This window comes from Bacillaceae bacterium S4-13-56, from assembly GCA_040191315.1.
Taxonomy (GTDB): Bacteria; Bacillota; Bacilli; order Bacillales; family JAWJLM01; genus JAWJLM01.
The window spans coordinates 1-57,418 of the sequence record JAWJLM010000011.1 but is presented as its reverse complement, the minus strand read 5'-3'; the positions used below and the strand labels follow the sequence as shown (position 1 = coordinate 57,418).

General features: G+C 36.0%; 65 protein-coding genes (1 of these 65 cut by a window edge). 49 read left to right on the top strand and 16 right to left on the bottom strand.

What is annotated here, in order from left to right:
- The 4 genes in view from RZN25_05225 to RZN25_05210 are tightly spaced (at most 9 nt apart) and all read left to right on the top strand, a layout consistent with a single transcriptional unit that may run on beyond the window.
- Positions 1-545, top strand: the 3' portion of a protein-coding gene (locus RZN25_05225; GenBank protein MEQ6376225.1) for a helix-turn-helix domain-containing protein. The gene continues 496 nt to the left of window position 1, outside the view; 545 of the gene's 1,041 nt are visible here — the last part of the coding sequence; its start codon lies beyond the left edge, outside the window; the stop codon is at positions 543-545.
- A complete protein-coding gene (locus tag RZN25_05220; GenBank protein MEQ6376224.1) occupies positions 542-2,071 on the top strand; it encodes an ATP-dependent DNA helicase RecQ in 1,530 nt (509 codons plus the stop codon). Before RZN25_05225 ends, RZN25_05220 begins: the two co-directional genes overlap by 4 nt.
- Positions 2,064-2,636 carry a type II CAAX endopeptidase family protein gene (locus tag RZN25_05215; GenBank protein ID MEQ6376223.1) on the top strand — a complete coding sequence of 191 codons (573 nt, stop codon included), beginning with the start codon at positions 2,064-2,066 and terminating at the stop codon, positions 2,634-2,636. Before RZN25_05220 ends, RZN25_05215 begins: the two co-directional genes overlap by 8 nt.
- 9 nt (positions 2,637-2,645) lie before the next feature.
- A complete protein-coding gene (locus RZN25_05210) occupies positions 2,646-3,359 on the top strand; it encodes a LysM peptidoglycan-binding domain-containing protein (protein MEQ6376222.1) in 714 nt (237 codons plus the stop codon).
- Positions 3,360-3,386: 27 nt separating this feature from the next.
- On the opposite strand, the gene RZN25_05205 is transcribed toward RZN25_05210, so the two are convergent.
- The 3 genes from RZN25_05205 to RZN25_05195 are packed head-to-tail and all read right to left on the bottom strand — an operon-like array spanning position 3,387 to position 4,452.
- The gene (locus RZN25_05205; protein MEQ6376221.1) at positions 3,387-3,956 is read right to left on the bottom strand and encodes a manganese catalase family protein; all 570 of its coding nucleotides are present in this window, start codon (positions 3,954-3,956) and stop codon (positions 3,387-3,389) included.
- 17 nt (positions 3,957-3,973) lie between these two features.
- Positions 3,974-4,234, bottom strand: a complete 261-nt coding sequence (locus RZN25_05200; protein ID MEQ6376220.1) for a spore coat protein CotJB — start codon at positions 4,232-4,234, stop codon at positions 3,974-3,976.
- Complete coding sequence (locus RZN25_05195; GenBank protein MEQ6376219.1) at positions 4,234-4,452, bottom strand: spore coat associated protein CotJA; 219 nt, start codon at positions 4,450-4,452, stop codon at positions 4,234-4,236. The genes RZN25_05200 and RZN25_05195 overlap by 1 nt, the downstream gene beginning before the upstream one ends.
- 245 nt (positions 4,453-4,697) lie before the next feature.
- Here RZN25_05195 and RZN25_05190 point away from each other — a divergent pair, with 245 nt between their 5' ends.
- The 14 genes from RZN25_05190 to fni all read left to right on the top strand — a co-directional run bounded on the left by RZN25_05190 (position 4,698) and on the right by fni (position 18,806).
- A complete protein-coding gene (locus tag RZN25_05190; protein ID MEQ6376218.1) occupies positions 4,698-5,330 on the top strand; it encodes a CBS domain-containing protein in 633 nt (210 codons plus the stop codon).
- Between the two features lie 74 nt (positions 5,331-5,404).
- The gene (locus tag RZN25_05185) at positions 5,405-6,196 is read left to right on the top strand and encodes a metallophosphoesterase family protein (GenBank protein ID MEQ6376217.1); all 792 of its coding nucleotides are present in this window, start codon (positions 5,405-5,407) and stop codon (positions 6,194-6,196) included.
- Between the two features lie 261 nt (positions 6,197-6,457).
- Positions 6,458-7,042 carry a genetic competence negative regulator gene (locus RZN25_05180; protein ID MEQ6376216.1) on the top strand — a complete coding sequence of 195 codons (585 nt, stop codon included), beginning with the start codon at positions 6,458-6,460 and terminating at the stop codon, positions 7,040-7,042.
- 499 nt (positions 7,043-7,541) lie between these two features.
- On the top strand, positions 7,542-8,822 hold the full coding sequence (locus RZN25_05175) for a Glu/Leu/Phe/Val dehydrogenase (protein MEQ6376215.1): 1,281 nt from the start codon (positions 7,542-7,544) through the stop codon (positions 8,820-8,822).
- Between the two features lie 290 nt (positions 8,823-9,112).
- Positions 9,113-10,099: a YpdA family putative bacillithiol disulfide reductase gene (locus tag RZN25_05170; protein ID MEQ6376214.1), complete on the top strand. Its 987-nt coding sequence runs from the start codon at positions 9,113-9,115 to the stop codon at positions 10,097-10,099.
- 10 nt (positions 10,100-10,109) lie between these two features.
- Positions 10,110-11,075, top strand: coding sequence for an asparaginase (locus RZN25_05165; GenBank protein MEQ6376213.1), 966 nt, complete (start codon positions 10,110-10,112; stop codon positions 11,073-11,075).
- 104 nt (positions 11,076-11,179) lie between these two features.
- Entirely contained in the window at positions 11,180-11,869 is a 690-nt protein-coding gene (gene prsW / locus RZN25_05160) for a glutamic-type intramembrane protease PrsW (GenBank protein MEQ6376212.1), read from the top strand.
- Between the two features lie 133 nt (positions 11,870-12,002).
- A complete protein-coding gene (gene sleB, locus RZN25_05155) occupies positions 12,003-12,845 on the top strand; it encodes a spore cortex-lytic enzyme (GenBank protein ID MEQ6376211.1) in 843 nt (280 codons plus the stop codon).
- A gap of 21 nt (positions 12,846-12,866) precedes the next feature.
- Positions 12,867-14,207: a germination protein YpeB gene (gene ypeB / locus RZN25_05150; GenBank protein ID MEQ6376210.1), complete on the top strand. Its 1,341-nt coding sequence runs from the start codon at positions 12,867-12,869 to the stop codon at positions 14,205-14,207.
- 78 nt (positions 14,208-14,285) lie between these two features.
- Positions 14,286-14,957, top strand: a complete 672-nt coding sequence (locus RZN25_05145) for a flagellar brake domain-containing protein (protein ID MEQ6376209.1) — start codon at positions 14,286-14,288, stop codon at positions 14,955-14,957.
- Positions 14,958-15,258: 301 nt separating this feature from the next.
- Positions 15,259-15,930 (top strand): (d)CMP kinase, encoded by a 672-nt coding sequence (gene cmk, locus RZN25_05140; protein ID MEQ6376208.1) that lies wholly within the window; start codon positions 15,259-15,261, stop codon positions 15,928-15,930.
- A gap of 21 nt (positions 15,931-15,951) precedes the next feature.
- A complete protein-coding gene (locus tag RZN25_05135) occupies positions 15,952-16,530 on the top strand; it encodes a lysophospholipid acyltransferase family protein (GenBank protein MEQ6376207.1) in 579 nt (192 codons plus the stop codon).
- A gap of 93 nt (positions 16,531-16,623) precedes the next feature.
- A complete protein-coding gene (gene rpsA / locus RZN25_05130) occupies positions 16,624-17,757 on the top strand; it encodes a 30S ribosomal protein S1 (GenBank protein ID MEQ6376206.1) in 1,134 nt (377 codons plus the stop codon).
- 17 nt (positions 17,758-17,774) lie between these two features.
- Positions 17,775-18,806 carry a type 2 isopentenyl-diphosphate Delta-isomerase gene (fni, locus tag RZN25_05125; protein MEQ6376205.1) on the top strand — a complete coding sequence of 344 codons (1,032 nt, stop codon included), beginning with the start codon at positions 17,775-17,777 and terminating at the stop codon, positions 18,804-18,806.
- A gap of 276 nt (positions 18,807-19,082) precedes the next feature.
- Here the strand turns inward: fni and RZN25_05120 are convergent, their stop codons facing one another.
- Positions 19,083-19,220 (bottom strand): YpzI family protein, encoded by a 138-nt coding sequence (locus RZN25_05120; GenBank protein MEQ6376204.1) that lies wholly within the window; start codon positions 19,218-19,220, stop codon positions 19,083-19,085.
- A 112-nt stretch (positions 19,221-19,332) separates the two neighbouring features.
- On the opposite strand from RZN25_05120, the gene RZN25_05115 reads away from it, so the two are divergent.
- The 8 genes from RZN25_05115 to RZN25_05080 all read left to right on the top strand — a co-directional run bounded on the left by RZN25_05115 (position 19,333) and on the right by RZN25_05080 (position 24,997).
- Entirely contained in the window at positions 19,333-19,950 is a 618-nt protein-coding gene (locus RZN25_05115; GenBank protein MEQ6376203.1) for a hypothetical protein, read from the top strand.
- Complete coding sequence (locus tag RZN25_05110) at positions 19,947-20,831, top strand: YIEGIA family protein (protein ID MEQ6376202.1); 885 nt, start codon at positions 19,947-19,949, stop codon at positions 20,829-20,831. Before RZN25_05115 ends, RZN25_05110 begins: the two co-directional genes overlap by 4 nt.
- A gap of 5 nt (positions 20,832-20,836) precedes the next feature.
- Positions 20,837-21,022 (top strand): hypothetical protein, encoded by a 186-nt coding sequence (locus RZN25_05105; protein MEQ6376201.1) that lies wholly within the window; start codon positions 20,837-20,839, stop codon positions 21,020-21,022.
- A 109-nt stretch (positions 21,023-21,131) separates the two neighbouring features.
- Positions 21,132-22,442 carry a ribosome biogenesis GTPase Der gene (der, locus tag RZN25_05100; protein ID MEQ6376200.1) on the top strand — a complete coding sequence of 437 codons (1,311 nt, stop codon included), beginning with the start codon at positions 21,132-21,134 and terminating at the stop codon, positions 22,440-22,442.
- Positions 22,443-22,455: 13 nt separating this feature from the next.
- The gene (locus tag RZN25_05095; GenBank protein ID MEQ6376199.1) at positions 22,456-23,484 is read left to right on the top strand and encodes an NAD(P)H-dependent glycerol-3-phosphate dehydrogenase; all 1,029 of its coding nucleotides are present in this window, start codon (positions 22,456-22,458) and stop codon (positions 23,482-23,484) included.
- Between the two features lie 68 nt (positions 23,485-23,552).
- Entirely contained in the window at positions 23,553-23,813 is a 261-nt protein-coding gene (locus RZN25_05090) for a stage VI sporulation protein F (protein MEQ6376198.1), read from the top strand.
- Between the two features lie 221 nt (positions 23,814-24,034).
- A complete protein-coding gene (locus RZN25_05085; GenBank protein MEQ6376197.1) occupies positions 24,035-24,232 on the top strand; it encodes a DUF2768 domain-containing protein in 198 nt (65 codons plus the stop codon).
- A gap of 51 nt (positions 24,233-24,283) precedes the next feature.
- The gene (locus tag RZN25_05080) at positions 24,284-24,997 is read left to right on the top strand and encodes a hypothetical protein (GenBank protein ID MEQ6376196.1); all 714 of its coding nucleotides are present in this window, start codon (positions 24,284-24,286) and stop codon (positions 24,995-24,997) included.
- 53 nt (positions 24,998-25,050) lie between these two features.
- Here RZN25_05080 and RZN25_05075 read toward each other — a convergent pair whose 3' ends face one another.
- Together RZN25_05075 and RZN25_05070 are read right to left on the bottom strand one after the other, a co-directional pair.
- Positions 25,051-25,410: a hypothetical protein gene (locus RZN25_05075; GenBank protein MEQ6376195.1), complete on the bottom strand. Its 360-nt coding sequence runs from the start codon at positions 25,408-25,410 to the stop codon at positions 25,051-25,053.
- Between the two features lie 182 nt (positions 25,411-25,592).
- Positions 25,593-26,675, bottom strand: a complete 1,083-nt coding sequence (locus tag RZN25_05070; protein MEQ6376194.1) for an aromatic acid exporter family protein — start codon at positions 26,673-26,675, stop codon at positions 25,593-25,595.
- 124 nt (positions 26,676-26,799) lie between these two features.
- Here RZN25_05070 and RZN25_05065 point away from each other — a divergent pair, with 124 nt between their 5' ends.
- Positions 26,800-27,711 (top strand): polysaccharide deacetylase family protein, encoded by a 912-nt coding sequence (locus RZN25_05065; GenBank protein MEQ6376193.1) that lies wholly within the window; start codon positions 26,800-26,802, stop codon positions 27,709-27,711.
- 84 nt (positions 27,712-27,795) lie between these two features.
- Here RZN25_05065 and RZN25_05060 read toward each other — a convergent pair whose 3' ends face one another.
- The gene (locus RZN25_05060) at positions 27,796-28,227 is read right to left on the bottom strand and encodes a DUF1885 family protein (GenBank protein ID MEQ6376192.1); all 432 of its coding nucleotides are present in this window, start codon (positions 28,225-28,227) and stop codon (positions 27,796-27,798) included.
- Between the two features lie 214 nt (positions 28,228-28,441).
- Between RZN25_05060 and RZN25_05055 the strand changes: the two genes are divergently transcribed.
- Together RZN25_05055 and RZN25_05050 are read left to right on the top strand one after the other, a co-directional pair.
- On the top strand, positions 28,442-28,741 hold the full coding sequence (locus RZN25_05055; GenBank protein ID MEQ6376191.1) for a DUF3055 domain-containing protein: 300 nt from the start codon (positions 28,442-28,444) through the stop codon (positions 28,739-28,741).
- Positions 28,742-29,229: 488 nt separating this feature from the next.
- A complete protein-coding gene (locus tag RZN25_05050; GenBank protein ID MEQ6376190.1) occupies positions 29,230-29,343 on the top strand; it encodes a GapA-binding peptide SR1P in 114 nt (37 codons plus the stop codon).
- A 36-nt stretch (positions 29,344-29,379) separates the two neighbouring features.
- On the opposite strand, the gene RZN25_05045 is transcribed toward RZN25_05050, so the two are convergent.
- Positions 29,380-30,855 (bottom strand): aminotransferase class I/II-fold pyridoxal phosphate-dependent enzyme, encoded by a 1,476-nt coding sequence (locus RZN25_05045; protein ID MEQ6376189.1) that lies wholly within the window; start codon positions 30,853-30,855, stop codon positions 29,380-29,382.
- Between the two features lie 154 nt (positions 30,856-31,009).
- On the opposite strand from RZN25_05045, the gene RZN25_05040 reads away from it, so the two are divergent.
- Positions 31,010-31,966: a nitronate monooxygenase family protein gene (locus RZN25_05040; GenBank protein ID MEQ6376188.1), complete on the top strand. Its 957-nt coding sequence runs from the start codon at positions 31,010-31,012 to the stop codon at positions 31,964-31,966.
- Between the two features lie 293 nt (positions 31,967-32,259).
- On the opposite strand, the gene RZN25_05035 is transcribed toward RZN25_05040, so the two are convergent.
- Complete coding sequence (locus RZN25_05035) at positions 32,260-32,883, bottom strand: DUF1054 domain-containing protein (protein MEQ6376187.1); 624 nt, start codon at positions 32,881-32,883, stop codon at positions 32,260-32,262.
- A 164-nt stretch (positions 32,884-33,047) separates the two neighbouring features.
- Here RZN25_05035 and RZN25_05030 point away from each other — a divergent pair, with 164 nt between their 5' ends.
- Positions 33,048-33,866: an inositol monophosphatase family protein gene (locus RZN25_05030; GenBank protein MEQ6376186.1), complete on the top strand. Its 819-nt coding sequence runs from the start codon at positions 33,048-33,050 to the stop codon at positions 33,864-33,866.
- Between the two features lie 7 nt (positions 33,867-33,873).
- Here the strand turns inward: RZN25_05030 and RZN25_05025 are convergent, their stop codons facing one another.
- A complete protein-coding gene (locus tag RZN25_05025) occupies positions 33,874-34,050 on the bottom strand; it encodes a DUF5325 family protein (GenBank protein MEQ6376185.1) in 177 nt (58 codons plus the stop codon).
- A 131-nt stretch (positions 34,051-34,181) separates the two neighbouring features.
- Between RZN25_05025 and RZN25_05020 the strand changes: the two genes are divergently transcribed.
- Both RZN25_05020 and RZN25_05015 read left to right on the top strand, forming a co-directional pair.
- Positions 34,182-34,526: a YlaH-like family protein gene (locus RZN25_05020; protein ID MEQ6376184.1), complete on the top strand. Its 345-nt coding sequence runs from the start codon at positions 34,182-34,184 to the stop codon at positions 34,524-34,526.
- A gap of 9 nt (positions 34,527-34,535) precedes the next feature.
- Positions 34,536-34,829 carry a hypothetical protein gene (locus RZN25_05015; GenBank protein ID MEQ6376183.1) on the top strand — a complete coding sequence of 98 codons (294 nt, stop codon included), beginning with the start codon at positions 34,536-34,538 and terminating at the stop codon, positions 34,827-34,829.
- A 278-nt stretch (positions 34,830-35,107) separates the two neighbouring features.
- On the opposite strand, the gene RZN25_05010 is transcribed toward RZN25_05015, so the two are convergent.
- Positions 35,108-35,311, bottom strand: coding sequence for a DUF2197 domain-containing protein (locus RZN25_05010; GenBank protein ID MEQ6376182.1), 204 nt, complete (start codon positions 35,309-35,311; stop codon positions 35,108-35,110).
- A gap of 114 nt (positions 35,312-35,425) precedes the next feature.
- On the opposite strand from RZN25_05010, the gene RZN25_05005 reads away from it, so the two are divergent.
- Positions 35,426-35,881, top strand: coding sequence for a pyridoxamine 5'-phosphate oxidase family protein (locus RZN25_05005; GenBank protein ID MEQ6376181.1), 456 nt, complete (start codon positions 35,426-35,428; stop codon positions 35,879-35,881).
- Positions 35,882-36,061: 180 nt separating this feature from the next.
- On the opposite strand, the gene RZN25_05000 is transcribed toward RZN25_05005, so the two are convergent.
- Positions 36,062-36,652 (bottom strand): YhcN/YlaJ family sporulation lipoprotein, encoded by a 591-nt coding sequence (locus RZN25_05000; protein MEQ6376180.1) that lies wholly within the window; start codon positions 36,650-36,652, stop codon positions 36,062-36,064.
- Positions 36,653-36,766: 114 nt separating this feature from the next.
- On the opposite strand from RZN25_05000, the gene RZN25_04995 reads away from it, so the two are divergent.
- On the top strand, positions 36,767-38,095 hold the full coding sequence (locus tag RZN25_04995) for a PhoH family protein (GenBank protein MEQ6376179.1): 1,329 nt from the start codon (positions 36,767-36,769) through the stop codon (positions 38,093-38,095).
- Between the two features lie 276 nt (positions 38,096-38,371).
- On the opposite strand, the gene RZN25_04990 is transcribed toward RZN25_04995, so the two are convergent.
- Entirely contained in the window at positions 38,372-38,860 is a 489-nt protein-coding gene (locus RZN25_04990) for a hypothetical protein (protein ID MEQ6376178.1), read from the bottom strand.
- A 96-nt stretch (positions 38,861-38,956) separates the two neighbouring features.
- Between RZN25_04990 and glsA the strand changes: the two genes are divergently transcribed.
- The 4 genes from glsA to pyc all read left to right on the top strand — a co-directional run bounded on the left by glsA (position 38,957) and on the right by pyc (position 45,183).
- Positions 38,957-39,889 (top strand): glutaminase A, encoded by a 933-nt coding sequence (glsA, locus tag RZN25_04985; GenBank protein MEQ6376177.1) that lies wholly within the window; start codon positions 38,957-38,959, stop codon positions 39,887-39,889.
- 78 nt (positions 39,890-39,967) lie between these two features.
- Positions 39,968-40,255 (top strand): YlaN family protein, encoded by a 288-nt coding sequence (locus RZN25_04980; GenBank protein MEQ6376176.1) that lies wholly within the window; start codon positions 39,968-39,970, stop codon positions 40,253-40,255.
- Positions 40,256-40,558: 303 nt separating this feature from the next.
- Complete coding sequence (ftsW, locus tag RZN25_04975; protein MEQ6376175.1) at positions 40,559-41,761, top strand: putative lipid II flippase FtsW; 1,203 nt, start codon at positions 40,559-40,561, stop codon at positions 41,759-41,761.
- Positions 41,740-45,183, top strand: coding sequence for a pyruvate carboxylase (gene pyc, locus RZN25_04970; GenBank protein MEQ6376174.1), 3,444 nt, complete (start codon positions 41,740-41,742; stop codon positions 45,181-45,183). Before ftsW ends, pyc begins: the two co-directional genes overlap by 22 nt.
- A gap of 42 nt (positions 45,184-45,225) precedes the next feature.
- Here pyc and RZN25_04965 read toward each other — a convergent pair whose 3' ends face one another.
- Positions 45,226-46,134, bottom strand: coding sequence for a heme A synthase (locus RZN25_04965; GenBank protein ID MEQ6376173.1), 909 nt, complete (start codon positions 46,132-46,134; stop codon positions 45,226-45,228).
- 522 nt (positions 46,135-46,656) lie between these two features.
- Here RZN25_04965 and cyoE point away from each other — a divergent pair.
- From cyoE to RZN25_04925, 8 genes are all read left to right on the top strand, one after another.
- Positions 46,657-47,601, top strand: a complete 945-nt coding sequence (cyoE, locus tag RZN25_04960; GenBank protein MEQ6376172.1) for a heme o synthase — start codon at positions 46,657-46,659, stop codon at positions 47,599-47,601.
- Positions 47,602-47,706: 105 nt separating this feature from the next.
- A complete protein-coding gene (gene coxB / locus RZN25_04955; GenBank protein ID MEQ6376171.1) occupies positions 47,707-48,756 on the top strand; it encodes a cytochrome c oxidase subunit II in 1,050 nt (349 codons plus the stop codon).
- A gap of 15 nt (positions 48,757-48,771) precedes the next feature.
- On the top strand, positions 48,772-50,628 hold the full coding sequence (gene ctaD, locus RZN25_04950) for a cytochrome c oxidase subunit I (GenBank protein MEQ6376170.1): 1,857 nt from the start codon (positions 48,772-48,774) through the stop codon (positions 50,626-50,628).
- Entirely contained in the window at positions 50,628-51,248 is a 621-nt protein-coding gene (locus RZN25_04945) for a cytochrome (ubi)quinol oxidase subunit III (protein MEQ6376169.1), read from the top strand. The genes ctaD and RZN25_04945 overlap by 1 nt, the downstream gene beginning before the upstream one ends.
- A 3-nt stretch (positions 51,249-51,251) precedes the next feature.
- The gene (gene ctaF / locus RZN25_04940; protein ID MEQ6376168.1) at positions 51,252-51,584 is read left to right on the top strand and encodes a cytochrome c oxidase subunit IVB; all 333 of its coding nucleotides are present in this window, start codon (positions 51,252-51,254) and stop codon (positions 51,582-51,584) included.
- A gap of 323 nt (positions 51,585-51,907) precedes the next feature.
- Entirely contained in the window at positions 51,908-52,801 is an 894-nt protein-coding gene (gene ctaG / locus RZN25_04935; protein ID MEQ6376167.1) for a cytochrome c oxidase assembly factor CtaG, read from the top strand.
- 25 nt (positions 52,802-52,826) lie between these two features.
- Positions 52,827-53,282 (top strand): DUF420 domain-containing protein, encoded by a 456-nt coding sequence (locus RZN25_04930; GenBank protein ID MEQ6376166.1) that lies wholly within the window; start codon positions 52,827-52,829, stop codon positions 53,280-53,282.
- Between the two features lie 65 nt (positions 53,283-53,347).
- Positions 53,348-53,854: a GNAT family protein gene (locus RZN25_04925; GenBank protein MEQ6376165.1), complete on the top strand. Its 507-nt coding sequence runs from the start codon at positions 53,348-53,350 to the stop codon at positions 53,852-53,854.
- Positions 53,855-53,900: 46 nt separating this feature from the next.
- Here RZN25_04925 and ytvI read toward each other — a convergent pair whose 3' ends face one another.
- Both ytvI and RZN25_04915 read right to left on the bottom strand, forming a co-directional pair.
- Positions 53,901-54,956: a sporulation integral membrane protein YtvI gene (gene ytvI, locus RZN25_04920; protein MEQ6376164.1), complete on the bottom strand. Its 1,056-nt coding sequence runs from the start codon at positions 54,954-54,956 to the stop codon at positions 53,901-53,903.
- 143 nt (positions 54,957-55,099) lie between these two features.
- On the bottom strand, positions 55,100-55,465 hold the full coding sequence (locus tag RZN25_04915) for a YugN family protein (GenBank protein ID MEQ6376163.1): 366 nt from the start codon (positions 55,463-55,465) through the stop codon (positions 55,100-55,102).
- A gap of 164 nt (positions 55,466-55,629) precedes the next feature.
- Here RZN25_04915 and RZN25_04910 point away from each other — a divergent pair, with 164 nt between their 5' ends.
- Together RZN25_04910 and RZN25_04905 are read left to right on the top strand one after the other, a co-directional pair.
- Positions 55,630-56,058: a CBS domain-containing protein gene (locus RZN25_04910; GenBank protein ID MEQ6376162.1), complete on the top strand. Its 429-nt coding sequence runs from the start codon at positions 55,630-55,632 to the stop codon at positions 56,056-56,058.
- 125 nt (positions 56,059-56,183) lie between these two features.
- Entirely contained in the window at positions 56,184-57,230 is a 1,047-nt protein-coding gene (locus RZN25_04905) for a CAP domain-containing protein (protein MEQ6376161.1), read from the top strand.
- The last annotated feature ends 188 nt before the right edge of the window (positions 57,231-57,418 follow it).

The window sequence follows — 57,418 nt, the reverse complement described above, 5'->3', positions numbered from 1 at the left end:
ATGTCCACTTATATAGCATCTTGGAAAGCCTACCACACCCTATGTCAGACGTTTTTGTATTAAAGCTGACGGGTAGTCACCGAGTGGGTCTAAGTATGCGTCAGCTAGCTAAAAAGTACTCATTCAGCACATATGATATTGAGTTGTTTCTGCTATGGACTTGCCAAATCATTTGGACAAGGACTACACCATCCGATATTTTAAATACTTGGTTTCCACAAGAGAAAGAAGGAGTTTTATTAACTCAATCAGCTCAAAAGACAATGGAGTGGTATGAAAAAGGATATTTAATGGAGGAAATAGCATCTCTTAGAGGATACAAATTAAGTACCATCCAAGATCACATAGTTGAAATGGCACTTTCTCTCATGGATTTTCCATTAGATTCTTTTTTAACAAATGAAGAGTATCATCTTATTGAAGAAGCCATTCAAAAAACGAATTCGCACCGCTTGCGTCATATAAAAGAAAAATGTCCAGAGACTATTACTTACTTTCAAATTAGACTTACACTAGCAAAAGTAAAGGGAAGGAGAGAAGTATGAACCTTCAGGAGGCCTTACAACAGTATTTTGGTTACAAAAATTTCAGAGAAGGACAAAAGGAGATTCTTGAATATCTTCAAGAGAAAAAAGATGTCCTTGGGATATTGCCAACAGGTACAGGGAAATCGGTGTGCTATCAACTTCCGGCTTTGATGAATGAAGGACTCGTAGTGGTTATATCTCCTTTAATATCTTTAATGATCGATCAAGTAAGAGAAATGAAAGAGTTTGGATACAAACGAGTTGCCTCTATAAATAGCATGATTAGTTATCAGGAAAAACAGGTTGTGTTATCAAATCTTAAAAAATTGGACTTGCTATATTGTTCTCCAGAAATGTTACAGTCTGTTACGTTCTTAAATCTACTAAAACAAGTTCCTATACAACTTATTGCTATTGATGAAGCCCATTGTATTTCTCAATGGGGTCATGAATTTCGAATGGACTATCAAAGGATTCGTCCTGTTTTAGAATTTCTTGATCACCCCCAGGTTTTAGCCTTAAGTGCTACAGCAATGCCAAGGGTCCAGGAGGAGATTAAAGGACTTTTAGGACGGCCGCGGATGACATCAGCAGTGTTTCCTATGGACCGGCCTAATATTACTATAGTGGTTGAACAAGTGCAAACTCGCAAAGAAAAAATAGAACAAATAAAAGAAGTAGTTAATAACCATTCCAAATCAACTATGATTTATTTTTCTAGTCGTAATGAAGCAGAAAGAGTAGCGGTATTACTTGAAAATGAGCTCCCAAATAAGAAAATAGCATATTATCACGGTGGTTTGGAAAGCAACGAAAGGATTCTCATTCAACAACAATTTATGAAAAATCAATTGGATATTATTTGTTGTACCAATGCCTTTGGAATGGGGATTAATAAACCCGATATAAGGTTAGTTATTCATTTTCACCCGCCTGGAAATATGGAGTCATATATTCAAGAGATCGGTCGAGCTGGTAGAGACGGAGAACAAGCCGTTAGTTTGTTGTTTTATTCGGAAAATGATGAAAGAATTCCCAAATATTTAATAGATTCTGAAATCATGGATGAAACGTCCTTACTTCATGCAATAACATTACTAAAAAAAGACATTTTTCTACGTGAAAACTTACCAGTAGATGAAGAAATAATAGAGATTTTACAAATTTCTGAGGTTCACTGGAGATTTTTGAAATTTCACCTTGAAAAGCATGATATGATAGAAAATAGAAAACAGTTAAGTGAATTAGAGTGGGACCAAATTTATGTATTCTTAAAAGAACTAATTTACACACGAAAAAACTATAAATCTGAAAAGCTACAGGAATTTTTAGAATGGATAAAAAATAATGAGTGTCGTAGAATGAGTCTTTATAAGCATTTTCAACAAAAAATACAATTTGTGGAAAATAAATATTGCTGTGATTATTGTGGGTTTTCATTTGACCATTGGCATGAACCAGCAAAAAATTCTGCAACGATAAAGGAATGGGATTGGAAATTGGAATTAAAAACAATTTTTCATATCGAGGGACAACATGAATAAGTTACGTCAAGATGAGCTTATACAAAAAATGACAGATAGGGAATTACTATTACAACTTTATTTAACACAAGGGATTTTAATTGTTTTGGCATTTTTAGGAGGATGGCTGTTCTTTCCTTCCATACCGTGGGAAACATTGTTTGTATGGGATACAAAGAAAGTTATACTGTACTCTATACCTTTTTCTATTGCTGTGGTAGGTGTAGATTTATTCTTAATGAAGGTTCTGCCAGAGTCGTCTTTTGATGATGGTGGTGTTAATGAAAAGGTATTTCGGAATAGAACTACATTCCACATATTTTGGATGACATTGTTAATCGCTTTTTGTGAAGAACTCCTTTTTAGAGGAATCCTGCAATCAAAGTTTGGTCTTATTGTTGCCAGTGTGATTTTTGCTCTCGTTCATATTCGTTATCTTTATAAACCTGTCTTATTTGTATCCGTCTTTTTATTAAGCTTTTTATTAGGTGTAATGTTTGAAGTTAGTCAAAGTTTTTGGGTAGTTATGTTTGCTCATTTTCTAATTGATTTCTTGCTAGCATTATTTATTCGTTATCAAAAGTGAGGGTAGCCTATGTCATCAATAAATCATGGGGATTTTAAAGATCAAGCACATGAATTACGGGAACGAATTAAAAGAGAGCAGAGAGGTGACGAATCTATTCCTCTAGAGCAGAAAGAATTTTTAATTGAAAAAAATAATGAAAAAGAACCTAAGGATTCCGTTACATTATTAAACATGCCACCTAGAAGTGTCGTTCACAGCCAATCAAATAAAGGTGTGAAATTTAAAATTAAATTTCCGCTTGTTCGGTTATTATTACTTGTCTTTATAGTGATTTTATTATCCATCCCTTTTTATCATATTTGGCAGTCAAATTATGAGGAATCAGATTCACTTTCGATTTCTAGCGAACCGAAAGTGGGAGAAATGGTATCTATAATATCAGTTAATGATTCTAATGGAAAAGTGGAAAATAACGAAAAAGAAAATACGGATGTGGAAAAGGAAATGCTGATGATAGAAGAAGTGGATAGTGAACCTTCTAGGAAAGGTGATGATGAACTCACTTTAGTTTCTAAGAACGAACAGATACAAAATCAAGACCAAAAGATAGTGGAAAATCCTTCTCCACGCTATTATCAAGTAAAAAAGGGAGATACACTTTTTTCAATTGCCATGGAGTTCTATGGTGGGAAGTGGGGGGAAGCATTAATAATAGAAGCCAATGAACTAAATAGAAAGGAAGTTTTTGCGGGTGAAACTCTCTTAATCCCAGAAGAATAATAGAAAAGACGCGGAAACCCGCGTCTTTTAAAAAAAATTCTTTTTATCTCGCTCTTCTTTGATAATTTCAACGGCTTCGCGAAAGCGTTGAGAATGGACGATCTCTCGTTCTCTTAAGAACGAAAGACTATCATTTAAGTCAGGATCATCAGACATATTAATAATCCACTGATAGGTTGCTCTTGCTTTTTCTTCTGCTGCAATATCTTCGTACAAATCTGCTATAGGATCACCTTTAGCTTGAATGTACTCTGCTGTAAATGGGTTTCCAGCTGCATTGTGATAAAATAAAGCCTTGTCGTGGTTTACATAATGCGGAGCAATTCCTGCTTCTTTCAATTGCTCTGGAGTTGCGTCCTTTGTTAGTTTATAAATCATTGTCGCAATCATTTCAAGATGAGCAAATTCCTCTGTGCCGATGTCAGTAAGTAAACCAATGACTTTGTCAGGAATGGTGTATCTCTGATTTAAATATCGCAAAGCAGCAGCTAATTCTCCGTCTGCTCCACCATATTGTTCAATTAAAAACTTAGCTAATCGGGGATTACAGGTGCTCACTTTCACTGGATATTGTAATTTTTTCTCATATAACCACAAATTTATCACCTACCTTTTTAAACTTGCCATGGCCAAGGGGTATCATCCCAGCTCCATGGGTAGTTAGAATAACTCATTCCGAATTCAAATAGGGGACCAAACTCTTTTTCAAAGGCACGTTTCAGTTTCCTAGACTGTTGTGAATATTGATTAAATTGTTGAATGGCTTCATAATCTTCAGGATGTGTATCTAAATAAAGGGTTAATTCAACTAGAACAAAATCTATGGCTTGGATTTCGGTCATCATATCATAATAGGAACTTGGTAATTGTTTCATCAGGATTCCTCCTCTCTTGTTGGGCCAGGGTATGGGCTATAGAGGGCTGGCCACAGAGTCCCGTGTTTTAATGCCTCCATTGGTGAAAATTGCTTCAGATTAGGTGGCTGAAATCCCATATACAATTGAGGTGGGGTAGGATAGGATTTAACACCAATCGGAGGGCAAGGATCATAAGGACTGTGGAATGGCTGATAATATTTGAAGTGAGAATGCATCAACGCTCCTCCTTTCTCTAGATGTATGCACAATAAAACACCTTTCTTTTCTCCAAGAAAGGGTATCAGCACAATATATATCTATGTATAACAAGGCATGTCTTATTACACGAACAATCTTTTTATCTAAAAAAATGCATCGGCAAGGCTAAAAAGGATAAATTATTAAGTACATGGAAAGGATATTTTTAAAAAATGTAGAATACTTTATTCATAACACATAGTGAAAATGGAGGATGATATATATGTTTGTAAAAGGAATTATGAAGCCTTTACATCAAAGTATTACAACGAATATAGAAAGTACAATTGGTTCTACATTAGATAAATTAAATAAAAATGATATTCAAGGTATGCCAGTTCTAGATGGAGACAGATTCGTTGGAATGATCTCCAAACAAATCATTTATAAACACTTTTTCAAAGGGGATTTTACGAAGGAAGTTTTTTTAAACGATCATTATGTTAACGAATTCGTTGAAGAAAAAGATTTATCTATAACAATTAATGATGTATTCGAAAAAACCTTACCCTTATTTAAAGATTTTTCTATACTAGCTGTTGTGGATGAACAACAAAAATTCTTAGGACTTGTAACACGTGATGATGTACTAGATCAATTTGAAAGTGCATTTGGTACGAGACGAAGAGGCGTGCGGATTGCCTTCACTTCCACAGAGGCTGAAGGTAGAATTGCTCGACTTGGTGGAATTCTAGAACAATACCATGAAAATGTTATTTCCCTAGCTACTTTTGACGAAACAGATAAGCTAACTAGACGAATTGTATTGAAGTTAGAAGAAAAGGACAATATAGATAAGTTTACGAAAAAGCTGGAGAGATCTGGGTTTCGAGTTCTTGATATTAAAGAAATTTAAATCAATAAATGTTGCAACATCTATAGCAGGATAATGAGAACATCCATGAAGGTAAACATAAAGGAGATTTAAGAATGCTTGTTTTTTTTGTAGCAATTCTACTCGTTGGCATTGGGATTTTGTTATATATGTATTGGAAGGCTCATTATGACCGTATTGATCGACAAGTTCTGGAGTTTTCTCACTTTCCGTCGTCGTTTGGGAAAATTTCGATTTTTTTTATATCAGATGTTCATAGAAGGAAAATCAAACAAGATACAATCTTGAAAATCGAGGAGAAGATTGACCTTGTTATTATAGGAGGAGACTTGACAGAAAAAGGAGTCCCTATGCAACGCGTTCAAGAAAATATAAAATTACTAAAAAGATTAAATGCTCCCATATATTTTGTCTGGGGTAACAATGATTATGAAACGGACTACCACCTTCTTGATGCAACTTTACTTGATTGTCAGGTGAAGGTATTAGCTAATGATAAAGTATCTTTTGAATCCGAAAGTGGAGAAGTTATAGATCTTATAGGCTTGGATTGTCCCCAAAATCGCGATGTGGATATTGAAACACCATTACAGAGCAGCAATGGTGATTTTAAGATTCTTGCTATCCATGATCCTTCTTTATTTGAAACCTTTTCACCTCATATACAAAAAGAAGTTGATCTTTTTTTGAGTGGACATACACATGGAGGACAAATCAGAATTTTTGGGTGGGGTATAAGAGATAGAGGCGGAGAAGTTCATTGCAGCCACACTTTGGGGTTTGTAAGTGAGGGGTATGGCACTTCCTTATTGCCATTAAGATTAGGAACAAAAGCAGAATGTCATGTTATTTCACTGCAAAAAAAGCAGGAACCTAATGGAGGGTAATAAAGTGAAACTTCAATCAGCAGCTGACTCCACTGATTGTTAGCATACCAAGGGTATGACATAAAGGCCCTTGAACCAATCGGACATTTACGATCATTTTATCCCCACCTACTCTTCTCGTTTTACTTAAGATTTGAGGTGGGGGTATTACTGCCTTTTCATTCAAGATAAAAATAGAAAACAAAGTGCCAAATAGCTTAACTTCTACATATAATGTTTAAAAGGTTAAGTAAGATGGATTGCATCGAGGGGGGATTATAAGTGAAGCTTGAAAGGATATCACACAATAAATTTAAGATTTTTCTTACCTTTGATGACTTAATCGAAAGAGGATTAACAAAAGAAGATTTATGGCATGACATGCCTTTAGTTCACGAACTCTTTCAAGATATGATGTACGAAGCGAGTGATGAATTAAATTTTCCTTTAGAAGGAATGTTGCTTGTTCAGGTTTATTTGTTACAGGCACAGGGTATGCTTATCGTAGTAACTCAGAATGAAGCGGAAATGGATTACGAGGATGATGAATATATAGAAATGAAAGTCATGCTTGACGAAAGTCGTGAAATGATCTTTTATTTTTCGGAATTCGAACACTTAATTCAGCTTGCTTATCATTTAATAGATTTAAAAATTGTTGGAGGAAAAGTCTATTATTTAAACGATGGATATTATCTGAAATTAGATGACTATGATATTTCGGAGCATAATCGAGAGGATTTAATTGCGATACTATCCGAATTTTCATCACCAAGTGCTATTACGTCCTTCAAATTAGAGGAATATGGGAAGCACATATATGATGAAAATGCTTTATTACAAATCACTCGACACTTTCATATATAGGTGGCCCAAATTCATAGGATCCTTTTTCTTTTTTATACTATCAGCTATATAACTTTAGTCGGGTGATAGTTCATGTCGCCATTAGGTTTTGCGTGCCAGAGTATAAGGGATTCTTGAAGGTAAAATACGCTTTCAAGAATCCCTTTAACGATAAAGCCAAGTTTTTCTAGTAGTATCAGCTATTTATAAATAATTTGTCTTGCTCCAGCGAAAAAAATTCCTCGAGTAATCTTCAAAGTTTTTGCCCCGAGTAAACGCACAAAGGGAAGCTAATTAGAGCTACTTCGCAGAAACAAGTGCTTTTCTTGTTTCGAGAGGCGCTTGCGCTTTTCTTATTAAGTTACTAAATATAAATGGTCATGGAAATTTTGGTTGAATACGCTTTCATTTTTAAAAAAACTTATATTTTCATATTTGCATATCGAATATGAAGGTGTATACTATTCTCTGAAAGTAAGCGTAGATATAAAGAGAAGGCAATTTCTTGGGAGGTAAGTTCATGGCAGCCGATAAAACATCAGACACTGCGAATGAAAAAAATGATCAGTTGAATGTTCTTAAGTCAACACAGACTGTCGTAAAAAACGCACTTGAAAAGTTAGGGTACCCAGATGAAGTTTATGAATTGTTAAAAGAGCCGATTCGAATGATGACTGTTCGAATCCCAATCCGGATGGATGATGGAAATGTAAAAATCTTTACTGGTTTCAGGGCTCAGCATAATGATGCTGTAGGACCAACAAAGGGTGGGGTTCGTTTCCATCCTAATGTAACGGAAAATGAAGTTAAAGCTTTATCTATTTGGATGAGTTTAAAAGCAGGAATTGTTGACCTACCTTATGGCGGGGGCAAGGGTGGTATTATTTGTGACCCACGGGAAATGTCATTTAGAGAGCTAGAGTCTTTAAGTAGAGGCTATGTTAGAGCAATTAGTCAAATTGTTGGCCCAACAAAGGATATTCCTGCTCCAGATGTGTTTACTAACTCTCAAATTATGGCTTGGATGATGGATGAGTATAGCCGTATTGATGAATTTAATAGTCCAGGATTTATTACCGGAAAGCCATTAGTGTTGGGGGGTTCCCATGGGCGTGAATCTGCGACTGCTAAAGGTGTAACAATATGTATTGAAGAATCGGCCAAGAAAAAGGGAATTGATTTAATTGGTGCACGAGTAGTTATTCAAGGGTTTGGAAATGCAGGTAGTTTTCTGGCAAAATTTATGCATGATGCGGGAGCTAAGGTCATTGGTATTTCTGATGCCTATGGCGCGTTACATGATCCAGATGGATTAGATATTGATTATTTACTAGATCGTCGTGATAGTTTTGGAACGGTAACTAAGCTTTTCAAAAACACGATTACTAATAAAGAGTTATTAGAGCTTGACTGTGATATTTTGGTTCCAGCCGCCATAGAAAATCAAATTACTGAAGAAAACGCTCATAATATTCGAGCTACAATTGTAGTGGAGGCAGCCAATGGACCGACCACATTGGAAGCAACCCGAATCTTGTCAGAACGGGGAATTTTATTAGTACCTGATGTTTTAGCTTCTGCGGGTGGGGTTACAGTTTCTTATTTTGAATGGGTTCAAAATAATCAAGGATATTATTGGACAGAAGAAGAAGTAGAAGAAAAGCTGTATAAAGCTATGATTAAAGCATTTAATACAGTTTACAATACAGCGGAAACTCGACGAGTTAATATGCGTCTAGCAGCCTACATGGTTGGTGTTAGAAAAATGGCAGAAGCCTCTAGATTTAGAGGATGGATTTAAGTTGAATTTTCCAATTAGATCTCCTATCATAGTCTTGGTAGGAGATTTTTTAGTTATACTTTCAGCAATTTGTAACTACAGTAGTTTGATAGTACAGGGAAAATAGGCTTTTGCTATTAGGACTTGCACTCAGAGTATAAGGGCTCCTAAGAAAGCAAAATACGCTTTCAAGAATCCCTTTAACGATAAGACGAATTTTGCTGAGCATATTTGAATCAGGGCAACGAAGGCCTTTGCCATATTGGTAAGTGAAGCCGATTTTTTTAGGGAGATAGGAAGAAGGATTAAATATGGAGGAATTGAAAGAAAAGGTGATTATCGTCGGCTCGGGTCCGTGTGGTCTTTCAGCCGCCCTTGAACTTAAAAAAAGAGGAATAGATCCTTTAATTATTGAAAAAGAAAATATTGTCCACACTATTTATCGATTTCCAACTCACCAGACTTTTTTTAGCACAAGTGAAAAGTTAGAAATTGGTGGGTTTCCTTTTGTTACGGAGCATTCCAAGCCTCTTCGTAATCAAGCGTTAGTGTACTATCGGATGGTTGCTAAAAGAAGCCAATTAAGAATTCAAACCTATGAACAAGTGCTGGAAGTTCAAAAAGACGGGGATTCTTTTCATGTACGGACTATTCAAAACGAAACGAAGAAGAAAAAATATATTTGTGATAAAGTGATTCTTGCCACAGGTTATTATGATCAACCAAATCAACTTATGGTTCCCGGAGAAGAATTGGCGAAAGTATCTCATTATTTTAAAGAAGCACATCCTTATTTTGGTCAAAAGGTAGTTGTGATTGGCGGTAAAAATTCAGCAGTAGATGCTACGCTGGAACTTGTTAAAGCAGGAGCTGAGGTGACTGTTTTATATAGAGGAAGTCGTTATTCAGAAAGTATTAAACCGTGGGTTCTGCCTGATTTTGACTCCTTGGTTCGAAATGATAAGATTACTATGGAATTCAATGCAAATGTTTTAAAAATCACGGGTGATCAAGTCTTTTATGAAAAAGCTGGAAAAGAATTTGCAATAGATAATGATTTTGTTTTTGCTATGACTGGATATCAGCCTAATCAGCAGTTTTTAAAAAGTTCCGGGCTACTAATAGATTCAAAAACAGGCAAACCGTTTTTCAATGAACAGACAATGGAGAGCAATGTAAAGGGATTATATATTGCGGGAGTCATAGCAGCAGGGTTTAACAACAATAAGATTTTTATAGAAAATGGTCGATTCCATGGGGAACTCATTGCGAACCACATAATAACTGAGATGGAATAGAGGATAAATTATGAAGAAAAAAGTTGTGTTACTAACAACTGGAGGAACTATTGCAAGTGCACCGAGAAAAGAATCTGGGAAATTAGCTTCTGGTGCTCTTACAGGTGATGAATTAGCTTCACTATGTGAATTACCATCAGATATAGAGATAATAATCGAGTCTGTTTTTCAAAAAGCTAGTATGCACATAACATTAGAGGATTTACTTTATTTAAAATCGAGAATTGATGAATATTACCTTGATCCTTCCATTGAAGGTATAGTAGTAACCCATGGGACAGATTCGCTGGAGGAATCAGCTTATTTCTTAGATTTGACTGTACTGGACCAAAGAACAGTAGTTGTAACAGGTTCACAAAGATCTCCTTCCGACATTGGAAGTGATGCTTTTATAAATATTAGGCACGCAATTTATGCTGCCTGTGAACCAGATCTTAGGGAAGTAGGAACCGTTGTCGTATTCAATGAAAGAATATTTCCAGCAAAGTATGTCAAAAAAGAGCACGCTTCAAATATTCAAGGCTTTAATGTTTTTGGATATGGTTACATTGGGATCGTTGATAACGACGTCGTGCATGTTTATCAGAAACCAATAAAACGAGAAACCTATGACATTAAAGGAGTAAAAACACTTCCTACAGTTGATATTGTGAAATGCTATTTGAATGCAGATGGGAAATTTATTCGAACAGCAAGAGAAAGCAAAGTGGACGGTCTTATTATCGAAGGAGTGGGACGAGGTCAAGTTGCGCCTGACATGATGGATGAAATTATTAAAGCCGTTAACCAAGGGATAAAAGTTGTGATTACTACTTCCTCAGAAGAGGGGGCTGTATATACAACGTATGATTATTTAGGAAGCGCCTATGACCTATATAAAAATGGAGTCATTTTAGGGGATGACGATGATTGTAAGAAAGCTAGGATCAAATTGGCTGTAGCTATGGCAGCTGGTAAAGAAAATATAGCATTCTAAACAAAATCTTCCACCTGCCGCAAAGGCTTGGTGGATTTGTTATTTTCTTATGATGCTGATAATGATAACATAGTCATAGGTGTTTAATGAAAAGAGTGAGTAAAATGTTTACTTTATTAGCAGTTTCTATTGCTCCTGGTTTTGCTCTTTTATCATTTTTTTATTTAAAGGAGCGCCTTTCTTCGGAACCAATTGGATTTGTATTGCGTTGCTTTATTTTTGGTGCTCTTCTTGTATTTCCTATTATGTTCATTCAATATGTGTTTAAAGTTGAAAACATTGGCCAAAGTCCTTTTTTTTCTTCATTTGTGCTGTCAGGATTACTAGAAGAGTTTTTTAAGTGGTTTATTTTTTTGTATACAGTTTATAAGCATACATCCTTTGACAAGCCGTATGATGGGATTGTTTATGGAGTTGCTATCAGCCTTGGATTTGCTACAGTTGAAAACTTGCTGTATCTCCTGGCGAATGGAGTTAACTTTGCCATTGGAAGAGCAATATTTCCAGTATCTTCCCATGCACTCCTGGGTGTGATTCTTGGTTTTTACATGGGAAAAGCTAAATTTATGAGTCAACAATCAGCTAGAAAATGGATTGGTTACTCGTTGCTTATCCCGGTAATTTTACATGGCTCCTACGACTTAGTTTTAGAAATAATAAAAGAAAATTGGATGCTTGCTCTTACTCCTTTTATGATCTATCTTTGGTGGATAGCTTTGAGAAAAGTAAAAATTGCTAACAGCTCCAATATACTACAGCCTAATATTCCAACACAACAATCTGAAACCCAATGAAAAGGAACTCTTTATTATTTCAAAGAGTTCCTTTTTATTGGAGTAATATATCTTCTTGTGAAACCTGTGCATAAAAAGACTAATCCTTCAAAAAATAACTAGGAATCGAGACTAAGAAGTAGGAGGTCAAGTGATGAGATTTCTTAGGGTACTATTTATTATTTGTCTTTCATTAATAACGGTTACAGTCCCTACAGTCGATCAAATAAAAAATGTCTCAGCATTTTCGAATCAGATCGTTCAAAGAGGGGCCGTTGGAGATGATGTAATAGAATTACAAGCTCGTTTACAATACTTAGGGTTTTATAATGGAAAAATCGATGGGGTTTTCGGATGGGGGACCTATTGGGCACTACGTAACTTTCAATATGAATTTGGCTTAGATATTGATGGTTTGCTAGGACAACAGTCAAAAGATAAGCTGGTTCGTGCGTCTAAGTATGACAAAGCGTTCGTAAAAGACCAAATAGCTAAAGGAAATAATTTTACCTATTACGGTGGAGTAAATCCGAAAAATCAGGTGAAGCAGAATACAAACCAAAGTACTCAAGGAAACCAAAACAAGAACAATCAGAATACTGGGAGTGCTAATCCCACGGCTGTAAATGTACCAAGCGGATATTCCCAAAACGATATCAACATTATGGCCCAAGCAGTACATGGAGAAGCAAGAGGAGAGCCATATATAGGAAAAGTTGCTGTTGCTGCAGTAATCCTGAACCGTGTGGAGAGTCCCACATTTCCTAATACAGTATCAGGAGTAATCTTTGAACCCCGTGCATTTACTGCAGTTGCGGATGGTCAAATTTGGTTAACACCTAATGAAGAATCAAAAAAGGCTGTATTAGATGCTATTAATGGATGGGATCCATCGGGGAATGCCCTATATTATTTTAATCCAAACACAGCAACATCTACTTGGATTTGGGGACGTCCACAAATAAAAAGGATCGGAAAGCATATTTTCTGTAAATAATCATAGGAAGGAGGAAATAAAATGATTCGAGGAATTACTATTGGTGTCCTAGCGGTTGGAATTATGGGAAGTGCGTTCTGGGGGTATCAGGAACACCAAGAAAAGAACGCAATTCTCATACAGGCGGAAAACACATATCAACGTGCATTTCATGATTTATCTTATCACTTGGATTTACTGCACGATAAAATTGGAACAACATTAGCTATGAATTCAGACTCTCAGTTGTCTCCACAGCTTGCGGAAGTTTGGCGCTTAACATCCGAAGCTCATGCTGACGTTGGTCAACTGCCATTAACGCTAATACCTTTTAATGAAACAGAGGAGTTTTTAGCTAGTATCGGTGAATTTAGTTATCGAGCAGCAATAAGGAATTTAGAGAAAGAGCCATTAACCGATGAGGAGACAGAAACATTAAAAACGTTGTATGAACAATCTGGAGAAATAAAAAATGAAATGAGAAAAGTTCAAGCGATGGTTATTAAGAATGATCTACGGTGGATGGATGTTCAATTAGCTTTAGCCACCCAAGATGAAAAAGCGGATAATACAATTATTGATGGATTCAAAACAGTAGAGAAAAATGTAAAAGGTTATACGGAAGGAAATTATGGTCCAACTTTTACAAGTGTTAGTAGTGATAATCATGAATATAAATATATTACTGGCAGTGAAATAACCGAGGAAGAGGCACTTAAAAAAGCTAAAGAACTATTCACTGTTGAAATGGAAATGGATATTTCAGAAAGTGGTGAGGGAGCAGATATTCCAATGTACAGTATTTCGTATGATATAGATGATCGCCATGGCTATATGGATTTGTCCAAAAAAGGCGGTCACGTATTATCACTAATCATTAATAGGGAGATCTCCGAACCAAAACTTAGTCTTTATGACGGTGGAGAAAAAGCGAAAGAATTTGTAGATCAATTTGAATATCCAGAGGAACTAGAGATTTTCCAAAGTAGTCAATATGGAAATACAGGAGTTTATCAGTTAATTGGAAAACAGGATGATGTCAAAATTTATCCTGATTCTGTACAGATAAAAGTCGCATTAGATGATGGAGAGGTAATTGGTATTTCTGCAAGAGATTTCCTTATGAATTATCAAAAGAGAGAGATCAATACAGAAGATATTATTTCATCAGAAGAAGCCCGCGATAAGGTAAATTCAAATGTGAAAATTCAAGAAGAATCACTAGCAGTAATTAATAATGACTTAGGGAAAGAAGTCCTTTGTTATGAGTTTTTAGGTATTCTTGGTAATGACACATATCGTGTTTTTGTAAATGCGAACAATGGTATGGAAGAAATGGTTGAAAAAATGGAGCAAGTTGAGGCAGATTTATCTGCCTTATAGGGAAGGGTTTATACCTTTCCCTTTTATTATTTTCATGGGATAATAAAGATAAAGATTTCAATGGAAGAGGGTTTCAAGGTGATTAAAATAGGGACACCTTTATTAATTGAACTAAGTTCCTCAAATCAGGACGAAGTGGAAAGATATAGATGTAAGTTAGTTGAAATGAACAACTATCAATTGTTTATTGATTATCCTGTAAATGAAAGAACAGGACGAACAGGATTTTTTTTAGAAGGAACTGAATGTAAAGTATCCTTTGTTGGTAAGGATGATTCAATTTACATGTTTCCTTCAGAAGTGAGAGGAAGAAAAAAACTAACGATCCCTGTTTTATTGTTAAGTTATCCAGGAAATGATAAACTGTTACGAATTCAAAGAAGAGAATATGTGAGAATTGAAACTGCTGTGGATGCCGCGGTTCATGACCCATTAAAGCGCTTTTTATCTTTTACCACGGTTACTTCTGATATAAGTGGGGGAGGATCGGCGATTATTCTCCCAACAGACCATAATTTAAAAACGGGCATGGAAATAGAGGTGTGGTTTGTTATTCCTTTAAATAACGGCGATATCAAGTATATACAGACTACTTCTCGGATTGTTCGTATAGTCTTTGGAGGAGGAATTCAAAGGGATAAAGCATCTCTGCAATTCATGGATATTAAAGAAAGTGATCAGCAGACTATTGTTCGATTTTGTTTTGAAAGGCAATTAGCTTTACGAAATAGAAGAATAAAAAAGAATTGATTCCATTTATCTGGAGACAATATTGTGTAAAATGACTCTAGGTAAGGGGTAATCAACATGAGAAGACAAAAAAATAAATTTCTTAAGAAGTTTGAACAACTTCTTATTATCATAGTCTTTCTTTTGGGAATAAGTTTAGTAACAGTTCAATATTTACATACACATTCAAACGCCTTACTACGATTTCAGCCATACATGAAATATCATGGTGTTTTTACGGATCCGTTAGTCAATGACGTACAAGGTATGATATTCTTAAAAGGCAAACTAGAGTAATTGCTTTATTAGGAGGATAAACTGCATGAAAAAAATAGCCATTGCCATTGATGGTCCTGCTGCTGCGGGAAAAAGCACAGTAGCAAAACTACTTGCTAGAGAACTTCATTATACATACATTGATACAGGAGCTATGTATCGTGCCTTAACAAAAAAAGCAATGGATGAAAAAGTAGATTTAGAGGATGAAAAAAAACTTACTGATGTATTAAAAAATACGACAATAGAACTAGTACATGGGGAAAATAACCAATTAGTTTTTGTGGATGGAACGGATGTTTCTGAGGAAATACGAAACCCGACCATATCGAATTCAGTCTCGATCGTAGCACAACATGAAAACGTCAGAAAAGAAATGGTAAAGAGACAAAAAGCACTAGCGGAAAAACGTGGAGTAGTTATGGATGGAAGAGATATTGGGACCCATGTTATTCCTAATGCAGAGGTAAAAATCTTTTTAATAGCTTCAGTTGAGGAGAGGGCAGAACGAAGATATAAAGAAGATATTCAAAAAGGTTATCAAGTAAACCTAGAGATAATTCAAAAAGAGATAAGGGAAAGGGACCGTTTTGACTCTCAAAGGAAGATTGCTCCTTTAACAAAAGCTGAAGATGCAGTCGAGGTGGATACGACCTCAAAATCGATAGAAGAGGTGAAAGACGAGATTTTGAACATAGTTAAGTCTAAATTAGTTTAGTTTGGAGAAAGGGGAAAAAGGATGCTCTATAAGTTTGGAAAATTTTTATGCTCTGTAATCTTTCGACCTATTTATCATATTAAAATTCATGGGAAAGAAAAAGTTCCAAAATCAGGACCTGTTATTATTTGTTCCAATCATATTTCAAATATAGACCCATTGATTGTCGGAATTACGTCTCCAAGAGTTATCCACTTTATGGCAAAGGAGGAGTTGTTTAAAAATAATTGGATTGGGTGGATCCTTAAGAATGTTAATGCATTTCCTGTAAAAAGAGGATTTCGCGACAGGAATGCACTTAGAAAAGGACTAGCAGTTTTAGAAGAAAAACATGTTTTAGGGTTGTTTCCGGAAGGAACAAGAAGCAAAGATGGACAACCTAAAAAAGGGCTGGCGGGAGCAGGATTCTTTGCGTTGAGGTCAGGCGCACCTGTAGTTCCTTGTGCTATTCTCGGACCATATCAAAAATTCAAACCTCTCCATGTTATATATGGTGAGCCTATGGATATTCAGAAAATGATAGAAGAAGATCTCTCTGCACAAGAAGTGACAGATAGAATCATGGAAGAAATTCAAAATTTAATTAATACTGTAAAATAGTGCACTATTTCCCTTGACAAAAAACGTCATTTATTAGAAGTTATAACAAAGAGCAGATTTTGTTCGTGTGTCGGAAAAGAGGAGGTCATTTTGATGGATGAATTGAATCAGGAGTTATCAAAGGGTTTCGCAGTAGGGGATCAAGTAACAGGGAAAGTTGTTAAGGTTGAAGACAAGCATGTCCTTGTGGACATCGGATTCAAGGTTGAAGGGATTGTTCCCATAAGTGAATTATCTAGTCTCCATATTGAAAAAACTTCAGACGCTGTATCTGAAGGAGATGAACTAACCTTGCAAGTGAAAAAGGTTGAGGATGATGAAGTCATCTTATCTAAAAGAGCAGTAGATGCGATTTCAGCTTGGAAAGACCTTGAGGAAAAGTACAACACTGAAGAAGTGTTCGAGGCTGAAGTGAAAGACATTGTTAAAGGGGGCCTTGTAGTAGATGTTGGCCTTAGAGGTTTTATTCCTGCATCTCTTGTAGAGACCCACTATGTTGAGGATTTCGCTGATTATAAAGGGAAAAAGCTGACTCTTAAGGTAGTGGAATTAGACAAGGAACATAACCGAGTCATTTTATCTCATCGCGCTGTTCTAGAAGAAGAGCAAAGCAAGAAAAAAGGGGAAGTTCTTCATCATATTGAAGCAGGAGATACTGTTGAAGGAACTGTACAAAGAATTACAGATTTCGGAGCGTTTGTCGACATTGGAGGAATTGATGGGCTAGTTCACATTTCACAATTATCTCATGAACATGTAGAAAAAGCTTCAGACATAGTAAAAGAGGGAGACAAGATCAAGGTTAAGGTACTATCAGTTGATCGGGACAATGAAAGAATTTCTCTTTCTTTAAAGGAAACACAGCCCGGGCCATGGTCTGATATCGAGGATAAAGTAAAACCAGGTAAAGTCATTGAAGGGAAAGTGCGGCGGTTAGTTAATTTTGGTGCTTTTGTGGAGGTAGTACCTGGAGTTGAAGGCCTAGTTCACATTTCACAAATTTCAAATCGACATATAGGAACACCACAAGAAGTGTTAAAGGAAGGCCAAGATGTGAAGGTGAAGGTTTTAGATGTAAGTGAAAAGGATAAAAGGATTTCTTTGAGTATTAAAGAAGTAGAAAAGGAACAAGAACAAGCTGATTATAAGCATTATCAAAAAGAAGAGGACCACTCTGGTTTTCAACTTGGAGATATGATTGGAGATCAACTAGATAAGTTAAAATAAGACATTTGGTGATGGATATGACAAGAGCAAAAAGAAAACAAGATCACATAAAACATGCACTTCAAACACAAGATCAAATATCTGAATCTTTCTTTGATTCCATTCATGTCATCCATCAAAGTGTCACCAACGTGAATTGGGAAAAAGTATCCCTGGAAGTTGAAGCGGGCGAACTGTTGTTAAGTTCGCCTCTTTTTGTCAATGCTATGACAGGTGGAGGAGGGCTCCTAACGGAGAAGATAAACCAACAGTTGGCTATTGCCTCCAGAGAAACAGGTATTACTTTAGCTGTGGGATCTCAAATGAGTGCGTTAAAAGATTCTACGGAACAAAGGACCTTTCAAATCGTCCGAAAAGAAAACCCAAATGGTATTATTTTTGCTAATATTGGAGCAGAAGCCACAATTGAGGAAGCTAATCGAGTAGTCGATATGATTGAGGCAAATGCTATTCAGATACATTTGAATACCCTTCAAGAGTTACTAATGCCAGAAGGGGACCGGTCGTTTGAAGGGCATATTGATCGAATTCAACAAATCGTTGAAAATGTAGGAGTTCCAGTCATTGTTAAAGAGGTTGGTTATGGAATATCCAAGGAAACAGCTAAGAAATTAAAGGATATAGGTGTTACATATTGTGATGTTGGGGGAATGGGAGGTACTAACTTCTCGCGCGTGGAAAATTTACGACGTCAAACTCCTCTAACTTCTTATGAGAATTGGGGAATACCAACACCAATAAGCATTTTAGAAACTACTTCTATCTTTGAGCAGGGGCATGTTTTTGCTTCGGGTGGAATTCGAAATGGATTAGATGGTGCAAAAGCTTTAATTCTAGGGGCAAAAGCATTTGGTATGGCTGGTATCCTATTAAAAACATTGACTGAAGATGGAGTGGAAGGTTTGATTCATAAAATTCGATCCGTCCATGAAGAACTTAAAATTGCCATGGTATTATTGAATTGTTATCGACCATTAGAATTAAAGGGACAACCTGTTATTTTTTTAAATGATGTTAAAGACTGGTTGGAACAGAGAGAAATCCTATAGTTTAAAAAGATGATTCCTCAATTTTATTTCGAGGAATCATCTTTTTATTTTATCCCGCATGAACGGGCAGTAATACCTCCACCCCAAGTCTTAAGTGAAACGAAAAGAGCAGGTGGGGGATAAACTCCCATAATAATAAAACATTAAATTTTTTATCCTTGTTGGTGAAGCTTGCTTCATGGTGGCTGCCCGTAAATGTCCGATTGGTTCAAGGCCTTTAAGTCATACCCTTGGTGCTAACAATCATTGGGGAAGGACACTGATTGAAATTTCACTTTATCGTTGTCTTTGTTCTCTTTCAGCTTCTTTAGGGGTGTCTAAATAGGTAGAACCAGGGAAATGGTTTTTAGGGTCTCGATCACTTTCTACTCTTCTACTTTTCTCATTCTTTCTTTCTTGGCGATCCTTACCCATCAAAATTCCTCCTTAAGATATATTCGTTATTAATATGGTTAGTAAATAATGTTTGTATGCGTTTTAGAAAATATAAAATTGTGCATAATGACAATAGAAGAGGGGATCGTGGGTGGATATTGTGCAAGAGGGCTTCTATTTTTATTGGTTTATGTGGATGCTTTGGATTATTTTCTTTTTTTTCTTTCCTAAAACCGCGACTAGAATAAAGTGGACTATGGGAATTTTGATCATAGTGGCGTTAAGTGGAGTAGAGATATCATTAAGCTCTGCACTGACTATAAATTGCTCTGTGTTTGGTCTTTTATTCCTATCTGGATTGTTAATGAGTGAACAGTCTAACTATTACTTTTTAACATTATGTTCCTTTTCCTTAAGCATTGGATTTTCCGGACTATTATTTTTTGAACAAATAAGCCCTGTCTTGATGATCTTTCCAAGAATGTGGTTATTTAGCTTTATATTAACACTTGTTTTATTTTATGTATCGAATGTATTCATCCAACAAGCTTCTATCCTAACTCTAGGATTAGTAATGGGGGATATTCTTCATTCTTTTATTATATATAGCTATGGTATGGAGAAGCTAACAGTTGGGCTTCCTTTTCTGGATGTTTGGGCTACTACCTTAATGATGTTATTTGTTTTGGAAGGAGTCCGAAACATGGTTTTCAAAGTAGATCAAATAGTTGAAAATCATACTCAAACAAAAACGAGGTGGATACGGTGAATGAGTATACTTACCCAATACTTTTTGGTGTAATCATTGGGGTCATTGCAAGATTATTCATGTTAAGAACAGATTATCGACAATACCCTACCTATTTACATGGAAAAATCATACATATCTCTTTGGGATTTATTGCCGGGGCTTTAGGAGCTGTTGCTGTTCCTGCTATTATGGAAAAAGAATTTACAGCTGTTACATTTTTAACGTTAGCAGCCTCCCAGTTTAGGGAAGTAAGAAATATGGAACGTAATACCCTGTCCGAGCTAGATTCTTATGAACTCGTTCCACGAGGTAAAACTTACATAGAAGGGATTGCTGTTGCTTTTGAAGGGCGAAATTATTTAGTAATTATGACTTCCTTGTTTTCAACTACCCTTTACCTAATTACTAATGTCTGGGTCTCCTTTTTAGGTTCATTGCTTTTATTTTTAGCGATTCGGAAATTAATGAGTGGTTCAACTTTAAAAGATATAGTTGAGATAGAGCACTCTCCATTACATTTTGAAGGGGCAGGGTTACATGTAGATAATATTTATATAATGAATATTGGTTTAGAAGCGAGACAAAAAGAGATTTTAAAGTATGGTATGGGATTTGTTTTAACCCCTAAAAATTTCAATATAAGATCTACCATTGCTAATTTAGGTCAAAGACAGGCCATCTTACATGATGTTTCTGTTTCTTTAGGAGTTTTTAGAGATTCTGGTACACCGGCGCTTACCCCGTTAATTAAAAGAGACTTAGATGATGGAAGAATAGGTGTTTTTATATTGCCCCAAGAAAAGGATGTAGATAAAGCTATTAGGACGATTGGACAAGTACCAGTACTAGAAAATGCCATCCGTATACCTTCTGAATCAAAAGCAAATCAAAAGGGGTGAGAGTGATGCAAATAGAAAAAATGATTCTAGCTGCCATTACAACTGATGGAAATAAAGTGATGGGGGGAACCCCTATTTTTAAATGTGATACCAAGGAAGAAATGGAGTCGGTAGCTGCTAATTTAGAGGCTATACTCGATGGAATCAGTCATGCATTAAGTGACTCTTTATATATTATTGTAAAACATTAATGAAAGTCTTGGATAGATAGGAAAATGATTGTTTGTTTGCCTTTGTTTTGCTAAACTTAAAAAGTTATAGGCTAGTACACAAAAAGATTGAGAAAGGGTGAACCTTTCCATGCGAAAATCAGTAGTTGCAATCGTAGGAAAACCAAATGTCGGAAAATCGACTATCTTTAATCGCTTGGCAGGAGAAAGAATTTCTATTGTAGAAGATACCCCCGGTGTGACCAGAGACCGAATTTATTCTGAGGCCGAATGGCTGAATACGTATTTTAATATTATTGATACGGGCGGGATAGAGGTCGGAGATGAACCAATCACTGTGCAAATGAGACATCAAGCTGAAGTTGCTATTGATGAAGCTGATGTAATTATTTTTATGGTAGATGGAAAAGAAGGAATAACCGCACAGGATGAAGAAGTTGCTAACCTTCTATTTAAATCGAATAAGCCTGTAGTGCTTGCCGTTAATAAAATCGATTCACCAGAAAGAAGAGAACGGATTTATGATTTCTATTCGTTAGGTTTTGGGGAACCTTATCCTATCTCTGGCACTCATGGTTTAGGTTTAGGTGACTTATTAGATGCTGTTATTAAACATTTTCCAGAACGTAATTTGGATGTAGAAGAAGAAGATGTCATTCGATTTAGCTTAATTGGACGTCCAAATGTAGGGAAATCCTCTCTTGTAAATGCTCTGTTGGGTCAGGACCGAGTAATCGTAAGTGATGTTGCTGGAACTACTCGTGATGCTATCGATTCGCGATTTGTTAAAGAAGGTCAAGAATATGTCATTATTGATACAGCTGGTATGAGAAAACGAGGGAAGGTCTACGAGTCAACAGAGAAGTATAGTGTGTTACGTGCATTAAAAGCAATTGAAAGATCAGATGTCGTTCTAGTTGTGTTAGATGCCGAAGAAGGAATAATAGAACAGGATAAAAAAATTGCTGGATATGCACATGAAGCAGGAAAAGCAGTGGTAATTGTGGTCAATAAATGGGACACGATTGAATCAGATGAAAAGGCTATGAAAAATTTTGAGGATAAAATTCGCGCACACTTTTTATATTTAGACTATGCCCCAATTGTTTTTCTTTCAGCTAAAACGAAAAAGCGAACTCACACGCTATTACCACATATTGTTCGAGCTAGTGAAAATCATTCGAAAAGGGTTCAAACAAACATTTTAAATGAAGTCATTATGGATGCTTTGGCTATGAATCCAGCTCCAAGCATGAAGGGGCAGAAATTAAAAATTTTATATTCTACTCAAGTTGCAGTGAAACCACCAACATTTGTTGTATTTGTTAACGATCCTGAGCTTATGCATTTTAGCTATCAAAGGTTTTTAGAAAATAGGGTGAGGGAAGCATTTGATTTTGAAGGCACACCTATTCGTATATATGCAAGAAGGAGATCGTAAAGGGGGAAGTTACATGCGAAAAGTTGCTGTCATGGGAGCAGGTAGCTGGGGAACCGCTTTAGCACTAGTCTTGGCAGATAATGGGTTTGATGTTCGTTTATGGACTCATCGAAAAGAACAAGCAGAAGCTATTAATAAGACACATAGGAATGATCATTATTTAAAGGATATAGACCTTCCTACCACAATCCGAGCTGTTTATGACCTTGATGCAGCTCTAAGTGATGTTGAAGCAGTTTTATTAGGAGTCCCAACGAAAGCGATTAGGGAGATATGTCAAAGATTAAATAATCATCTTGATCATAAAGTGCTTTTAATTCATGCAGCCAAAGGTGTTGAACCAGGAACATATAAACGTGTTTCTGAAATGATTAATGAGGAATTGAATTCAAGGTTATTTTCTTCTGTTGTCGTATTATCTGGCCCAAGTCATGCAGAAGAAGTTAGTCTCCGTCACCCAACTACCGTAACAGTTTCCTCAGAAAATATGCAAGATGCCAAGGACGCTCAAGATTTGTTCTTTAATGAAAACTTTCGCGTGTATACAAATCCGGATATTCTTGGAGTTGAATTGGGCGGTGCTTTGAAAAATATAATTGCATTAGGAGCGGGGATTTCTGACGGTCTTGGATATGGAGACAATGCAAAGGCTGCTCTTATTACTAGAGGTCTCGCTGAAATAACAAAATTAGGAGCGAATCTGGGAGCTAACCCCTTAACTTTTATGGGGTTAGCAGGTATGGGAGATTTAATTGTTACTTGTACCTCGGTACATAGCCGGAATTGGAGAGCAGGCAATCTGCTTGGAAAAGGATATAATTTAGATGATGTTTTAGAAAAGATGGGAATGGTTGTAGAAGGGGTTCGCACGGCAGAGGCAGCCTACCATTTAGCAAAATCTAAAGGTGTGGAAATGCCGATTACCGAAGGAATTTATAAAATATTGTATGATAAAGAAAATCCTAAGGTAGTTGTAGACCAATTAATGACAAGAGTTAAAAAGCATGAAATGGAACATCTCCCGAACATTTTTTCTAAGTAAACAAAGACTCACACTAGTCTCTTCCTTGCATATACTGAATTGAACGCGAAACGCAAGGAGGAGAAGAAATGAGCGGATTTCAAAAGAATCTATTTGACCATATTGAAAAAAAATCAAGTATCAAACCTGATGAGATTTTTAAAGTAGCCGATCAAGTTAAAAATGCTAATTTACAAGACGAAAAAACAGTGCGCCAACTAGTACGCCAGTTAGCTCAAATGGCAAATAAGAATATTTCAAAAGAGAAAGAAGATAAAATCGTGAATATGATCATTCAACAGGGAAGTTCATTAGATATGAACACTTTAAACAAAATGATAAAAAAATAGTCTTGTCTTAGGCGTCTGAGTATACGATTTCAAAGCTTATGGCATAAAATACATCGCAGCAACAAATCATGCAAAGCTGCTTGGATGGGTACCAATTAGTCAAACCGAGATAATTGCCCCTGTTATCTCGGTTTTCTTTTTTGGCTCTGTATCGTACCCGTATGATATAATATTTGTGGTTTAGAATATTGGATGTATTTTGTACATAAGGAGCGTTTTATATGTCACGAGCTATGTTAAATATGTATATCTCCTTTGCTGGGATTATTTTTATGTTTCTCGCTATAGGTTTGATTATGTTGAGCCGGTATAGATTAAAAGGTGTATTGCAAGTATTGACAACAATTTTAGCTTATATATGTATGATTTTATCTGGTCTCATCATTTTTTATGTAGTAATTAGTGGTCCTTCTATGTAACGATACTAAGGAAAGGAGCTAGATGGGACAAGCCAAACTGTCTCGAACAACATGAACTTTAATAAACTAGTATTATTATTACTTTCAAGTATTCTTTTGACAGGCTGTATGTACCCTGAAGAAGAATACTCTAAAAATCAAAGACCTAATGAAGTTCAATTGGAAATGATGCAGAAAGCAGTAGATCAATATTCTACTGAAACCGGGGGATATTTACCTATCCAAAATCGGGATATAGACACCCCAATTTTTCAAAAGTATCCAATTGATTATTCTAAATTAAGAGAATATCAATTAATTGTTGAACCACCGGATAACTCCTTTGAAAAAGGTGGGGTTTATCAATATGTTATTATTCACGCTGAAACAGACCCTACTGTAAAAGTAATTGATTTAAGATTGACTGATAAAATAAGAGAATACAACTTAAAAATTGATACCTATAGGCAACGCAACCAATATCCTCCATATGGAGAGAGGGTTGGTGGACCAGTATTCCGAATAAAATATGAACAACTAGGAATGGATAATGAACCATATGTTTCTAGTCCATATACTGGAAATCCTCTTCCAGTATTTATTAATGGAAGTGGTGAGCTGGTCATTGATTACAGACCTGATATATTTCAATTACTAAAGGAAAAGGATTACTCTTATAAAGAAGGAGATGATCTAAGATATTTATTAACAGATCATTATTCGATTGTCCCTGCATATTCAGAAAAAATAGTATTGAAAAACGGAGAACCTGTTTATTCAAATTAAAAAGACCGATCATCACGATCGGTCTTTTACGTCAATACTTGTCTTCCCATTACTCATTGAATCAAAGTTTTTGAAAGGGTTTCAAGGATTTCATCTTTGGACTTTGGCCCAAAAACACTGGTGATTTCTTGATCTCCCTTTAATACAATTAGAGTAGGGAACACTTGAACCTCATTTATTCTGTTTTGCTTCCATTCGGTCAATTTTTTGGATTCTTCTTTTGATGAATCATCATATTCCATTCTTAATTCTAAAATAGCGTCGACGTAAGATTCTTCTTGTTTTTTTGAAATGTTTGCTTTGGTTACAAACAATAACTCATAATTATTCTGTTTTAATTCTAATTCTACTGTATCAACTGTAACATGTTTTTGTTCACATCCGACGATTGGTAACAAGAAGACCAAAATCAAGGGTAGGAGTTTCATGATAAACGGGTGTCAAGGTAGTCAAACAAGGAAGCACCCTTCTCTCCTTTCGATATCCTCAAATTCAATTTGAATTCGACGCTTTTTTTAGGGCATTTAAATTGTACCATTCCTTTTTGCTTTGGCGTGAATTGTTTTCAATTTGTTACAAAAATGAAAAGAAGAAGTTAAGTTGGTTGAAAGGGCAATTCTCTTTTATTTGTTTGATGCCTCTTTTCAAGAGTATAAAGTTCTTCTGATAAATCATGAATGCATAATATTTCATATAAAAACATGATTTCAGGGGCAAAGTGATGGTGATAATTGCTTGAAGAATGAATATTGGTATGACCCTTTCTCCATTCCCAAAATAATAGGTCAACATGATATATATCATCAAAATGTTCATTAGGAAAGCTATGCTCCGAATCAGAAAGGGTATCACAAATGGAATCCACTGCTTTAAGGATTAATTGTTTTTGGGAAGCATCAAATAATTCTCCTGATATTTTAATATAATTTAAATTTCCTATATGAAAAGCTACTTGTCGAATAACATGAAGTTTGTGCTGTAGTAGTTGCATTTCTTTTGCTTCTTCTTTTTTGTATTTATGATATTTCCATTCTTCTCGCTGATATTGTAGCCATCTGTAATTTCTATCAATGGATTCAGTCAGATTTTGAGATTTCCTTCGTAGCTCTGTCCATGATCGTTGTTCTTCCGCTTGAAAATGTTTACGTACAATATCCTTAAACAGCAAGGAAGCATTTCTGAAATTTTGAGATGAACTTTTCTGAATTTGCATGAGATAGTTTGGTGGAAGCAAAACAAAATTTACAGCTGATGAAACTACTATACCAATGGTTGTAGTGGCTAAACGTATAAAGAAGTCAACAAAATAATTCTCACCCATACCGGGAATCATAGCTACGGCTGTTATGGTTGCCACCAATATTCCATCATAAAGTTTTAGTTTGTAACAAACTCCAATAGTCAAAATAGTTGCAAGAGCGTAAGTTAAGGGAGTAATTCCTAACCAACCATAGAGACTGACAGCAATAAAAGCCCCGAGTGCAGAAGCGGGGAAACGAATAAGTGCTTTTTTTACTGAATTGGCAGCGGTATTTTCAACGGTTACTATAGCAGTAATAACCGCAAAGATAACTGGAAAGTCGAGAGCCATACATAAAAGTGAAGTGAAGAACACTGATATTCCAGTTTTTATAGTGCGACTCCCAAACGGGAAAATTCGTCTAATGTTTGTAAGCATAAAAAAAACACCTTTCTGTGATCCCATCTCTTTTATTTTACCAAAAGTAGAAAAAAAGGATAGGAAGGATTATAAATTTTGATTATAATTAGAATACAGCTTGGCATACTCAGGAGGGAAAAACATGAAAAATTGGATCTTAGCAATTGCAATGGTTGTAGTTTTAGTAGGTTGTAATTCGGAGGGAAATGACACAGTACACACTAACAGTAATGGTACGAATGTGGATCACGCTGAGCAAAATGAAAATACAAATAATAATATTGATGCGAATGATAATACTGATGAAGTTGAAGAAATACACGATGGAGAAAATGAAGATAGTCAAGAGATTAACCAGCCAACACAAGAAGAGGAAGTAGTAGTGGAGGTTGAACCCCAATATGAGATGTCATCTGACTGGAGTTTTAAGCCTATTGGTGATGCTAATGAGATGGTTGCACTCCTTACCATTGATGATGCTCCACACAAATACGCTTTAGAGATGGCAAAAAAGTTAAAGGGACTAAATGCTCCTGCCATCTTCTTTGTAAATGGGCACTTTCTGGATACTGATGAAGAAAAGACTATTTTAAAAGAAATCCATGAAATGGGATTTGAAATTGGCAATCATACGTACAATCATACGAACTTAGGAACGATTGATGATAAAGCACAACAAAAGGAAATTGAAGAGTTAAGTAGTCTGGTTGAGGAAATTATTGGTGAGAAGCCAAGATTTTTCAGAGCACCAAATGGTACTAATACTGATTTTGCTAAACAGTTTGTGAAAGAAGAGGGCATGCTTCTTATGAATTGGACCTATGGATATGATTATTTTAAACCTTATATGGATGCTGAAAAGCTTAAGGAAGCTATGATCACAGGAAAAGGACCAGAAGTTGACGTTCCTTACTCTTTACTAAAACCAGGAGCCAACTTATTAATGCATGATAGAGAATGGACAAATGAAGCGTTAGAGGATATCGTTATAGGACTTAGAGAACAAGGATATGAATTATTAAATCCAAAACTCATAAAAACACCAACTAATTAACCTTGGTATCAATTAATAAAAGCATCAAAAAAGGAGAAAGATTAAATTCTTTCTCCTTTTCATCTAAAATATTTTGAAAATTCATTATTTTCGTTTATAATAATACATAATCCTTCCATTAAATAAATGGAGTTCACCTTCAAGTTTTTTTCCGAGAAACTTAGCTAATTCATTGGCCTTACCCAAATCACCATGCTCAGAGTTATCTGGTAACATAAGTTGAACATAGAATTGCTCATTGGTTCCATCCTTTGTTTGTTTAACTACGCTCCCAACACCAATGAGGATGTAATGATAGCGGTCATCCTGACCACGAAGGATGAGGTAATGTCCATTCTGATCTTTTTGTTCTTCTACAGTATAAGGGAAGGAGTGTTTACTATACTCCCATTGCAATTGCTCGCCTGTCTTTGATGTAATTTCTTGATAATAGCTGATTAACTCTTTTACATCGTCCAGTTGTAATTCTTGTTGTTTGCTATTTTCTACTAAATAGATATAAGCACTTTTCCCCATTCTACTCACTCCTATGTAAGAATTCCTGCTTTACTTATGGTAGCATTAAATTACTCGTTATGGCAACGATTTCATGGTTTAAAAATAAAAGTGTGAATGTGTGAACATTTGTAGAAATTAACAACACTTGTGTTGTTTTTCACAATAAAGCAGCTTATAATAGTAATTAATACTCTCTGAAAATAGGCTGTATGAATAAAAGGAGGTAATAATTATGGAATTTTATCAAAGACTCTACGATGAACAAGAACATGTGAAGACTCGATTTGTCGGTTTTACAACTGAGGATGTTCGTTATGATTTTGGAATTGTCCATACGACAATGTTTTTTGGAAAACCTCTCGTGATTTGTATGCAAACAGGACGTTCAGCTTTATTGGATTTAAGTGACCTTCATGACCTTGACCACCTTTGCCGTGTATTTAAGCTAAAATCATTAGATGAGGCTAAGGTGTTGGCCATGTTTTTTGAAGAAGCTCTACCAGCAAGTTACGAAAGTGTACAATATGAATAGGAATCGGAAGTGAAAAACGACCAATAACTGGTCGTTTTTTTTTTTTAAAGATAAAGCATAAAATTTGTCTAGCCCCAGCGAAAAAGCATCATCGAGTAATCTTCGAAGTTTTTGCCCCAAGTAATCGCACAAAGGAAAGCTACTTAGAGCTACTTCGCAGAAACAAGTGTTTTTCTTGTTTCGGAGGGGCAGCCTATCGACTAGAGTCGGCTCCCTCCTCTCATTCGATAAGTCAACATCGATGAAGGAGGTTCGGTTAAAAACGCGACATCATGTCCTAAGAAGCAAAATACGTTTTCAAGAATCCCTTTAACGAATCAGGAGTTTTCTAAGAAATTAAATTAAAAGTTGATCAGTATGTAGAAAAAGCAATAATATTCATCATAAAAAATTAATATGACATACTATTTGTTCTTGAAATATTAAATGTGACATATTATAATAGGATTAAAGGTATGAAAGCGCTTTACAATAGGGAGGGATTCTTAATGGGGACTATTGTTTGTCAAGATTGCCAACGGATTATAGAAGTTTTTGAAGATGAAAAGGTTTCTGTTCTTTATGCGTCAAGTGAATCCTGTAATTGCAAAAAGAACAAATAGAACAGAAAAGGACTGCCACAGCAGTCCTTTTCTGTTCTATCTAAAAGCTTTGTGCTCTTTAATCACTCTAATATTTTCAATGGTTTCATCTTCTGGTCCTTGTACAGGCAGACCAGCTTCAAGATTTTTTCGAATGTAGTCAATATTTTCGAATGTAATAATTTCTCCTGGAAGGAAAATAGGGATTCCAGGCGGATAGACCATAACAAACTCTGCACTTATTCTTCCTTCTGCCTCTTTTAAAGGTATGATTTCTGTTTCGGAATAAAAAGCATCTCTTGGAGAAATAGCTAGCAGTGGGATTTCCGGAATATATACCTCCACTTGATCCCAATCAGCTTTAGCCTGATTTTCTAATTCTTTGGAGAGATGAGAAAGTGCTTGAATAAGGGTATCCACATCTGACTCTATATCTCCAGGTGTAATTAAACATAATATGTTATAAAGGTCAGACAATTCTACTTCAATGTTATAATTTTCTCTTAACCATAATTCAACCTCATATCCCGTTACATTGAGTTGCTTGACTGATATAATTAGTTTGGTTGGATCAATATCGTAAGAAGCACTTGATGTTAAAATTTCATCTCCAACACAATAGAGGTGCGGAATTTCATTGATTGCTTTTCTTGCTTTGTCTGACAGAGAGAGTGCATAGTCAAGTAATTCTTGTCCCCTTGTAGCTAATTGTTTTCTGGCAACATCCAAGGATGCTAGCAAGATATAGGAAGTAGATGTTGTTGTTAACATGGATAAAATGGATTGAACATGTTCATGATGAATGAGCCCTTCCCTTAAGTTCAACACAGAGCTTTGGGTAAGGGAACCACCTAATTTATGAACGCTAGTTGCCGCCATATCAGCTCCAGCTTGCATGGCTGACATTGGCAAATCCTCATGGAAATGGATATGGACTCCGTGAGCTTCATCTACAAGAACGGGTACATTTCTTTCGTGTGCAATATCTACAATCCGTTTTAAATCTGCCGCAATTCCAAAATAGGTTGGATTAATGACAAGTACGCCCTTTGCATCAGGATGATGATTCAACGCTTTTTCTACAGCTTCAGGTGCAATACCATGAGAAATCCCTAGTCTAGAATCTACTTCAGGATGAATAAACACGGGGGTTGCACCAGAAAAAACAATTGCCGAGGTAACCGATTTATGAACGTTCCTAGGAACAATAATCTTATCCCCGGGTTTACAAACAGACATAACCATAGCCATGATTGCACCGCTTGTTCCTTGAACGGAAAAGAATGTATAATCTGAGCCAAAGGCTTTTGCAGCTAACTGTTGCGCTTCCTGTATCATTCCATGGGGATGATGAAGATCATCTAGAGGACCTATATTAATTAAGTCAATCGATAATGCATTATCTCCTATGAAATTTTTGAATTCAGGGTCCATTCCGCGACCGCGTTTATGACCGGGGATGTGGAACTGAATGGGGTTTTTCTGTGCATGTTCTTTAACTCCCGTAAATAATGGTGTATCTTCTTGAGACAAAATCAAAACACCTCTTAATCTCTAAAAATTTTATTGATAAACAAAAGAATTATAGCAAAAAGAATATCTTATGACTAGTTTGTTACAATACCCTTCGTACATTCAAGAAAAACATTCAATATAAAAATGAAAAAAAGCTAAGGGAGAGGTTTTTATGAAAACTAAAATTACCGAGCTCTTGAATATCCAATTTCCCATCATTCAAGGTGGATTGGCCTATTTGGCTTATGCTGAATTAGCAGCAGCTGTTTCGAATGCAGGTGGATTGGGGCAAATTACTGCTATGAGTCTACCTGACCCAGAGGAATTACGCAAGGAAATTCATCAAGTAAAGAATAAAACAACTAATCCATTCGGTGTGAATTTTGCCATAGGACAAGGACGTCGGCCTTTTGAAGATATGGTCAATGTTGCTATAGAAGAAGGTGTGGAAATTGTTTCAATAACTGGAGGGAATCCAAAACCGATTCTAGATATGGTTAAGCCTAAAGGAATAAAAGCATTAGTACTTGTTGCAGCTAAAAGACAAGCCATCAAAGCGCAACAATTAGGAGCTGATGCGGTCATGGTGGTAGGGTATGAAGGCGGAGGACACTTAGGTAGAAGTGACTTAGGCACATTTATTTTAACCCCAGAAGTTGTTGATGCTGTCCAAATACCAGTGATCGCTTCAGGCGGGATATCAGACGGAAGAGGATTAATGGCTGCTCTAGCATTAGGTGCAGAAGGTGTAGAGATGGGCACAAGATTCATAGCAACAAAGGAGTGTGTACATGCCCACGAGCATTATAAAAAACGAATAATCGAGGCGGATTCTGATGCCACTACAGTTATTAAGAGAACATTAGGTACTCCCGCGAGAGCGTTGAAAAATTCATGGACTGAGAAAATTCTAGATATGGAAAAAAGAGATTTAGGCTATGAGGAGTTAAAGGACTATATTAGTGGGAAAGCTAATAAAAGATTTATTTATGACGGTTTAGAAGAAGAGGGGTTTGCATGGGCTGGTCAAGTAGTGTCCAGAATCCACGATATTCCTACTGTGCAAGAACTTTTTAATAGGATAAAAACAGAAGCAGATGATATTAAGCATCGAATGAGCCATCTTTAAAAGGGAGTGTTATTTTGAACAGGATTCTGGATATGCGGCTTTTCCAGTGGTGAAAAAAGCTAAAGAAGATTCTCAAACGAAAATTAAAATGTAAAAAGAGGCCAATAAGGCCTCTTTGATTTTACTTTCAGAATTTATAACTTAGTTGTGATAGCATAAGTAAAACTAAGGCTTTCGCCATTAGGACTTGCACTCAACTCAAGAGTACAAGGGGCTTCTAAGAAAGTAAAATACGCTTTCAAGAATCCCTTTAACGATAAGCCAGTTTTTCTAGTCATTGAATGTTCTTTTGCTTATTCTACGGTTAAGGACATTCTATATAATGGTAACAGAGTATTATAAGTTTCTTTTGCGATTTCATCCAGTTTTTCTCCATTTTGGACGAGAGGGTCATCAGAACTTATATGTTGACCAACTAGAAATTCTCCTTTTTTTACATCTCTAAAACGTATCAATCCTTTTTCTAAATCAAAATCCGATACTGGTTTTGCTTCTTTTTGTGTATGGTCTAACGAGATCATATAATGAGAAGGTATGGTCTTCTTTACATCCTCTAAATGCTCTAAAAAAGCCCTTGCTGTGTTTTCCTTTTGGGGTAATTCATAAATAAAAGCGAGCCAGATAAAGAGATGATCATCGAATAAACCAAGCTGGAAATGAGGGTGTTTTTTATAACCTCTTTTATTATGTGCAATAGCTAGCCAAGTATCTTTTGGAGGATTAACAGAGCGCCTAGCATGCTTTGCGATATGTAAATACATTTCTTGATTCAGAGCTTCACTTAAGTAATTGGTTAAGTTTTCCCCAAGAACCTTGAATTTAGGCTGAATTCTTTCCTGTATAGCTGCCATTCTTTCGTCTAATCCATCAATATAAAAAGCGGAAAAATCGTCTTTATTAAATCCTTGTATCGACATTTTTCTACCTCCTTTTTGAACTATATTTTATCATAGGCTGCATCTTGTCCCAATTAATCAGGCTTATAGATGATACAAATTGTATTATTTGATCAAAAAAGTTTTTTTTGGTACATATTATTAAAGGTAATCAGAATGGAACTAATAACAAAGGAGTCAAGTTAATGATAGACAAAAATTTTGAATCTATTCATGAGCAAGCAAAAAAATGGGTATATGAAGCAGGTGGGGCTATCCGAGACTCTCTAGATAAGCCGATGCTTATTGAAACTAAATCTAATGCTAATGACCTTGTTACAGAGATAGATAAATCCACAGAGGAGTTTTTTGTAAATAAAATAAGAGACTCTTATCCGAGTCATAAAATCATTGGTGAAGAAGGTTTTGGAGACCAGGAAGCAACCTTGTCTGGAACTGTTTGGTTTATTGACCCTATTGATGGGACTATCAACTTTGTACACCAAAAACGAAACTTTGCCATTTCGGTTGGTGTCTATCACGACGGAGTAGGTATGATTGGGTTAATTTATGACGTTATGTCAGATGTTCTTTATGAAGCAAGAAAAGGCGCTGGGGCTTTTAAAAATGGAAGTCCTTTAGGAAGGTTTTCTGGTAAAAGAAAACTAAAGGAATCTATACTAGGGATTAATGGATTTTGGGCTACCGAAAATTGGAGAGTTGAACATGAATCGATTCAAAAACTGATCAAAGATGTGAGGGGCACAAGATCATACGGTTCCGCCGCGTTAGAATTTGCTTATCTGGCAGAAGGTATAATGGACGGATATGTAACTATGAAGTTGGCACCATGGGATATAGCGGCTGGTATTGTGATCGTGGAAGAAGTTGGAGGCATTACTTCTAGAGCAGATGGATCAGCCATCTCTTTGGAGGGTAATAATTCAATCGTTTCAAGTCATCCTTCGATACACAAAGAAATTACGGAGCAGTACATTCAGTTAAAAGACAATCCATCGGTGTAACGATGGATTATCTTTTTGAGGTTTTCCTTTTTTGGCCCATTCCATATCCCATAACTCCAAACCCTACAAGTAAAAAGAAGCTAGACCAAAGAATACTTCGATAGGCAATGGTTACTCCAACTATAGAAAAGCTGATAATAACTAGAAACGCTAGAATCAAAGGTGTTATTTGTATTTTTTTCATAACATTCTCCCTTTTTAAATTTATTTACTCAATTATTAACTATACTAGATTTGATTTACATTTTCACGTGATTTTTCTTTATATTTTTAGTATGATAAGGTGGATGTATAGAATATTAAAGGAGAGTCAGTATGGATTCGTCGAACGCAATCACTACACCTGATGATTTATGGCCAGTTGCTCGCACTGTTTTTCAATATTTTGAAGGTGAATTAATTCTAGGAGCATTTGTTTTGTATTTAGTAATTTTAGTTTCTGCAATTATTACCTACAAACTTGGATTTGCAAAAAAGTTACCTTTGTTAAAATCGGCAGTTGTATATTTAGTGTTAGTTATAGGGTGCCTATTTTTAACTGTCCCTCTAGGCTTAACATTACCGATAGCTGAAGGATTATTAGGATCAGCTGTTTTCCTTGGAATATATCGATTCCGCCTACACAGGGAAAGGGAGAAGCAAGAAAAGACAAGTATTTAACAAGGGGGAATGATTGTGCAATCATTACAAGATGCGGTATACAATTGGTTATCTATCCAGTTAGTCGCTGATGATAGACCAGACGACCACTCGGCACAGGAGACCGCTCAATTTTTTAAAAAGCTCCTAATCGAAGAGCAAAAAGTGAAAAACATAGAAGTTAAAAAAGAAGAAGACCTATACTTTGTAACTTGTACAAAAGAAAATGAGGAAAGAAAACTGCGTTTTCCATCAGAACTCATTGAATTAATTAATGATCAAATTAAAAAAGAACCACACAAATTTAAAAATTATAATGAATAAGAAAAGCGCAAGCGCCCTTCGAAACAAGAAAATCACTTATTTCTGCGAAGTAAATTCTTAGAAGCATCTCTTGTGGGTCACGTAGGCGTTGCGAATCATTTCGGTGGGACGAGTAATCACAGTCCCTACACGATGTCGCTTTTTTTACCGAACCTTCTTCAAGGATGTTGACTTTATCGACTAGAGTCGAATTGGCTATTGTGATTACTCTGGAAAAAACTGAGATAAGATAGATTTTATACTGTCTTACGAAAAAAAACCGGGCCTATATGGCCCGGTTAGCTTATATACGGATCGTTTTTCTTTTCTCTATATTCTCGGAATTGTCCAGTAGCCTTGCGAACTTTAGTTTTTTCACCGATTCTGTCATTACATGTTTGGCATAGATAAAAAAAAGTTCGAAGACTTCTTAATTTTTTTGCTTGTAAAGAACTACCATTTATAGATTCTACTTCATCACATAATAAACATTTAACACGCATTTTTTTCACCTCTGATATATAGGCTAAGTCAATATTGGAACACAATCGATTCAATTGATATAATTATAACACGAAATTGTAAAAGATCCGAATTAAGAGGAAGGAGGCATTTATATGCCGAATCAAGTAGAAAATAAATTGAATGAAAGTCAATTCAGTCTTCTTCAAGCGGAAAGATATATGTTATTGTCAACGATTGATTTTGAAAAAAATATACCAATGATGAATGCGATAAGTTGGATTTATGCACCTACTCCAAATACCTTGGTGTTTGCTGTGGATAATCGTTCCAGGATTTTAACCAATATATTACATAATACAAATGTAACTTTCACATTGATTGGAGATGGGTCGACCTATTCAATAGGTGGGCGAGCCAAAGTGGTATTTGAAAAAATGAAAGGAATTCCATTAAAGTTGGCGAAAGTAGAAGTCGAAATTGACGAGGTGCGTGATGTTATGTTTTATGGATCAAAGATAACCAGTGGTCCGGAATATGAAAAAACATATGATTTGAATGCGGCATCAAATTTGGATAGTCAAGTTATGGAGGCCTTAAAGATTGTTTAAAAAGAAGGAGTCGATGATTAAATCGACTCCTTCTTCAAAAGGAAAGTATAAAACCTGTCTAGCTTCAGCGGGAAGAGTTTATCTTAATTTTGCTACTGGGAATCGCAGTAAGGAAAGCTACTTAGATCTTCTTCGCAGAAACAAATGATTTTTTTGTTTCGAAGGGTGCTTGCGCTTTTCTTATTCCATTTGTTGATTAGATTGGTCTTCTTGAATGTTATCTAAATTTTCTTCTTGATCTTCAGGAAGTGATTCTTTATTTTGATTGGGCTCTTGAGGTTGTTCGGGAACGGGTACTTCTGGCATGATTCTACCTACAAGGGCTGAGAGCTCATCAATAATTCCTTGTACAGGATGGCCTTGAGCCATTTTGTCTCCCATATGCTCCACTCTCTCTACCACATCTGGGTCGGCTACTACAATCGCCTCACGACCATAAGGATCTTTATGGACAGCTTCCGCTACTGTATATTTGATCGATCCTACCTTCGAACGATCAAAATCCTTATCTACTTCAATTCCTACAACTGTATAGGGCCCTGCTACTATGGCGGTAGCACGGTCAACATCAGGCATACGGTCTGCTATGTTAGCTAATCGATCCGCAATCTCTTGGTTAGATAATTCCTCACGTTCAATTGGATCAGAATTTTTCACATGAATCATACCGTTGTCTCGTATTTCTTCATTCGTTGCTTGATTTTCATCGTTCTGCTGACATGCAATAAGAAGCATAGACAGCATCAAAATACTTATATATTTAAAGTACATTAGTCAAACCTCCTTTTTGTTTATTTTGTAATGAACCTTCTATCTTTATGCGTTTCATCATATAAATGGATTAGCAAGGATGAATGACGAAATCCAATCAGGAGGTCACTCATTTTGAAAAAACTATATGTTCTTGATACTAATGTACTACTTCAGGATCCGCTGTCTATCTTTTCGTTCGATGAGCACGAAGTCATTATACCTGCCATTGTTTTAGAGGAAGTGGACTCGAAAAAAAGACAAATGGATGAACTTGGGCATAATGCTCGATACGTATCACGACTGATTGACAAATTACGCCAAAGGGGGAATTTACATCAGGGAGTCCAATTAGAAAATGGAGGAAATTTAAAAATTGAACTCAACCATCGTTCCTTCAAAAAATTCACAAATGTATTTGATGAAAAGACAAATGATAATCGAATACTTGCTGTTGCAATTAACCTACAAGAAGAAGAAAAGCAATTAAACACACAACGTCAGGTCATTCTTGTATCTAAGGATATTCTCATGCGAGTTAAAGCAGAGGCTGTTGGTTTAAAAGCAGAGGATTTCTTAAATGAACGTGCGGTAAAAGAAGATGTTTCGTTTTCTGGATTCCAAGAGTGGAGCGTTTCCGAACAAGACTTTACAACTTTTTTTACTAATGGATTTCTTTCCACAAGTATAAAAGACCATCCCTATATTTTCCCAAATGAATTTATCATTATGAGAAATTCATTTAATTCCTCGCAATCTGCTATAGGAAGGGTCTCTGCTAACAAAGATCGAATTGTAAAATTAAAAATTGGACAGGAACCCATTTGGGGAATAAAGCCAAGAAATGTTCAACAATTAATGGCTTTGGAGTTATTACTTTCTGAAGATGTTCCTCTAGTTACTATGGTAGGAAAAGCGGGAACGGGAAAAACACTTTTAGCTTTAGCAGCTGGATTAATGCAAATTGAAGATCAGCGCTTATTTAAAAAGTTATTAGTGGCTCGCCCAGTCGTCCCAATGGGCAAAGATCTTGGTTACCTTCCTGGAGAAAAAGAGGAAAAATTAAGACCGTGGATTCAGCCAATATATGATAACCTTGAATTCTTATTTAATGTAAAAAAGAGTGAAGAATTGGATGCCATATTATCAGGAATGGGATCTATTCAGATTGAAGCGTTGACTTATATTAGGGGTCGAAGTATACCAGAGCAACTGATTCTGATTGATGAGGCTCAGAACTTAACCAAACATGAAGTTAAAACTATTCTCACCAGAGTTGGTGAGGGGAGTAAGGTAGTTTTATTAGGGGATACGCAGCAAATAGATCATCCTTATTTGGATGAATATAATAATGGATTAATGCATGTTGTTGAAAAATTCAAAAATCAGCGTTTAAGTGGCCACATAACCATGGTAAAGGGAGAAAGATCTGAATTAGCTCAAATGGCAGCAGACTTGCTATGAGAGCGTAGCCAAAAAGGTGATTCCTCAGGATAAAAGTGAAACTTCAATCAGTGGGGGTCCCCCACTGATTGTTAGCACCCAAGGGTGTGACCTAAAGGACATTGAACCAATCGGACATTTACGGAGAGTTTATCCCTCGCCTACTCTTTTCGTTTCACTTATTGAGGGGAGGGTATTACTCCCATGAAAATAAAACATTAATTTTTCATCCTTGTTTGTGAAGCTTGCTTCATGGTTAGCTACCGTCATGCGGGATAAATGAGGAATCTTCTTTATTTACTCAAAAATGATATTTTGAATCCCTTTTATAGGGGTGTCATAGTTGCTTTTGTCTCCAAAATATAAATGGACAGGCCCTTCATCTGTAATAGGTTTTCCTTTCACTGCAAAAAGTAAAAAGGAGTCCACTAACCTTGAATAGGGAATAGTGATTTTACCTGATGTTGTGTCTAGTAAGGCTTCTTTGGATTCTTCAGGCTGTGCATTAGTAAGAAAAGGTTTAATGGGTATAACAAATGATTCCTCAAGGCTCTGTTTTTTTTCAAAATTCGTAAGACTTCGGTTCACTGGCGGGTCTAATTTTTGTTGATATAAGGCTTGGCTAAACTGCTTTGCGTAATTTTTTGCAGTTTGATCCTCATCATCTTTCTGAAGGGATTGAAAAGCTTGTTCCCATTGTACTTTTCGATCGTCAAAAATCCAAACACTTGGGTCTAACGTGATCGGATATTTAACTTTTCCTTTAATTTGAATAATTCCATTCATAATTTTCCACCATCCCTATTAATTCTTTCTTTTAAAGTATAAACTAAGGTAAGTATATCGAAAAAGTCAGCTTCATGCACAAATGGAGGTCCATTCATGAAAGGAAATGTATATGAATTGCAATTGGAGGATTGGGTTCAAGAAGCAGAGGCGCTTCTCAATCAAGGTGAAGTGGCTAGTTATATTCCTGCACTACAAAAAGTACCAGCAAATTGTATAGGTATATCATTTGTTGATATAGAAGGTCGAACGATCCATGCGGGTGCAGAATGTCAAACCTTTACTTTACAAAGTATTTCAAAGGTTGTGGCACTTGCTCTTGCTTTACTTGATCAAGGAGAAGAGTATGTTTTTTCTAAAGTAGGTATGGAACCAACAGGAGATCCTTTTCATTCCATCATTAAGTTGGAGACATCAAAACCGTCGATCCCTTTAAATCCAATGATAAATGCAGGGGCTCTTGCAGTTACTTCCATGATTAAAGGAAATTCAGCAGACAGTAAAATTAATAGGATCAAAAGTTTTATTCATCAAATATTAGGTGATGACACTGTTGATGTTAATGAAGGAGTCGCTCAATCTGAATTTGAAACGGCGTTTCTAAATCGTTCTTTACTTTATTTTATGAAGCAGGGAAAAGTGATTGATGGAGATGTGGAAATGATCCTAGATACTTATACTAAACAATGTTCTTTGGAAGTGAACATTGATCAACTTGCTTTATTAGGAGCTTTTTTTGCGAATGGAGGAAAAACAATCCCGTCAGGGAAGCAACTACTTTCAGAACACTATGCACAAATTTGTAAGACTTTTATGGTAACCTGTGGAATGTATGATGCATCCGGTGAGTTTGCTATTAAAGTAGGAATCCCAGCTAAAAGCGGGGTTTCTGGGGCAATCATGGGCTCTGTTAAAGGGGTAGGAGGAATAGGTGTATACAGTCCTCGGCTAAATAAAAAGGGAAACAGTGTCATTGGACTGTATTTAATGGAAAAGTTATCGAAACGGTTGGATTTGTCTATTTTTTAAAAATGATTTGTTGCAATTTTTCTGTTGAAACGGTAATATAAATAAAGATAAAGTCTGTTTTGAATGGAGGGGATTCCCATGTCTTCATCAGAAGTTGCGATTAACCATCGCGAACAGGCCTATGCCCTTCTAAAGGCTGATGCCGATAAAATATTACGGCTAATAAAGGTTCAAATGGATAATTTAACCATGCCCCAATGTCCTCTATACGAAGAGGTATTGGATACACAAATGTTTGGGTTATCTCGTGAGATAGACTTTGCGGTGCGATTAAAGTTGATCACGGAAGAAGAAGGTCGACTGCTCTTAGGAAACTTAGAGAGGCAATTGGACACTTTACACGAAACGGCAGCTAATGGATCTTAATAAAAAGCTCAAATTACGACTTTGTTGTAATTTGAGTTTTTTTTCACAAAAAAGAACTTTCTTTTCTGATTCAGTGGGCACAGAAAATACCAAGTATTCTAACTATTAGAATTTATAAGTTGTTAGAAAATTAGTCTAGCTCCAACGAAAAAGCTCCATCGAGCAATGTTCGAAGTTTTTGCCCCGAGTAATCGCACTAAGTAAAGCTACATAGAGCTACTTCGCAGGAACAAGCGCTTTTCTTGTTACGGAGTGCGCTTAAGCTTTTCTTATAAAATGTACATATGAAGGAAGATTTTTATTATGAAAAAGTGGAAACATATTGATTTTATCCTATTTATTTCTCCAATCATCCTTGCAGCAGTCGGAGTTCTAATGGTGTACAGTGCAAGCATGGTGATGGTTGTTGTTAAATATGATTTGCCCAGCAATTATTATCTACTTCAACAACTGAAATGGTTTGTCTTAGGTTTATTAGTACTTGTGTTTACGACTCTATTTCCATATAGTAAATATAAAAGGTTAGTAAAGCTCATTGTATTAGGTACTATTTCTCTCCTCATTTTTGTTCTTTTTTTTGGAGAGGTAAGAAATAATGCAAAATCTTGGATCGATTTAGGATTTTTTAATATTCAACCTTCAGAATTAACTAAATTATCTGTTATTATATATTTATCGGCTATTTATGCAAAAAAAGAAAATTACATTGATAACTTCAACAAGGCTGTCTTACCCCCTCTCATCATCCTTGTCATTATGTTAGGACTTATATTAAAACAACCTGACATTGGAACGGCCTCTATTATTGCCTTTATAGGAGCAGCTATTATCATTAGTTCTGGAATAAGATTTAGTCATTTGTTGTTTCTAATCCTATCTGGTGTGGTGATAGTCATACTTGCTATTCCAAAATTAGCAACAGAGGAAGTGCTATCGAGATTTACTGGTGCTTTTCAACCTTTTGACTATCCGGACTCAGCTGGATATCACCTTATACAATCTCTGATTGCCATTGGAACAGGAGGAATAAATGGAGTTGGACTTGGACAAGGTGTGCAAAAATTAGGGTATTTGATGGAGGCCCATACCGATTTTATTATAGCCGTAATAGGGGAAGAACTGGGTTTTATTGGGGTAGGAACTGTAATTGCACTGCTAACAGCCATAGTTCTAAGGGGTTTTTATATTTCAAGAAAATGTGAGGATCAGTTTGGAAGTTTGTTAGCAATTGGAATAGCTTCTATGGTTGGAATTCAATCCTTTGTGAATATGGGAGCAGCCAGTGGGTTGCTTCCAATAACAGGAGTTACATTGCCTTTTATTAGTTATGGAGGTTCATCTATATTAGTGCTAATGGGGGCGATGGGCATTTTGAATAATATCGCTTTGAATGTCCGCTTTCAAGAGTCACACCAACCTATTAAACAAGTAATCCCTGATGAAGTATCTAATGTACATCATCTTAAACCTAAAGGAGGAAAAATATGGGCAGATCAAAGGAAATAAAAAAAATACTAGTAGCAAACCGAGGCGAAATAGCTATACGTGTATTTCGTGCGTGTAATGAATTAAATATTAGAACTGTAGCAATCTATTCAAAAGAAGATTCCGGTTCCTATCACAGATATAAAGCTGATGAAGCTTATCTTGTGGGGGAAGATAAAAAGCCGATTGATGCCTACTTGGATATTGAGGGAATCCTTGAAATTGCCAAAAGTGTTGGAGTGGATGCTATTCATCCAGGTTATGGGTTCTTATCTGAAAATATTCACTTTGCAAGAAGATGTGAAGAAGAAGGGATTATCTTTATTGGTCCTTCTGTTAATCATTTAGACATGTTTGGTGATAAAGTGAAAGCAAGGGAACAAGCGATTAAGGCTGGTATCCCAGTTATACCCGGTACAGATGGTCCTGTTACATCTTTAGAAGAAATTGAAGAGTTTGTAAAAACAGCAGGCTATCCGATTATTATTAAAGCTTCCCTGGGCGGTGGCGGCCGCGGAATGAGAATTGTTAGAAATGAAAATTCATTAAAGGAATCATTTGAACGGGCAAAATCCGAGGCTAAAGCAGCTTTTGGAGACGACAAAGTTTATGTGGAAAAGCTGATTGAAAAACCAAAACATATAGAAGTTCAAATCATGGGAGACCATTTTGGTAATCTTGTTCATTTATATGATCGTGATTGTTCTGTCCAAAGAAGACATCAAAAGGTAGTAGAAGTAGCGCCTAGTGTTAACTTATCTCCGACGTTGCGTGACCAAATATGTCAGGCTGCTGTATCCTTAATGAAAAATGTAAATTATGTTAATGCGGGTACAGTTGAATTTCTTGTAACTAATCAAGATTTTTATTTTATTGAAGTAAACCCACGTGTTCAAGTAGAGCACACTATTACGGAGTTAGTCACTGGGATCGATATTGTTCAATCTCAAATTTTCGTTGCCCAGGGCTTAGAACTTCATTCGGAAAAAGTACGGATACCTACTCAGGAAAATATTCATTTACATGGATACGCAATCCAATCGCGAGTGACAACAGAAGATCCGTTAAATAACTTTATGCCTGATGCTGGGAAAATCGCTGCCTATCGATCAGGAGGAGGTTTTGGTGTCCGTTTAGATGCAGGTAATTCATTCCAAGGGGCCATTATTTCCCCTTACTATGACTCTTTACTTGTGAAACTATCTACTTATGCTCTTACGTTTGAACAGGCAGCACAGAAAATGGTAAGGAACTTAAGGGAATTCCGAATAAGAGGTATAAAAACTAACATCCCATTCCTTGAAAATGTGGTCAAACATCCAAAGTTTATATCCGGGGAGTACGATACAACATTTATTGATCAATCTCCTGAGTTGTTTGTTTTTCCTAAAAGGAAAGACAGAGGAACGAAGATGCTCTCCTATATTGGAGATGTTACCATCAATGGTTATGAAGGACTAAAACCATCTAAGAAACCATTATTTTCAAAACCTAGGATGCCAAAGGTGAAGTACTCTGAGCCTATTCCAAGTGGAACTAAACAAATCCTAGAAGTAGAAGGTCCTGATGGTGTTGCTAGATGGCTAAAAGAGCAAAAGGAAGTTTTATTAACAGATACGACATTCCGGGATGCTCATCAATCCTTACTTGCTACAAGGATGAGAACAAAAGACTTGGTATCCATAGCAGAACCCACCGCACGACTTTTACCAAATTTATTTTCTGTAGAAATGTGGGGAGGTGCAACTTTTGATGTTGCGTATCGTTTCCTTAAAGAGGATCCATGGGATAGGTTATTAAAAATTCGAGAACATATGCCTAATGTTCTACTTCAAATGCTTTTAAGAGCGAGCAATGCGGTAGGGTATAAAAATTATCCTGATAATCTAATTCGTGAATTTGTTGAAAAGAGCTCAATGGCAGGAATAGATGTATTTAGAATTTTTGACAGCCTAAACTGGGTAGATAGCATGAGAGTGGCTATTGACTCTGTCCGTCAACAAAATAAGATTGCAGAGGCAACCATTTGTTATACAGGTGATATATTGGACTTGGGTCGTCCAAAGTACAATTTGACTTATTATAAAAATCTGGCGAAAGAGCTTCAGGAGTCTGGTGCACATATTCTTGGAATTAAAGATATGGCTGGTATATTGAAGCCAGAGGCTGCTTATCAACTTATATCAACATTAAAGGAATCCATTGATATTCCTATTCACCTTCATACCCATGATACAAGTGGAAATGGAATTTACACTTATGCAAGGGCCATTGCAGCAGGTGTTGATGTAGTAGATGTTGCTGCAGGAACGATGGCTGGATTAACATCCCAACCAAGTGCCAATAGCCTTTATTATGCTCTTCAAGGTTCTGAAAGAAAACCTAATCTTTCTATTCAGTCCTATGAGCAATTAGGTCATTATTGGGAGGACATTAGAAAATATTATCATGTATTTGAAAGCGGTATGAATGCTCCACATTCAGAGGTTTATGAGCATGAAATGCCTGGAGGCCAATACAGTAACCTTCAACAGCAGGCTAAAGCGGTTGGATTGGAGGATCGCTGGGACGAAGTGAAATCTATGTATCGTCGAGTCAATGACTTATTTGGTGACATTGTAAAAGTTACACCTTCTAGTAAGGTAGTTGGGGATATGGCTCTATATATGGTTCAAAATAACCTCACAGAAGATGATATTTATGATCATGGAGAAACACTTGATTTTCCGAATTCTGTGGTTGAGTTTTTCCAAGGTCATTTAGGACAGCCCTATCAAGGGTTTCCACAAGAGATTCAGCGCATTATTTTAAAAGGACGTGATGCGATAACTACACGTCCTGGCGAGTTGTTAGAACCAGTGGATTTCAGCGAATTAAGAGATACCCTCTTTCACCAATTGGGAAGACAAGTAACCAGCTTTGATTTAATTACGAGTGCTTTATATCCTAAGGTTTTTCATGACTATCATCGTTTTACGGAGCAATATGGTGATATGTCTGTACTTGATACACCAACTTTCTTTTTCGGTATGAGGTTAGGGGAAGAGATTGAAGTTGAAATTGAACAAGGAAAGACCTTAATCGTGAAACTTGTTTCTATTGGTGAGGCGCAGTTGGATGGGACTAGAATAGTTTATTTTGAATTGAACGGTCAAGCTCGTGAGGTTGTTATTCAAGACCGCAGTATTAAAGCAACTGTAGTTAAACGTCCTCAAGCAGATAAAAACAATTCAAAGCATATAGGGGCAACGATGCCAGGAACGGTTCTAAAAGTATTGGTAGACCCCGGAGAAAAGGTGAAAAAAGGTGATCATATTATGATTACAGAAGCTATGAAGATGGAAACAACTGTCCAAGCTCCATTTGATGGAAGAATCAAAGATATTTATGTGAAAAACAGTGAAGCCATTCATGTCGGAGATTTGTTAATAGAGTTTGAATAAAAAAACGAGGGTGTCCAAATGGATATCCTCGTTTTTTAGAACTTACTGGTTTTTTTCAGATCGTGCACTTCTGGAAGATAATAAAAGGAAATAGCTCAATAGACCAAAAAAACAAGAAATAATAAAGGCATGAAGCAGTGCTATAATCAGGTTCAATTTTGTGAAAATGATAAGTCCGCCTAATATAACTTGTAGGAAGATCAAACCAAAAGCCGCCCACCATCCATAATACATAACTTTGCTATTTTTATAGGATTTACTTACTTTGAAAAGCAGAATGGTTACCCAAATAAAAAGTAGGCCTGCCGCTAATCTATGCCCCATTTGTACCCATTCATAAAAAGACCAGGAGTTTATTCCAATACCGCATAAGGGCCAGTTTGAACAAGCTAAACTAGCTGAGGTATGGCGGACTAAAGCGCCGGTGTAAACGACTATTAGGGTATAAATAGTTAGTCCATAAAACTGCTTTCTCAAAGATTTATGAATATGAAGGGATTGAGCATCAAACTTTAAATCGATTTCAAAAATCAGTAACATAAGAATAAATATTGTAGCAAAAGAAATTAGAGAAATTCCAAAATGCATGGCTAGAACAAAGTCAGATTGCCCCCATACCACAGCAGCTGCTCCAATCAATCCCTGTAAAATTAAAAACATCAATGATAGCACAACTAAAATTTTTGTTTCACGAATATGTCCAATATATTTCCAAGCTAGGTATGACAAAATAAGCAGGGAAATTCCTACAAAACCAGAGGCAGCACGATGGCTAAACTCAATAACTAATTCTGTTGTAATGTTAGAGGGGATAATCTCTCCGTTGCATAATGGCCAGCTTGATCCACATCCCATTCCGGATTCCGTTTTTGTTACCAGTGCTCCACCTATTAAAACAAATACCATTCCAATGGTTGTTATGACAGATAGAATCTTTAAAAATTTTAGCATATCCTAGCACCTCGTTTTACTTGGACTTCCATTTAAAAATCCAGCATCTTAAGTGGGTGATTTTGATGCACCCACTTAACCATTTTAATATAAACTGAAAGATTTGAGCAAAATATATCCCTCCGCATTTAAGAGGGTGGAAAATAAAAATCCATATTGATCTATTCTCTTGACACAAAAGATATCGTATCATTATTTAACACTATTTTCACTATTAAAAACAAAAAAACACTTGCATTGAAAAAAGTTGTTTGCTAGAAATAAATAGGGATAATTTTATTATTTCTTTTTAGCGGTAGGGGAATTTTAATCAATAAAAAGATGAAAAGTTCACTTAAATGTCACAAATTACGATAAAAATGTGATTAATTAGATAGAAATAAAAAATCATGGTACAATACATTTGTATGTTGAACTCGGATAGCATGCGGTTTTAAGGTTAAAACTATATCATTACAATCGCTTTCCAATAAAGGGGTAGTATTAAAATTGAAAATGGGAAAGTGGGAGGGAGTAGCCACAATGAATCAACCAAGGGTTGTTGACACTAAAGTATTAAATAAATCCAATGATACCACTAATTTTTCCGCACTATGGAATGACTTTTTAGCACTAATTAAAATAGGAATCATAAATTCTAATCTAATTACAACATTTGCAGGCTTTTGGTTAGCGGTGCATTTTACTGGAACTGGAGGATTCCTACTTTATTGGAAACCTTTTCTATATACAATGGCTGGGAGTTCCCTAATTATTGCAGGGGGATGTGTCTTAAATAATTACTATGATCGTGATATTGATCATCTTATGAAACGAACTAAGGCAAGACCAACCGTAACAGGAACTATATCCTTACAAGCTATCTTAGGAATAGGTATTTCATTAACTTTATTAGGTCTCTTTTTTCTAGCGATGGTAAATTGGTCAGCTGTATTGATAGGTTTTTTTGGGTGGTTTACTTATGTGGTGCTGTATACTATGTGGTCAAAACGAAGGTATACTTTAAATACAGTTATTGGAAGTTTTTCCGGTGCAGTTCCACCACTTATTGGATGGGCTGCTATTGACCCTAATCTAGATATTACAGCTTGGATTTTATTTTTAATTATGTTTATTTGGCAAACTCCGCATTTTCTTGCATTAGCCATGAAGAAAACGGAAGAATATAGAGCCGCTGGTATTCCAATGTTGCCAGTAGTTCACGGGTTTTCCATTACGAAACGACAAATGATTGTCTACGTTTCATGCTTATTACCGTTACCGTTTTACTTAGGCTCACTGGGCACTTTCTTTGTTGTTTTAGCTACAATTTTATCCGTAGGGTGGTTTGTTTTAAGTTTAATGGGGTTATTTATGAAAAATGAAATAAAATGGGCAACCTTAATGTTTGTATACTCCTTAAATTATTTAACGATACTCTTTTCATCAATGGTAATTGTTACTTTACCAATACCATTTTTAAGTTGATTCATTTTTTAATAATAAAAACCAATCTATAGTTTAAAAGGTATGTAGATCGGTTTTTCTTATAGAAATAAAAGAGAACTATTTAGAGAAAGAGAGGTTTAATGAATGAAAGGATGGATGGGAAAGTTTAAAGCTCTGTTCATATTTGGTCTCATTGCACTATTTCTGACTGGATGTGGAGAACCAAACCTAAGCGCTTTACAACCAAAAGGAGAAGGCGCTGAAACATTGTACGACCTCATGATGTTAAGTATCTATGTGATGGTCGGAGTTTTTCTTGTCGTTATGACAATTTATACTTTCGTACTTATTCGTTATCGTCAAAAAAAGGGGCAAGAAGATTTTATTCCTGAGCAAAAGGAAGGAAATCATCTTCTTGAAATTGTTTGGACCGTCATACCGATATTGCTTTTATTAGTGTTAGCGGTGCCAACTGTCATTACCACATTTGAGCTTGCAGACGCTGAACCTCCTGCTGATCAAGCGGAAGATGCCATTGTCATTCAAGTTACAGGAAAGCAATTCTGGTGGCATTTTAATTATGAAAATGAAGAAATTCAGACGAGTCAAGATATGTATATCCCGACAGATACTCGCGTTTATTTAAAACTTCGTTCAGATGATGTGATTCACTCCTTCTGGTTGCCTTCTATAGCGGGGAAAATGGACGCTAATCCAGGGGGGAATGAGAATAAAATGACCCTTCTTGCGTACGAAGAGGGTGTTTATGAGGGGAAATGTACTGAGTTTTGTGGAGATTCACATTCCTTAATGGACTTTAAAGTAATAGCTGTTTCTCCAGAAGAGTATGAAGACTGGGTAAGTGGAATGAAAGCAGAAAGTGCGGATGAAAAACCTGAAACAACTACAGCACTTGAAGGGCAACAGCTTTTCCAAGAAAAAAGTTGTATTGGCTGTCACGCAGTTGATGCAGGGTCACAGGTTCAAACAGGTCCAAACTTAACTAACTTTGGAAATCGATCAAAGGTTGCAGGGTTTACAGATAATACTAAAGAAAATGTAGTTGAATGGCTTTCAGATCCACAGGATGTAAAACCAGGAAATAAAATGCCTAACGTCGGTCTTACAAAGGAAGAAGCAAGTAAAATTGCTGATTACCTACAACAATTAAAAATCGACGATAAAAATGAATAAGGGAGGTCAAAAAGCGTGAGTACAGCGATTGCACAAAACCGTGGCTTCGGCGCCGTCCTTTGGGACTATTTGACCACTGTCGATCATAAAAAAATTGCGATTTTATATTTAATTGGCGGTGGTTTTTTCTTCCTTCTAGGTGGATTGGAAGCACTTATTATAAGAATTCAGCTAATTTCTCCAGACAATGCTTTTGTCAGTGCAGAAGTATATAATGAAATGTTTACAATGCATGGTACAACCATGATATTCTTGGCTGCTATGCCATTGATTTTTGCTTTAATGAACGCCGTAGTTCCTTTGCAAATTGGGGCTCGTGATGTAGCCTTCCCATTTTTAAATGCACTAGGATTTTGGCTGTTCCTATTTGGCGGATTATTCCTTAATGTATCTTGGTTTTTTGGGGAAGTGCCTGATGCAGGCTGGACTGCTTATGCACCATTATCGATCATGTCACCGGATCACGGTGTTGACTTTTACACATTGGGGCTTCAGATTTCTGGGGCTGGAACATTAATGGGAGGAATTAACTTCCTTGTTACCATTATCAATATGCGTACACCTGGAATGACTTATATGAGAATGCCACTTTTTACATGGGCTTCCTTTGTAACTAGTGCACTCATTTTGTTTGCCTTCCCAGCCTTAACTGTTGGATTGTTCTTAATGATGTTTGATCGTTTATTCGGTTCTAACTTTTTTGATGCTGGAATGGGTGGAAATGCAATTATTTGGGAGCATCTTTTCTGGATATTTGGACATCCTGAAGTATACATTTTGATACTCCCTGTGTTTGGTTTGTTTAGTGATGTTATTAGTACGTTTTCTAAGAAAAGATTGTTTGGATACTCCTCAATGGTATTCGCAACAGTACTCATTGGATTTTTAGGATTTATGGTATGGGCACACCATATGTTTGCAACTGGACTAGGGCCTGTGGCTAATTCTATTTTTGCAGTAGCAACTATGGCTATTGCTGTACCTACAGGAATAAAGATTTTTAACTGGTTGTTAACAATGTGGGGCGGAAATATTAAAATGACTACTCCTATGCTTTGGTCTGTTGCCTTTATCCCTTCCTTTGTAATCGGAGGTATGACGGGAGTAATGCTTGCGGTGGCACCTGCAGACCTAGTTTATCATGATACTTATTTTGTAGTTGCTCACTTCCACTATGTAATTGTTGGTGGTGTGGTATTCGGAATCTTTGCTGGTCTTACTTATTGGTGGCCTAAAATGTTTGGAAAAGTTTTAAATGAAAAATTGGGAAAACTTGCTTTTTGGCCATTCTTTATTGGCTTCCATTTAACTTTCTTTATTCAACATTTCTTGGGATTGATGGGTATGCCAAGAAGATACTGGGTTTTCCATGAGGGTCAAAGTCTAGAACTTGGAAACTTGATTAGCACAATTGGTGCTTTCTTAATGGCGATTGGAGCGATTATTTTTATCTATAACGTCATTTATACAGCACGTAAAGGTGAACCTGCACCGGATGATCCGTGGGATGGCCGTACACTTGAGTGGACAATTCCATCACCACCACCATTTTATAACTTTAAGCAATTACCTTTAGTAAGAGGATTGGATGCATATTGGGTTGAAAAGTCAGAGGGACGAAAAGAGATGACACCTGCTGAACCTGTAAACGACATTCATATGCCAAACTCTTCAATTTTACCTTTTATGATAGCGTTGGGCTTGTTTATTGCAGCGTTTGGATTTACATTCCAAGTTGATAATAGTAGATGGTGGATCGTTGCGATCGTTGGAATGGGAATAACATTCGGCTCTATGTTCTTACGTTCCGTTATCGATGACCATGGTTACCATATTCATAAAGAAGAGTTAGAAGAGGGGGCTGGGAAATAATGAGTGAACATACTTTAAAGCCAGAGACCTTTCCTGAGCATCCAGAAAAAGCTACATTAGAAGGTAAGAATAAATTTTTAGGCTTTTGGTTTTTCCTTGGTGGTGAGACGGTTTTATTTGCTAGTCTTTTTGGAACCTATCTCGCTCTCAGAAATCAACATCTAGATGGAACACCTGCTAAAGAATTATTTGGATTAGAATTGGTATTTGTTATGACTATGCTTCTTCTAACTAGCTCTTTGACAAGCGTCTATGCCATTTATCATATGAGAAATAATGATTTTAGGAAAATGCAGGTTTGGTTAGGCGTTACGGTCATATTAGGTCTTGCCTTCTTAGGATGTGAGATCTATGAGTTTTATCATTATGTCCATGAATATGGTCATACTTTCCAATCCTCTGCGTTTGGATCAGCATTCTATACACTAGTTGGATTCCATGGAGGACACGTAGCTTTTGGACTTTTATGGATTCTAACATTAATGTTTAGAAATGCTAAACGTGGTTTGGATCTGTATAATGCACCTAAATTTTATGTAGCAAGCCTATATTGGCACTTCATTGATGTAGTTTGGGTCTTTATCTTTACGGTTGTGTACCTAATGGGAAAGGTGGGGTAATAAATGGCTACAGGAGAAAACCATACTACTCATTCAGACGAACATGTACAGTTTCATAAAAGAAAAAATCGTGAAGAGATGCGGTATCAAGTCATAACTTTCACTCTAATGATTGTGTTTACCATTATTGCTTTTTCAGCAGTGATGGCAGATATTGAAAAAATGTTTACCATTCCTTTAATTTTGCTGCTTGCAGTTGTGCAAGTTATTTTCCAACTGTATTATTTTATGCACATGAATACAAAAGGGCATGAAGCACCATCTTTGTTTATATTTTCGGGGATTTTTGTTGCAATTTTGACAGTTGCAGCATTATCTACCATTGTTTGGTGGTAAATCTTCAATTGAAGAGACTGGAGGAGGTTTCCCTCCAGTCTTTTCTATGCAAGATAAGAAAGCATAAAATTTGTCTAGCTCAGCGAAAAAGCTCCATCGAGTAATCTTCGAAGTTTTTGCCCCGAGTAATCGTACAAAGGAAAGCTACATAGAGCTACTTCGCAGAAACAAGCGAAGGCCCTTGGGTGCTAACAATCTGTGGGGACGGCCACTTGATTGAAGTTCCACTTTTGTTACTGGTGTTTGGGTTCTGTTTTTGGTATGATGCGACTAATGAAACTATCAAATCTTTTATTATTTCAATAACCGTTGAGGTGAACAGCATGTGGATAAAATTACAGATTTTTGGGTTTAGAGCTTTATGGAGCCCTTATTATCTTCTGTTTGTTATTTTGTTAGGATTGGCTTATTTTTTAATTACTGGACCGTTACGACACAAATTTGGAGTTCAGGATCATCCAAGCATTAAACAAAAATTTTCTTTTTATATTGGGTTACTCCTGCTTTACATCATTAAAGGAAGCCCTGTCGACCTCGTTAGTCATATAATGTTGTCAGCCCATATGGCTCAAATGGCATTATATTATCTTGTTTTTCCTGCTTTAATAATTAAAGGAATTCCGGTTGAATTCTGGAGAAAATTCATACGTATACCTGTCATTCGGTCAATATTCAAAATCATTACCAAGCCCTTAATAGCTTTATTTTTGTTTAATGGGTTGTTTTCGATTTACCACATTCCAGAGGTCTTTGACTTTACTAAAGCGAGCCCATTAGCTCATGCTGTAATAACTACAGTAATTTTAATAGCAGCATTTGCTGTATGGTGGCCCATTTTTACTCCTTTAGAAGAGCATAATACATTAAGCCCCTTAATGAAACTAGGTTATATTTTTGCAAACGGGGTGTTGCTAACACCGGCTTGTGCTCTTATTATTTTTTCTAATACTCCGTTATACGAAACTTATAGTCAATCAGGAAGTTGGATGAATGCCTTATCCCTATGTGTGCCACAAGATGTATTAAGTGGATTAACATTAAGTGGTCCTGAATTATTTTCACCAATTTCCATTCTGTATGATCAGCAACTTGGCGGAATTATAATGAAAATAACTCAAGAAATTGTTTATGGAACCTATTTAGGAATTATTTTCTTTAAGTGGGTTAGTCAAGAAAAGAATACTATTGATCCAATTCCATCTGGTTCTTCCAATTAAAATAGAAAGAGAAAGGGGAATAATAGTGCCACTATTACCAACGATAAGTACCTTTTTAATTGTGTTAAGCGCCATCTTGATAGCCATCGGTTGGACCTTGATCGTAAAAGGGAGAAAAAAAGAACATAGAACTGTTATGATTTTAGCTGCATTAAGTGCTCTTTTGTTTTTTATTATCTATATGTCAAGGACAATATTTGTAGGTAATACAAGTTTTGGGGGACCAGATGAGTTAAAAACGCCCTATACTATTTTTCTTGTTTTCCATATTTTTCTTGCTACAACAGGAGGAATATTTGGTCTCGTAACTCTAACCCTTGCTTTTAAACGAAAAATTTCAAAGCATCGAAAATGGGGACCAGTTACAAGTATTGTGTGGTTTTTTACTGCAATAACAGGTGTTGTTGTTTACTTTCTCTTATATATCCTTTACGAGGGCGGAGAGACCACAAGTATGTTGAAAGCTATATTGGGTACATAGTACAAAGGAGATCTGCAGCTATCTAGTGGCAGATCTTTTTTTCTATAGGAGGGGTGGTTTTTTTATTGATTGGTGAAATTCATACAAATAGGATTGTGGTTTTTCCTCTTGGAAATGAAGACGGAGTAATGTTACAAAGAGATACTTATAATTGGTACCAAAGTAGGAAGATTAAATATCATGAAGAATGGCCTGATGATGCACTCCTAGCAAATCTTCCGTTCTATTTGGAAAAGCTAGAGAAGGATCCTACACATTTCGGCTTAGGTCCGTGGGTTATCTACAGCAAGTTAGAAAATACAGTGGTTGGTCATATAGGGTTCCATGGCCTTGTAATGAAGAAAGAACTGGAGTTGGGGTATTATATATGTCCATCCTTTAGAAAATGCGGCTATATAAAAGAAGCTATTCCTTTATTGTTAGATTGGGCAAAAAGTAAAGGTTACCAAAAGATACATGCTCAATGTGATATCTCAAATATAATTTCGCAACGGATTCTTCGTACGTTCGGTTTTTTACAAATAAAACAAGAAAAATCTATACTTCACTTTATAAAAGAATTAAATAAATAAGCTTGTAGAGTATTACTCCACAAGCTTATTTCTATAATTATTTCATTTAAATTTTAAAATTGATCTTAATAATTCCAGCTTCTTTAGCAGAATTAAAAGCAATAAGAAGTAATGGTCCAATAATAAAACCTAATATACCTAACAATTTAAGTCCTAGATACATAGCAATAAGAGTTGCTAAAGGGGATAGTCCAATATGATGGCCCATTACCTTTGGTTCAACTGTACGACGTATAGTTAACAAAATAATAGCCAGTATCGTTAATTTAATTCCCATCACATAATGTCCGGCAAAGAACATATATAACGCCCAGGGTCCGAGAATAATTATAGAACCAATAATTGGGATGAAATCAATAATCCATATGATTAGTGACATGATTAATGCAACATTTGGGATTATGAATAGTAATCCAATGAGTGACACGATAAAGATAATGATACTTACTAAGAACTGAGCTTTTAAAAAACCTACAATGACATAGGATAATCGGGCATTCATAAAACGAACCTTTTCAGCGGTGTTTTCTGTCATTAGGTTGTAAGATTGACTTTTCAATTTAGGCAGATCAAGCATAAATAAGAACAATGCAATAAGATAAACGATAATACTTACTAAATAATTTGGAATACTTGCCGCAATTGAAGTGAGGTTATCAATGGTTAAATATTCATTAATTGTGTCATTAAAGGTAGAAAGACTATCCTCTATTGACTGTTTAACCTGTTCTATAAATTGTTCAGGAAGATCTTCAGTAATTAGTTCAATATCTTCTTCCCACTGGAGAAGTAGGTTATTTACATTATCGATGTAGGTAGGTAATCGTTCAGCTACATCTACTAATTGACTAATGGAGTTTACCACGATAAAAGATCCAGAAGTGCCCACAACACCGATAAAAAAAAGAAACATAATAATGACTGCCAATTTTCGTGTTAGTTTGAATCTATATTCAAGCCATCTAACAGCTGGATTTAAAATGAGGGCTGTTATGAAAGCTAAAAGAAGTGGAATAGAAACAGGCAAAATATAAATAATAGAGAGGATAAACAAAATGATTAATATGGAATAAACCCAAAAACGCTTAGGTAACCGAAACAATGGTTGCGTAGCTCCTTTCAAAAAACCAAACATAATACCTTAAATATAGCATGTCAACATCTTAATGAATAGTAAAAAATTCGAATAAATAAAAAGGCAAGACCTTCACAGCTTAAATGTTATGTGGCGGTCTTGCCTAACTATTATTGATGGAAAGCTTCAAGTTTTTCAGATACCTCTTTTAAGAGGGATTTAGAACGCTCTTGAACGTTTTCTGGGAAGTCTTCTTCTTCTCCGTATTCTACCCCATGTGGGTAGTAATGCTTTCCGAGGATGGGGGTTAAGAGTTTTATCACAGCATTTCTACGGTCGACATCCCCTTCTAGGGCATACCCTTGGACTCGCAAATAATATGTAACATTTTTAATCGGAGATTCGAATTTATAATCATAAGTAACTCGTTCATAATCCCATTGTCCAGCTCGTACAAAACCGAGTTTCTCCATAAGATGATCAAGTGGTTTTAAGTCAATAACTTTTCCATCAATTCCTGTTTCTTCAAATCTCATGATATCACCTCTTTTATGAATTCTTAGCATAACTAAGTCAATAATAGTATGAAATCGTTTGAGTTGCAATTATTTCCCCATGATTCTTACCAAAATTAGAAAGATTTTTTGATATCTGGGTATGCTAAGGTTTGAAATAAGTATAAGAAAGTGAGGGATTATTCATGAAAAAGCTTCAAGATATAATGACGAAGGAAGTTGAAACTTGTAAGCCAACTGATGATCTTTTTCAAGCTGCTACAAAAATGAAAAATTTAGATGTCGGAATTATACCTGTATGTGATGAAAGTAAAAACCTTATGGGTGTAGTCACTGACCGCGATTTAGTTATCAGAGGGTATGCAGACAAAAAACCTGGTTCAACTGAAATTCAGGAAGTAATGTCTGAACGAATCTACTCTGGAACCCCTGACATGACACTTCAGGAAGCAAGTTCTATAATGTCTGAGGAGCAAATTAGACGTCTTCCTGTAGTTGAAAATCAAAAACTAGTAGGAATTGTTGCGTTAGGTGATTTGGCATTAGATGATATGTCTAACGAAGCAGCTGGTCGCGCATTAGAAGAAATATCTGAAACAGAAGAACTTCATTAAAAAGAAAAGCTTTTTAATTGCTAAAGGCTCGCCCTAAATGGCGAGCCTTTCTATATTGATTTTTTATCATATTGAATAGTTTGTCCGATTATAATGAGAGTAGAGGGGGAAAGGGAGAGTGTGAAATGAAATGGTTGCGGATCACTATTTTTCTTTTTTTTGTTCTTATCGTAAGTATCTACATTACTATTAAATCAAATGATGTTGATACATACAGGACTAATGATGTTGGGATGAAGACTTCTATAGTAACAGCTAAAGCAAATCCTAATTATATTGAGTTCAAGGGGCAAATTTATCATTGGATTGGCAAACCTGTAGAAGATTGGGAAAAGGCATTTGGAGAGCCTAATCGGATAGATCCAACAAAATATTCTTACGATTGGTGGATCTATGATGATTTATCAAACTCTTACTACCAAATTGGGGTCAATGACAAAAAAATAGTTTCTATTTTTGCATTTGGAAATGATTCTGATTTATCGCCATTTCAAATAGGAGCGAGTTATACTGAAATTGATCAAGAGATTTCTTTTAGAAAATATATAGAAATGGAAGATGGAAGGAACTACTATCGATTTGAACTAACTGACGAGGATCTAATTACCAGGCCTATTGTTCAGTTAACAGATAGGATTTTCGCTCAATTTTATTTTGATCGCTTTAGTGGGAAACTGTCGGCCATTCGCATGATGAATCAAGAAATTTTATTGGAACAAAGACCATTTGAGCTTTATTATCGTGGGAACCTTTCTGAAACAAAATTAATCAAACAAGAACAGTGGAAAAAAATAAATGAAGCTACAGCTAAACAAATATTTTCTATAACCAACCGAGTTAGGCAACAGAAGGGCTTAAATAGGTTAGTGTGGGATGACAATATTGCTCAAGTGGCATTTTCTCATAGTAAAGAAATGGGGGAAAATCAATTTTTCTCTCACTTTTCGAAAAATGGTAATGGGTTGAAGGAACGATTACAGAATCAAGATATAGCATATTTAGCAGCTGGGGAAAATATAGCGGCTCAATACGTAGATGCTCCAGACGTAGTTGAAGGATGGTTAAATAGTGAATCTCATCGAGAAACTCTATTAGAGGAAGAATATACTCATATGGGAATCGGGGTATACCAACTTTATTATACCCAAAACTTTGTGAAAAGAATGGAATAGCGGATCATGAAAATGGCTCACCATTTGGTGAGTTTTTTTCACAAGATAAAGTATAAAATTTGTCTAGCTCCAGCGAAAAAGCTTCATCGAGTAATCTTCGAAGTTTTTGCCCCGAGTAATCGCACAAAGGAAAGCTACTTAGAGCTTCTTTGCAGAAACAAGTGATTTTCTTGTTTCGAAGGGCGCTT

Coding starts and splice junctions, on each gene's coding strand:
- RZN25_05185 (MEQ6376217.1), top strand. CDS start 5,405: ATGCTTGTTTTTTTTGTAGCAATTCTACTCGTTGGCATTGGGATTTTG.
- RZN25_05060 (MEQ6376192.1), bottom strand. CDS start 28,227: ATGGGGAAAAGTGCTTATATCTATTTAGTAGAAAATAGCAAACAACAA.
- prsW (MEQ6376212.1), top strand. CDS start 11,180: ATGTTTACTTTATTAGCAGTTTCTATTGCTCCTGGTTTTGCTCTTTTA.
- coxB (MEQ6376171.1), top strand. CDS start 47,707: ATGAAAGGATGGATGGGAAAGTTTAAAGCTCTGTTCATATTTGGTCTC.
- RZN25_05175 (MEQ6376215.1), top strand. CDS start 7,542: ATGGCAGCCGATAAAACATCAGACACTGCGAATGAAAAAAATGATCAG.
- ctaF (MEQ6376168.1), top strand. CDS start 51,252: ATGGCTACAGGAGAAAACCATACTACTCATTCAGACGAACATGTACAG.
- RZN25_05210 (MEQ6376222.1), top strand. CDS start 2,646: ATGTCATCAATAAATCATGGGGATTTTAAAGATCAAGCACATGAATTA.
- RZN25_05025 (MEQ6376185.1), bottom strand. CDS start 34,050: ATGAAAAAAATACAAATAACACCTTTGATTCTAGCGTTTCTAGTTATT.
- RZN25_05005 (MEQ6376181.1), top strand. CDS start 35,426: ATGCCGAATCAAGTAGAAAATAAATTGAATGAAAGTCAATTCAGTCTT.
- RZN25_05010 (MEQ6376182.1), bottom strand. CDS start 35,311: ATGCGTGTTAAATGTTTATTATGTGATGAAGTAGAATCTATAAATGGT.
- rpsA (MEQ6376206.1), top strand. CDS start 16,624: ATGGATGAATTGAATCAGGAGTTATCAAAGGGTTTCGCAGTAGGGGAT.
- RZN25_05195 (MEQ6376219.1), bottom strand. CDS start 4,452: ATGCATTCTCACTTCAAATATTATCAGCCATTCCACAGTCCTTATGAT.
- sleB (MEQ6376211.1), top strand. CDS start 12,003: ATGAGATTTCTTAGGGTACTATTTATTATTTGTCTTTCATTAATAACG.
- ctaG (MEQ6376167.1), top strand. CDS start 51,908: ATGTGGATAAAATTACAGATTTTTGGGTTTAGAGCTTTATGGAGCCCT.
- RZN25_04910 (MEQ6376162.1), top strand. CDS start 55,630: ATGAAAAAGCTTCAAGATATAATGACGAAGGAAGTTGAAACTTGTAAG.
- RZN25_05070 (MEQ6376194.1), bottom strand. CDS start 26,675: ATGCTTACAAACATTAGACGAATTTTCCCGTTTGGGAGTCGCACTATA.
- pyc (MEQ6376174.1), top strand. CDS start 41,740: ATGGGCAGATCAAAGGAAATAAAAAAAATACTAGTAGCAAACCGAGGC.
- RZN25_05190 (MEQ6376218.1), top strand. CDS start 4,698: ATGTTTGTAAAAGGAATTATGAAGCCTTTACATCAAAGTATTACAACG.
- RZN25_05065 (MEQ6376193.1), top strand. CDS start 26,800: ATGAAAAATTGGATCTTAGCAATTGCAATGGTTGTAGTTTTAGTAGGT.
- RZN25_05135 (MEQ6376207.1), top strand. CDS start 15,952: ATGCTCTATAAGTTTGGAAAATTTTTATGCTCTGTAATCTTTCGACCT.
- RZN25_05080 (MEQ6376196.1), top strand. CDS start 24,284: ATGAACTTTAATAAACTAGTATTATTATTACTTTCAAGTATTCTTTTG.
- RZN25_05090 (MEQ6376198.1), top strand. CDS start 23,553: ATGAGCGGATTTCAAAAGAATCTATTTGACCATATTGAAAAAAAATCA.
- RZN25_05165 (MEQ6376213.1), top strand. CDS start 10,110: ATGAAGAAAAAAGTTGTGTTACTAACAACTGGAGGAACTATTGCAAGT.
- fni (MEQ6376205.1), top strand. CDS start 17,775: ATGACAAGAGCAAAAAGAAAACAAGATCACATAAAACATGCACTTCAA.
- RZN25_05015 (MEQ6376183.1), top strand. CDS start 34,536: ATGATTGTGCAATCATTACAAGATGCGGTATACAATTGGTTATCTATC.
- RZN25_04990 (MEQ6376178.1), bottom strand. CDS start 38,860: ATGAATGGAATTATTCAAATTAAAGGAAAAGTTAAATATCCGATCACG.
- RZN25_04980 (MEQ6376176.1), top strand. CDS start 39,968: ATGTCTTCATCAGAAGTTGCGATTAACCATCGCGAACAGGCCTATGCC.
- glsA (MEQ6376177.1), top strand. CDS start 38,957: ATGAAAGGAAATGTATATGAATTGCAATTGGAGGATTGGGTTCAAGAA.
- RZN25_05040 (MEQ6376188.1), top strand. CDS start 31,010: ATGAAAACTAAAATTACCGAGCTCTTGAATATCCAATTTCCCATCATT.
- RZN25_05120 (MEQ6376204.1), bottom strand. CDS start 19,220: ATGGGTAAGGATCGCCAAGAAAGAAAGAATGAGAAAAGTAGAAGAGTA.
- RZN25_05000 (MEQ6376180.1), bottom strand. CDS start 36,652: ATGTACTTTAAATATATAAGTATTTTGATGCTGTCTATGCTTCTTATT.
- RZN25_05200 (MEQ6376220.1), bottom strand. CDS start 4,234: ATGAAACAATTACCAAGTTCCTATTATGATATGATGACCGAAATCCAA.
- RZN25_05095 (MEQ6376199.1), top strand. CDS start 22,456: ATGCGAAAAGTTGCTGTCATGGGAGCAGGTAGCTGGGGAACCGCTTTA.
- RZN25_05215 (MEQ6376223.1), top strand. CDS start 2,064: ATGAATAAGTTACGTCAAGATGAGCTTATACAAAAAATGACAGATAGG.
- RZN25_05170 (MEQ6376214.1), top strand. CDS start 9,113: ATGGAGGAATTGAAAGAAAAGGTGATTATCGTCGGCTCGGGTCCGTGT.
- RZN25_05035 (MEQ6376187.1), bottom strand. CDS start 32,883: ATGTCGATACAAGGATTTAATAAAGACGATTTTTCCGCTTTTTATATT.
- RZN25_04915 (MEQ6376163.1), bottom strand. CDS start 55,465: ATGAGATTTGAAGAAACAGGAATTGATGGAAAAGTTATTGACTTAAAA.
- der (MEQ6376200.1), top strand. CDS start 21,132: ATGCGAAAATCAGTAGTTGCAATCGTAGGAAAACCAAATGTCGGAAAA.
- RZN25_05050 (MEQ6376190.1), top strand. CDS start 29,230: ATGGGGACTATTGTTTGTCAAGATTGCCAACGGATTATAGAAGTTTTT.
- cyoE (MEQ6376172.1), top strand. CDS start 46,657: ATGAATCAACCAAGGGTTGTTGACACTAAAGTATTAAATAAATCCAAT.
- RZN25_05105 (MEQ6376201.1), top strand. CDS start 20,837: ATGCAAATAGAAAAAATGATTCTAGCTGCCATTACAACTGATGGAAAT.
- cmk (MEQ6376208.1), top strand. CDS start 15,259: ATGAAAAAAATAGCCATTGCCATTGATGGTCCTGCTGCTGCGGGAAAA.
- RZN25_05020 (MEQ6376184.1), top strand. CDS start 34,182: ATGGATTCGTCGAACGCAATCACTACACCTGATGATTTATGGCCAGTT.
- ypeB (MEQ6376210.1), top strand. CDS start 12,867: ATGATTCGAGGAATTACTATTGGTGTCCTAGCGGTTGGAATTATGGGA.
- RZN25_05220 (MEQ6376224.1), top strand. CDS start 542: ATGAACCTTCAGGAGGCCTTACAACAGTATTTTGGTTACAAAAATTTC.
- RZN25_04905 (MEQ6376161.1), top strand. CDS start 56,184: ATGAAATGGTTGCGGATCACTATTTTTCTTTTTTTTGTTCTTATCGTA.
- RZN25_05085 (MEQ6376197.1), top strand. CDS start 24,035: ATGTCACGAGCTATGTTAAATATGTATATCTCCTTTGCTGGGATTATT.
- ftsW (MEQ6376175.1), top strand. CDS start 40,559: ATGAAAAAGTGGAAACATATTGATTTTATCCTATTTATTTCTCCAATC.
- RZN25_04945 (MEQ6376169.1), top strand. CDS start 50,628: ATGAGTGAACATACTTTAAAGCCAGAGACCTTTCCTGAGCATCCAGAA.
- RZN25_04965 (MEQ6376173.1), bottom strand. CDS start 46,134: ATGCTAAAATTTTTAAAGATTCTATCTGTCATAACAACCATTGGAATG.
- RZN25_05030 (MEQ6376186.1), top strand. CDS start 33,048: ATGATAGACAAAAATTTTGAATCTATTCATGAGCAAGCAAAAAAATGG.
- RZN25_05055 (MEQ6376191.1), top strand. CDS start 28,442: ATGGAATTTTATCAAAGACTCTACGATGAACAAGAACATGTGAAGACT.